Annotated in this window: 42 protein-coding genes and 1 pseudogene (2 of these 43 running past the window's edge); 22 read left to right on the top strand and 21 right to left on the bottom strand. The window is 68.4% G+C overall.

Annotated elements, in window-relative coordinates; genetic code table 11:
• Both JNO44_RS39295 and JNO44_RS39290 read right to left on the bottom strand, forming a co-directional pair.
• Positions 1-153, bottom strand: partial view of a DUF4142 domain-containing protein gene (locus JNO44_RS39295; RefSeq protein ID WP_205368762.1) — the beginning only. 501 nt of this gene lie to the left of the window's left edge; the window shows 153 of its 654 coding nt (coding positions 1-153); its start codon is at positions 151-153; its stop codon lies beyond the left edge, outside the window.
• 1,356 nt (positions 154-1,509) lie between these two features.
• Positions 1,510-2,322, bottom strand: a complete 813-nt coding sequence (locus JNO44_RS39290; RefSeq protein ID WP_205368761.1) for a cutinase family protein — start codon at positions 2,320-2,322, stop codon at positions 1,510-1,512.
• A gap of 724 nt (positions 2,323-3,046) precedes the next feature.
• Here JNO44_RS39290 and JNO44_RS39285 point away from each other — a divergent pair.
• Both JNO44_RS39285 and JNO44_RS39280 read left to right on the top strand, forming a co-directional pair.
• Entirely contained in the window at positions 3,047-3,457 is a 411-nt protein-coding gene (locus JNO44_RS39285) for a hypothetical protein (RefSeq protein WP_205368760.1), read from the top strand.
• The gene (locus JNO44_RS39280; protein ID WP_205368759.1) at positions 3,454-5,754 is read left to right on the top strand and encodes an NACHT domain-containing protein; all 2,301 of its coding nucleotides are present in this window, start codon (positions 3,454-3,456) and stop codon (positions 5,752-5,754) included. The genes JNO44_RS39285 and JNO44_RS39280 overlap by 4 nt, the downstream gene beginning before the upstream one ends.
• Before the next feature lie 200 nt (positions 5,755-5,954).
• Here JNO44_RS39280 and JNO44_RS39275 read toward each other — a convergent pair whose 3' ends face one another.
• From JNO44_RS39275 to JNO44_RS39265, 3 genes are all read right to left on the bottom strand, one after another.
• Positions 5,955-6,530, bottom strand: coding sequence for a hypothetical protein (locus JNO44_RS39275; RefSeq protein WP_205368758.1), 576 nt, complete (start codon positions 6,528-6,530; stop codon positions 5,955-5,957).
• Positions 6,531-6,651: 121 nt separating this feature from the next.
• Positions 6,652-7,974, bottom strand: coding sequence for a serine hydrolase domain-containing protein (locus tag JNO44_RS39270; RefSeq protein ID WP_205368757.1), 1,323 nt, complete (start codon positions 7,972-7,974; stop codon positions 6,652-6,654).
• Entirely contained in the window at positions 7,967-8,653 is a 687-nt protein-coding gene (locus tag JNO44_RS39265; RefSeq protein WP_205368756.1) for a TetR/AcrR family transcriptional regulator, read from the bottom strand. The genes JNO44_RS39270 and JNO44_RS39265 overlap by 8 nt, the downstream gene beginning before the upstream one ends.
• Positions 8,654-8,842: 189 nt before the next feature.
• On the opposite strand from JNO44_RS39265, the pseudogene JNO44_RS39260 reads away from it, so the two are divergent.
• From JNO44_RS39260 to JNO44_RS39245, 4 genes and pseudogenes are all read left to right on the top strand, one after another.
• Positions 8,843-9,684 (top strand): annotated as a pseudogene (locus tag JNO44_RS39260) (IS5 family transposase).
• 42 nt (positions 9,685-9,726) lie between these two features.
• Positions 9,727-9,882, top strand: a complete 156-nt coding sequence (locus JNO44_RS39255; RefSeq protein ID WP_240168049.1) for a hypothetical protein — start codon at positions 9,727-9,729, stop codon at positions 9,880-9,882.
• Positions 9,883-10,324: 442 nt separating this feature from the next.
• Complete coding sequence (locus JNO44_RS39250) at positions 10,325-11,662, top strand: helix-turn-helix domain-containing protein (RefSeq protein WP_205368755.1); 1,338 nt, start codon at positions 10,325-10,327, stop codon at positions 11,660-11,662.
• 122 nt (positions 11,663-11,784) lie between these two features.
• Positions 11,785-12,330, top strand: a complete 546-nt coding sequence (locus tag JNO44_RS39245; RefSeq protein WP_205368754.1) for a PadR family transcriptional regulator — start codon at positions 11,785-11,787, stop codon at positions 12,328-12,330.
• An 80-nt stretch (positions 12,331-12,410) separates the two neighbouring features.
• On the opposite strand, the gene carB is transcribed toward JNO44_RS39245, so the two are convergent.
• From carB to JNO44_RS39215, 6 genes are all read right to left on the bottom strand, one after another.
• Positions 12,411-15,698, bottom strand: a complete 3,288-nt coding sequence (carB, locus tag JNO44_RS39240) for a carbamoyl-phosphate synthase large subunit (RefSeq protein WP_205368753.1) — start codon at positions 15,696-15,698, stop codon at positions 12,411-12,413.
• The gene (carA, locus tag JNO44_RS39235; protein WP_240167867.1) at positions 15,691-16,815 is read right to left on the bottom strand and encodes a glutamine-hydrolyzing carbamoyl-phosphate synthase small subunit; all 1,125 of its coding nucleotides are present in this window, start codon (positions 16,813-16,815) and stop codon (positions 15,691-15,693) included. The genes carB and carA overlap by 8 nt, the downstream gene beginning before the upstream one ends.
• 188 nt (positions 16,816-17,003) lie before the next feature.
• Complete coding sequence (locus JNO44_RS39230) at positions 17,004-18,758, bottom strand: carbamoyltransferase family protein (protein WP_240167866.1); 1,755 nt, start codon at positions 18,756-18,758, stop codon at positions 17,004-17,006.
• A gap of 46 nt (positions 18,759-18,804) precedes the next feature.
• The gene (locus JNO44_RS39225; RefSeq protein ID WP_205368751.1) at positions 18,805-20,184 is read right to left on the bottom strand and encodes an aspartate kinase; all 1,380 of its coding nucleotides are present in this window, start codon (positions 20,182-20,184) and stop codon (positions 18,805-18,807) included.
• Between the two features lie 62 nt (positions 20,185-20,246).
• Positions 20,247-21,359: a 3-dehydroquinate synthase II family protein gene (locus JNO44_RS39220; RefSeq protein ID WP_205368750.1), complete on the bottom strand. Its 1,113-nt coding sequence runs from the start codon at positions 21,357-21,359 to the stop codon at positions 20,247-20,249.
• A gap of 34 nt (positions 21,360-21,393) precedes the next feature.
• Positions 21,394-22,230, bottom strand: coding sequence for a 2-amino-3,7-dideoxy-D-threo-hept-6-ulosonate synthase (locus tag JNO44_RS39215; protein ID WP_205368749.1), 837 nt, complete (start codon positions 22,228-22,230; stop codon positions 21,394-21,396).
• A gap of 354 nt (positions 22,231-22,584) precedes the next feature.
• Between JNO44_RS39215 and JNO44_RS39210 the strand changes: the two genes are divergently transcribed.
• The gene (locus JNO44_RS39210; protein WP_205368748.1) at positions 22,585-23,646 is read left to right on the top strand and encodes an LLM class flavin-dependent oxidoreductase; all 1,062 of its coding nucleotides are present in this window, start codon (positions 22,585-22,587) and stop codon (positions 23,644-23,646) included.
• 320 nt (positions 23,647-23,966) lie between these two features.
• On the top strand, positions 23,967-25,445 hold the full coding sequence (locus JNO44_RS39205) for an MFS transporter (protein WP_205368747.1): 1,479 nt from the start codon (positions 23,967-23,969) through the stop codon (positions 25,443-25,445).
• Between the two features lie 611 nt (positions 25,446-26,056).
• Here the strand turns inward: JNO44_RS39205 and JNO44_RS39200 are convergent.
• The 6 genes from JNO44_RS39200 to JNO44_RS39175 all read right to left on the bottom strand — a co-directional run bounded on the left by JNO44_RS39200 (position 26,057) and on the right by JNO44_RS39175 (position 35,172).
• Positions 26,057-26,956 carry an aldo/keto reductase gene (locus tag JNO44_RS39200; RefSeq protein ID WP_205368746.1) on the bottom strand — a complete coding sequence of 300 codons (900 nt, stop codon included), beginning with the start codon at positions 26,954-26,956 and terminating at the stop codon, positions 26,057-26,059.
• A gap of 119 nt (positions 26,957-27,075) precedes the next feature.
• Positions 27,076-30,612: a carboxylic acid reductase gene (gene car, locus JNO44_RS39195; protein ID WP_240167865.1), complete on the bottom strand. Its 3,537-nt coding sequence runs from the start codon at positions 30,610-30,612 to the stop codon at positions 27,076-27,078.
• Between the two features lie 125 nt (positions 30,613-30,737).
• Positions 30,738-32,096 (bottom strand): MFS transporter, encoded by a 1,359-nt coding sequence (locus JNO44_RS39190; protein ID WP_205368745.1) that lies wholly within the window; start codon positions 32,094-32,096, stop codon positions 30,738-30,740.
• 160 nt (positions 32,097-32,256) lie between these two features.
• Positions 32,257-33,534, bottom strand: coding sequence for a cytochrome P450 (locus JNO44_RS39185; protein WP_205368744.1), 1,278 nt, complete (start codon positions 33,532-33,534; stop codon positions 32,257-32,259).
• Between the two features lie 46 nt (positions 33,535-33,580).
• A complete protein-coding gene (locus JNO44_RS39180; RefSeq protein ID WP_205368743.1) occupies positions 33,581-34,075 on the bottom strand; it encodes a flavin reductase family protein in 495 nt (164 codons plus the stop codon).
• Between the two features lie 38 nt (positions 34,076-34,113).
• Positions 34,114-35,172 (bottom strand): pyridoxal phosphate-dependent aminotransferase, encoded by a 1,059-nt coding sequence (locus JNO44_RS39175; protein WP_205368742.1) that lies wholly within the window; start codon positions 35,170-35,172, stop codon positions 34,114-34,116.
• Positions 35,173-36,204: 1,032 nt separating this feature from the next.
• Between JNO44_RS39175 and JNO44_RS39170 the strand changes: the two genes are divergently transcribed.
• The 13 genes from JNO44_RS39170 (at position 36,205) to JNO44_RS39110 (ending at position 54,035) form a co-directional block, all read left to right on the top strand.
• Positions 36,205-37,824, top strand: a complete 1,620-nt coding sequence (locus JNO44_RS39170; RefSeq protein WP_205368741.1) for an ABC transporter substrate-binding protein — start codon at positions 36,205-36,207, stop codon at positions 37,822-37,824.
• A 65-nt stretch (positions 37,825-37,889) separates the two neighbouring features.
• Positions 37,890-38,780: an ABC transporter permease gene (locus JNO44_RS39165; protein ID WP_240167864.1), complete on the top strand. Its 891-nt coding sequence runs from the start codon at positions 37,890-37,892 to the stop codon at positions 38,778-38,780.
• Positions 38,777-39,664 (top strand): ABC transporter permease, encoded by an 888-nt coding sequence (locus JNO44_RS39160; protein WP_205368739.1) that lies wholly within the window; start codon positions 38,777-38,779, stop codon positions 39,662-39,664. The genes JNO44_RS39165 and JNO44_RS39160 overlap by 4 nt, the downstream gene beginning before the upstream one ends.
• Positions 39,661-41,433: a dipeptide ABC transporter ATP-binding protein gene (locus tag JNO44_RS39155; protein ID WP_205368738.1), complete on the top strand. Its 1,773-nt coding sequence runs from the start codon at positions 39,661-39,663 to the stop codon at positions 41,431-41,433. The genes JNO44_RS39160 and JNO44_RS39155 overlap by 4 nt, the downstream gene beginning before the upstream one ends.
• A gap of 77 nt (positions 41,434-41,510) precedes the next feature.
• Positions 41,511-42,221, top strand: coding sequence for a hypothetical protein (locus JNO44_RS39150; protein WP_205368737.1), 711 nt, complete (start codon positions 41,511-41,513; stop codon positions 42,219-42,221).
• The gene (locus JNO44_RS39145) at positions 42,218-43,111 is read left to right on the top strand and encodes an alpha/beta fold hydrolase (protein ID WP_205368736.1); all 894 of its coding nucleotides are present in this window, start codon (positions 42,218-42,220) and stop codon (positions 43,109-43,111) included. Before JNO44_RS39150 ends, JNO44_RS39145 begins: the two co-directional genes overlap by 4 nt.
• Positions 43,108-44,460 (top strand): amidase, encoded by a 1,353-nt coding sequence (locus JNO44_RS39140; RefSeq protein ID WP_205368735.1) that lies wholly within the window; start codon positions 43,108-43,110, stop codon positions 44,458-44,460. Before JNO44_RS39145 ends, JNO44_RS39140 begins: the two co-directional genes overlap by 4 nt.
• The gene (locus JNO44_RS39135; protein WP_205368734.1) at positions 44,457-46,982 is read left to right on the top strand and encodes an FAD-dependent oxidoreductase; all 2,526 of its coding nucleotides are present in this window, start codon (positions 44,457-44,459) and stop codon (positions 46,980-46,982) included. The genes JNO44_RS39140 and JNO44_RS39135 overlap by 4 nt, the downstream gene beginning before the upstream one ends.
• Before the next feature lie 94 nt (positions 46,983-47,076).
• On the top strand, positions 47,077-48,918 hold the full coding sequence (gene asnB / locus JNO44_RS39130) for an asparagine synthase (glutamine-hydrolyzing) (RefSeq protein ID WP_205368733.1): 1,842 nt from the start codon (positions 47,077-47,079) through the stop codon (positions 48,916-48,918).
• Positions 48,919-49,000: 82 nt separating this feature from the next.
• Entirely contained in the window at positions 49,001-50,848 is a 1,848-nt protein-coding gene (gene asnB, locus JNO44_RS39125) for an asparagine synthase (glutamine-hydrolyzing) (protein WP_205368732.1), read from the top strand.
• A complete protein-coding gene (locus JNO44_RS39120) occupies positions 50,848-52,092 on the top strand; it encodes an MFS transporter (RefSeq protein ID WP_205368731.1) in 1,245 nt (414 codons plus the stop codon). The genes asnB (JNO44_RS39125) and JNO44_RS39120 overlap by 1 nt, the downstream gene beginning before the upstream one ends.
• Before the next feature lie 52 nt (positions 52,093-52,144).
• The gene (locus JNO44_RS39115; protein WP_205368730.1) at positions 52,145-52,873 is read left to right on the top strand and encodes a GntR family transcriptional regulator; all 729 of its coding nucleotides are present in this window, start codon (positions 52,145-52,147) and stop codon (positions 52,871-52,873) included.
• Positions 52,874-53,243: 370 nt separating this feature from the next.
• Positions 53,244-54,035: a Pr6Pr family membrane protein gene (locus tag JNO44_RS39110; protein WP_205368729.1), complete on the top strand. Its 792-nt coding sequence runs from the start codon at positions 53,244-53,246 to the stop codon at positions 54,033-54,035.
• A gap of 226 nt (positions 54,036-54,261) precedes the next feature.
• On the opposite strand, the gene JNO44_RS39105 is transcribed toward JNO44_RS39110, so the two are convergent.
• From JNO44_RS39105 to JNO44_RS39090, 4 genes are all read right to left on the bottom strand, one after another.
• Positions 54,262-54,981, bottom strand: coding sequence for a VWA domain-containing protein (locus JNO44_RS39105; protein ID WP_205368728.1), 720 nt, complete (start codon positions 54,979-54,981; stop codon positions 54,262-54,264).
• Between the two features lie 417 nt (positions 54,982-55,398).
• Positions 55,399-55,830: a PPOX class F420-dependent oxidoreductase gene (locus tag JNO44_RS39100; protein ID WP_205368727.1), complete on the bottom strand. Its 432-nt coding sequence runs from the start codon at positions 55,828-55,830 to the stop codon at positions 55,399-55,401.
• An 82-nt stretch (positions 55,831-55,912) separates the two neighbouring features.
• Positions 55,913-56,317, bottom strand: coding sequence for a thiol-disulfide oxidoreductase DCC family protein (locus tag JNO44_RS39095; RefSeq protein WP_205368726.1), 405 nt, complete (start codon positions 56,315-56,317; stop codon positions 55,913-55,915).
• 171 nt (positions 56,318-56,488) lie between these two features.
• Positions 56,489-56,875, bottom strand: coding sequence for a DUF5997 family protein (locus tag JNO44_RS39090; RefSeq protein ID WP_205368725.1), 387 nt, complete (start codon positions 56,873-56,875; stop codon positions 56,489-56,491).
• 70 nt (positions 56,876-56,945) lie between these two features.
• Here JNO44_RS39090 and JNO44_RS39085 point away from each other — a divergent pair, with 70 nt between their 5' ends.
• Positions 56,946-57,671, top strand: the 5' portion of a protein-coding gene (locus JNO44_RS39085) for a LysR family substrate-binding domain-containing protein (protein WP_205368724.1). Its footprint extends 81 nt past the window's final position; only the first 726 of its 807 coding nucleotides appear in the window; its start codon is at positions 56,946-56,948; its stop codon lies off the right edge, out of view.

Genomic DNA, 57,671 nt, shown 5'->3' with positions numbered 1-57,671 from the left:
CACCGTGTTGGTGGTCGTGGACGCGCTCTCGCCGAAGAGCCGCACGGGCAGCAACAGCGCCGCGAGCGTGGCCAGCAGTGCGCAGACCACCAGGCCGGTGGCGAGGGTCCGCTCGAAGGCGGCGGATTTCCTGATGCCGGGGATCGACCGCATGCCGGGACGCTAAGCGCCGTACGGGCCGCACGGCGCCGGATCCTCGCCCCTGGACAAATACCGGCCGGGACGACGGCCGCTCTGCTATGGCGTCGCGGCGGGCGGGCCGGGGAGCCGGCCGAGGTCCGGACGGTGCGCGGCCGTTCGCGGCGCTGCTCGTGTGCAGAGCCCTTGCCCTGGCCGCCACCACCCGCCCGGTTCCACCGGACCGCCTACGCACGGCTATCCGCAACCATGAGGGCCGTACGGCATTCCTGCAGCCACGCGTCCCCGACGCCGCCCGCCGCCCGCGAGTACCGGGCTGATGCGCGAGGGTGACTCGCCCGATTCTTGACGTTCTGGTGGTGAGGCCGCAGCACGGGAGGTGCTGACGAACCAGGTGCTCAGGAACGGGGAGTTGCGGGCGGCAGATGCGGCGTGGGCGGCGGCCCGGCAGACCGAGGCGCTTGGCGACCCGTTGCCGCGGTGCGGGCCGTTGGCCTGTCGGTGTGTCGGAGCGTGTCATGCCCGGTCGCCCGGACGGCCTGGTCATCCTGGGTGTCGCGGACGCTTTGTGGGTCGAGTTGACGGCCGCCAGTGCTGTGCCGACGGCTTCGGGGGCATTCACCTGCTCTCCTGCCCATGCCCGGCTGGGGTACGTCCTGCTCGGCGGCCGTGTGGTGCCGACGGTGAGGGCGAGCGGCGGTCAGTGGAGTGTTCCGGAGGGTGAGGTGCGTCGGTCGGCCGCGGAACTGAACGCGGTGGGCTGGACCGGCGGGACCTGGTCCGTATCGGTCCGTTTGGTGGGGCGTCGCGGCGGGAGTGCCACGAGGAAACGCCGCTGCGTTGGCGCCAGCGCATCACGGGGCGCCGCGGCCGGTCTTGGGGCGTTCGCCAACCTGGAGGGCCGGATAACCGAGTCCATGACGCATTTCGCCGAAGTCGCCCACCCGGCCGGGGCGTTGGAGAACGACGACAGGCTCATGGGGTCGGTCGTGATCCGCGCCGGCGACATGCACCATCAGCTCGGCGAGTACGACAAGGCCCACGACCGCTACGTGGAGGCGATCGCCCTGGCCGAGAGGTCGGGCAGCCCCAGGCTGCACGGCAAGACCCTGCTCCGCCTCGGCGGTCTCCAACTGAATCTCCCGCGCGCTGGACGACCTGGGCCGCCGACGAGCGCAACGACGGCCGGACGCCGGCGAGTACGAGTCATAGCGTCTCGGGCGGTGCGGTGCGGTGCGGTGCGGGTGCAGGGCAGGGTCCGCGGGACGGGGGCGCGGCCGGAGTGTGGCAGGCCGTGCCCGGCCCCGCGGCCCCCTGTCCCCGCGGCCCCCTGTCTCCGCGGCCCCCTTCCCTGTGGTTCCGTCAGGAGCCCTACACGGGGTCTCCGTTCTCATTCAGCCACTGGACGCCGTCCTGGCCGTCCTGGTCGAGGTTCTTGGGGATGACGAATTCCGGGTATTTCCAGTGCAGGTTGAAGTAGCCGGGTGCGTTCGTGAGGGACCTCAAGTCGCACACCGGGTCGCCGATGATGCAGTACCGCTTGACCGGGATGCCGTTGAACTGCGCCGGGCCCGCGCCGGCGGCGGTGGCCACCCCGGGGATGCCCAACCCCTTGGGGAGATGCGCGAACAAGCCGGTGTCGGGCTGCATCGGGTCGGCGTAGAGCATGCCGTCGACCTGGGAGCGCGGAATGCCGGTGCTGCCGCTGGCGATCTTCTGGAGCACCTCGTCCGCGGCCTGGGCGCCCTGGGAGTAGCCGGTGATCGTGAGGCGCGCGTCCGGGTGGGCGCGGTGGGTCTCCTCCGCCGCCTGCAACCCGTTCTGATAGCCCTGTTGCACGCTGGCGTCGTAGGTCGGTGCGGTTACGGCGTCGGGGTTGAGCTGCAAGGGGGGCTCGATGAGCCCGCCGTGGGGACCGATGAGCGGGCCGGCGGTGGCCGGGTAGCACACCTTGATCGCGGAGGAACCGAGGTGGAGACGGTCGTTCGCGGTGGTGTAGGACTTGGTGATGGTGGGGCAGTCGGGACCGGAATCCGTAGGACCGGTGCCGCCGATCTCGATGTAGTAGTGCTCCGCGCCGGCCGCGTGCGCGGCGGACGGGAACGCGACGGCGGCGCCGGTGGTCAGCGCCGCCGCTACGGCAGCGGTGCGAACGGCCCGTGCCGCCCTGCTCGTTTTCGACATTGCCTGATCTCCCCCTGAGGTCGTGGACGTGTCCGACAACGAAGGCTCCAGATGCTAGGCACGGCCGTTGACATCGCGATGAAACGCTGAGACTGCGCTGGTGGCGCGGCTGTCACGCACGACTGCTCAGGGCTCAAGACCCAGAGCTCGGGGCGAGGGCGGCGGATCGGAGCCGAGGACGCGGGCGGTGGCCTCGGAGGAGGTGCCGTCGGTGAGTGGGGACTCCTGCCCAGCCTGCAGCCGCTGGTGCCCTCAACACACCCACCGCTAAAGGCGATTGCCACCGCCGTCCGCGCCACACAAAACTACCTTCGCGTCAGGACCAGGGCCAAGTGGCCCGAGCCGCCGACTGGCGGCGCAGCGATGCGCCACCTTTCTCATGGAACCCGAGCCGCCCGAGTCGCGTCCTCCCAATAGCGCTACATGCCCCGCTGACCGAATGCGTCCGGGTGCCACGGATCCGGCATGGGGCACGCGATCTGAGCAGCATGCTGAGCTTCAGGAAATGAGAGTCATCGCGGCGTCACCGCACACCCGAACAGTGGACGGGGGCTGACTCATCAGCATCAGGTGCGGCAGGTCAAGGAGGAGGATCATCCTTGCGGTCGCCACGGGGTGGGTGCGTGGGCCTGCGGTGGTGCCGATCCGAACAGTCGACTCCCGGGCTTGTCACTAGGTGAAGACGTCGTCGATGGCGTGACCGACGAGAAGAGAGGTGCCTCTGTTGACTGAGATCGACACTTTGCTCGACCAGATCATGCCTGCAGTTGAAGCGGCGGCGGGTGCGTACGGCGTCGGCGTGCTGACCAGGGCCGAGGACGAGGCGGCCGGAGCGACGGTGCGGCTGGGACAGCGGCTGCTCGCCCGGATCCTGCACCGTGGCACCGACGCCGCGTCGGTTGAGGCCACCGTCACCGACCTGGCGGGGAGGGGCGAGGACCCGGACGTACGGGCCGCACTGCGCCGACAGATCGAAAGGGCACTGAGGGACGACCCGCGGTTTGCCGGCGAGTTGTCGGCGATGCTGCCGGAGCGCCCGGCCGCGCAGGTCGCCGGGGAGCGCAGCGTCTCCGTCACGGAAAATACCGGGATCATCTCCACCGGCGACGGTGCGACGAACACTCTGTTCCGATGAGCCTCGCGCCGGATCAGTGGGGGTCGGGGCCCGCCCCGACTCCCGCCCAGTCGGGCGGCGAACCGACGATCACGGTCGGAGACGTCTCGGGCATTCTCAGTATCGGCGACCACAACGTCAACCTGCTCTTCACCAACGGGTTCTCCGCCGAGGACGCGCTGGCCAAGTTGGTCAAGCAACTCGTGCATGCAGTGCGCGCCGAGCGCCGCTCTCAGCTGGCCGACAAGGCCGATCTGCTCGCGATTGAGGTCGGCGCGCGCTTGCGGCACGAGGGGGAACAACTGCGGTTACAGGACCGGAGCCGGCTGACTGTCCACTGGCAACCGGTGGCCGGGCAGGAGCCCGGCAGCCGGGGGGACATCCGCAACGACCCGGCCGGTGCATCGGATGCTTGCCCGCCGGACCTGCGTCAGCTGGACGACCTCACGGTTGGCCGCGAGCGGGTAAAGCTTGGCTGGCTGATGGTGCTGGGGCGGGAAGGCTCGGGGAAGAGCGTCCTGGCCCTGCAATTCGCGCTGAACCGCCTCAACGCGCGTCCTCGCGACGGCGAAGCGCCGGTGCCGGTGATCTTCAGCCTTGGATCGTGGAATCCCGGCACCACCTCGCTGCGACGCTGGTTGATCGGCCGGCTGGAGCGGGATCACCCCTTTCTCGCCGAGGCGAGCCCCAGCGGTAGGACGTGGGCCGCCGCGCTGGTGGGTGCCAATTACGTGCTACCGATCCTGGACGGGTTCGACGAGATCGCCATCGGTCTGCGCACACGCGCGCTGGTCGCACTCAACAGCAGCACCTTGCCGCTACTCGTGACCAGTCGCCGCGCCGAAATCGAAGCTGCCGCGGAAGGCAATGTCGTGCCCTCCGCCGCCGCTATCGAATTGATCGACCTCAATCTGGGCGACTCCGTCACATACCTGCGGAAGGCCACCGGCACACCTCCCTCCGACGGTAGAGGCGACACCCCCCGGGCCGGGTGGGCCTACGTCCTGGATGAGTTGAGCCGCCGTCCCCACACACAGGCCAGCGCCAATCTCGCCGCCGTGCTCACTACTCCCTTGATGGTCACACTCGCCCGGTTCGTCTACGAATCCGACTCCGACTCCGACTCATCGAAACGGCCCGACCGTGACCCATCGGACCTGCTGAAATCCAAGAAGCTCGACACCCGAGAAGCCCTTGAAAAGCATCTCTTGGACAGCTATATCCGCACCGCCTACGAACGCTTTCCAGCCAAGGAGCCCGAAGCGCAAGAAGAAGAAATCCGGCGCTGGGATGCCGAACGCGCCCAGCACTGGCTCGGCTACCTCGCCGCACATCTGACGGAACTCAACACGCCCGACATCGAATGGTGGCGGCTGGGGGTCACCGTGAAGCTGCGCTGGCTCATGCTGCGGGTCGGGGTCACGGTCGGAATCGCGTCCGGACTCGTGGCCGGCCTCGTCAACGGGTTCGAGGACGGGCTCGTGGACGGGCCCGCGCACGGGCTCATGACGGCAGGCATCACCGGCCCGTTGAACGGGCTCGCGCTGGGTCTGACCTTCGGGCTCATGCACGGGTTCGTCACGAAGATGAAGGTAGGCGGCCCGAAGTTCGAACCGTCGCTCATGGAGATCAGGCTTCGGGGCTGGACGGAGAACGGGACGAAGACCAGACTGCGGGAGAGCTTCCGCCCCAGAGTCGCGGGCGGGCTCGCCGGTGGCCTCCTGTTCGGACTCCTGTGGGCGTTCGGAGTGGGGGCCTTATCGGCCCTCGTGGGTGTTTCCGGGCGCGTGATCGCGATGAATGCGGGGATACAGCTCGCGGTGGGGACCGGCCTGGGGTTCGCGATGGGGCTCGTCGCCGCGCTCGGGGCCGGGTTCGAGACGGTCATCCCGAGAGAGAAAAGAGAGGAACTGGCCCTGCCGTCGGTCCTGTTGAACACGAATCGCGCCACTGTGCTCAAGCAGATGCTCACCGTCGGGCTTGTGATCGGGTCCGGGTACGGGACCATGTTCGGGCTCACGTCGAACGCCCTGTACGGACTCGGGGCCGGACTGACGGCCGGATCCATGATCGTGCTCGGGGTCGGCACCATGACCGCCTGGGGGCGTTGGGTGGTTCTGGCCCGCATCTGGCTGCCCCTGACGGGATGGTTGCCGAAGGACCTGGACGCGTTCCTGCAGGACGCCTACGAGCGAGGCGTCCTGCGCCAGGTCGGCACGGTCTACCAGTTCCGCCACGCCCAGCTCCGGGACCACCTGTGCAGGACCGCCGACACCCCGCCCGAGCGCATCCTTCACCGGACCGACAAGGCAACCTGAACCGCCCGTTCGACGCCGCCGACACCGATGGCCACGGCTAGCCGGACGGGGCCGACCACCAGCGGATAGTGGATCGCTACCGCACCCGTGGAGAACCCGTTGGCCGGGCCCGACCGCGTGGACGCGTGGCTGATGGTGGCAGCGCAGGCCACTCGGCCGCCGCGCCGTGGCCGTCGAGGGCGTCGGGAAGGAGGAGGTCATCACGACTTGGGCAGTTGGTACCACAGGTCGCCCGCGTGGATGAGCGGTTGGGCCGGTGTCGCGCCGGCGTAGAGCGTGACGTCGAAGCGGATGGCACCCTGCGGCGGCTCTGCCGCCTCGTACCACGCCTGCACCGCGTCGCCCACGGTGCGGACGAATGTGCCGGTGCCGGAACCGCAGTCCCTGACCGGGGCGAAGTCATGGGTGGGTACCAGAAGGATGGGCACGAGCGTGCCGAGCGTCGCGCCGCCGGTGCCGGTGGCCGTCGGGTAGCTGTACGCCGCGGCAAGGCGGACGGGCAGGTGGCCGCCGGGTCCCCACACGTCCCGCTCCCACAGCAGGTCGTACAGGAAGCCGCCGAGCGCCTTGGCGATCCGCTCGCCGAGCGGGGCGCTCCCGGGCGACGGCTCGGTGAGGGTGACCGGGGCCGTGCCGGTGGCCGACGCGACCGCCGGGGCGGCGAAGCCGACGATCGGGGTGCGGTAGACGAATTCCGGAGCGGTGGGGGTCTCGCCGACGAGGATCCGGTTGCGGATGACCGACATGCCGGCGAGCGCGGTCCGGTGGGACAGCACGTCGGTCCCGGCGAACCTGCAGTGTTGAACGAGCGAGGGCTCATCGAGCCGTTCGCGCTCTCGCCTTAAGAGCTCGCGCAGATAGGCGCGGGAGTACCCGTGACAGCACGGCAGGCACAGGTCAGCCGCTGTGAGCGATGGTGCGCAGGGCGTCGAAGGTCTCCTGTTCGTCTTGCTGGTCCCCATAGTCGCTGAGTTTCACCACGACGGTCCTGCTTACGGGGTCGACGTAAATGTACTGCCCGTACACGCCGAGGGCGGAGTAGTCCTTGCCATTGCCGCCGGGGGGATGCCACCACTGCGCGGAGTAGCCCCAGCCGTCGACTTTGTGGGGTGCTGGGGTGGCGATGCGCTTGATCCATGCCAGGGGGATGATCTGTTTGCCCTGGGCGCGGCCGTTGTTCAGGACGAGTTGGCCGAGCTTGGCGTAGTCGCGGGGGGTGGCGTTGATGCAGCAGTACGCCTTCTCGTGGCCGTTGTCGCGGTCTAGGTTCCAGGTGGCGCTGTCCTGTGCTCCCATCGGTGCCCAGATGTTGTCCGCCAGGAGGTCGGCCAGCGACCGTCCTTGGGCCTTGGCCAGGACCTGGCCGAGGAGTTCGGTGTCGATGCTGCGGTAGGCGCCTTGGCTGCCCGGCCGGAACTGCAGGTCGCGATGGTCGTGTGCGAAGGCGGGCAGGTCACGGGTGAGGTACATCCGGGCGGTGCCGGTCAGCGGGTAGTACTCGTTGTAGTTCTCCGGGACGTCCACGCCCGAGGTCATGTCCAGCAGGTCGCGCACGGTGATGGCGTCGTAGGCCCCGCCGGTCTTCAGCTGGGGCAGGATGTCGACCAGCCGGTCGTCTTCCCGGAGTCTTCCCTGCTCGATGGCTTGCCCGGCGAGCAGGGACACCACCGACTTGGCGGCCGACCAGGAGGACAGGCGGGTGGTGGGGCCCACCCCGTTGCGGTACCACTCGTGGGTCAGCCGGCCATTCCTGAGGACGAGGAAGGCGTTGGTGTGGGTGGTCGTCAGGAATTGCTCGACCGGCACCCGCTCACCCTTCCATGGCACGGTGGCAGGAAGCGGCTCGTTGTGGACGGGCAGGGGTGCCGGCGTGGCGGAGGCGGGGATGGTGCGGGTGGCGAACAGGTCGCCCTGCCGCGAGGGCTCGGTGGTCAGCAGTTGGACCAGCGTGGGTGGGGAGGGGATGTCCAGCAGCGTGGTGGTCGTGTAGGAGCCGGCCACCAGCACGCCAAGCGCCACCGGCAGCGCGATGAGGGTGCGCCGTAGTACGCGCCGTGTCCGCAGCTTTGCAGAACGCGAGGCGGCCACGGCGCGGTCGGTCGGCTCCACGGCCCGGGTGGTGGCCGGTTCGGGACCGCTGTCCTGGGGGGCATTCTGGTCCGTGTCGACAGCCTCGTCAGCCTCGTCGGCGGCTTCCACAGCAGGACGGTGGTCAGACATCGGCGTCGTCCTTGGGGGTGGTGCGGGCGGTTGCGTCGACGGCCAGCCAGAACGCTTCCATCAGCGTCTGGAAGACGGCTTCGTCGTCCTGTGCTGCCAGGTGGGGCAGGTGCGTGGTGATGGCGGGATAGCGCTCGGGGGAGATGGTGGCGTACGCCCCGGCCCAGGCATGCTCGTCGGCGGCGCGTACCTCCTGCGGGAGCGCGGCATATCCGGCACGCATGCCCGCGTACGCCAGCACGGTATCGGCGAGCATCCGTTGGTAGCGGGCCACACTGCCCTTGTCCAGACCGATCTCCTCCAGCGCCGTGAGCATCGTCTCCATCGCGGCGAACTCCCCTGGGCCGCGGGTGGTCCGGCATGCGACGGCCGCACCGACGTACGGGTGGGCCTCAAAGACCTCCACCAGGGAACGGGCCAGCTCCTGCAGAACCTCCCGCGGCCCCAGGCCGTCGGGCACACACTCCACGGCCATGGCCAGCAGCTGGTCACCCACAGCCAGCAGCAGCGCATCCCGGTCCGCGAAATGCCGCCACACCGCCGACCGGTCCACGCCCAGTTCCTCTCCCAGAGCCCGTCCGGTCAGCCCGTCCGGCTCCGCCCGCGCCGCGATCCGCACGGCCGCCTCCACGATCAGCTCCGGCGACAACCGCACCGCCCGGCCCTTGCCCACAGCCATGTCCGTCCCCCACTCTCGCAATCATCAGTGCTGTCATCAATGATGACAATGCTGGGGTGGGATGGTCAACTCTGGAGTGCGACCACGATGCGGCGACGTTCGGGAAAGGCTTACCAGTCGGACGCAGGCAGTCGAGGCGATCGCTGCCACCAGCCCCAGCGCGACGCTCTGCGATCACCAGGGGGACCTGTGCCAGTTCTTCCGTCATGGCTGACCGAACCGCTGTGGGACCAGTTCTCGGCGCTGCTGCCCCAGCGGCCGCTCTACCACCCGGACCATCCTCTGCGCTGCCACCGTCCGCGCATCAAAGACCGGATCGTGTTCGACAAGCTTCTGCAGTTGCTGCGGTTCGTCTGCGCCTATGAGGCGATCGCTGACACGACCTGCTCGGCCAGCACCATCCGCAGCCGTCGCGATGAGTGGATCCGCCTGGGCGTCTTCAGCCAGTTGAAGCAGATCGCGCTCGACTCCTATGACCGCATCGTCGGCCTGATGCTGGATCAGATCGCCATCGATGGCTCCCTCACCAAGGCACCTGGCGGCGGCGAGGTCGCCGGCGTTCCCCGGTCGACCGGGGAAAACAGGGCCTGAAGCGTTCCGGCATGACTGACGGCTACGGAATCCCGCTCGGCCGTGTTCTGGCCGGGGCGAACTGTCACGACTCTCCGCTGCTGGCCCCGACCCTGGACCGCCTCGCGGAACTCGGGCCGCTGCCCAACGACATCACGGTGCACCTGGACGCTGGGTACGACTCGAACAAGACCCGCGCCCTGCTCGACGAACGCGGGCTGCACGGTCGGATAGCGCACAAGGGCGAGAAAGCCCCGATTCAGGCAAGTCGACGGTGGCACGTCGAGCGCACCCACGCCTGGCAGAACGCCTTCCACCGTCTTTCCCGCTGCTACGAGCGCCGCGCCGTCGTGATCGACGCCTTCTTCGACCTCGCGGACACGATCATCACCGTCCGCAGTCTGATCCGACGATCCTGGACTACCCACCGCTGGGACAACCGCCCGAGGCGATGCCCGTAAGCCCACGCCTATCTGCGCGAGTTCTAAGGCAGCCTGCTCGCAGTGGCCGTCAGCGCCGACCTTCAGCTCCGCCTGGACCCGCCGATCGAGTCCGCCGTGTACTTCGGGATCAGCGAACTGCTGACCAGCGCGGTCAAACACGCCCGTGCGATCCGGGCGCGGATCTCCTTTGCCCTAAACGGCCACGGATTATCCTGACGGTTGCCCTAACGGAGCCTCGCGGACACCAACATCGACAACCCGCACCGCCGGGTGCGGTTGAGCTTCCTGGGTTGACCGTGATCACCCTGAGGGTGGTCGCGAAGTCTTCTGACCGCCGCCGCATCCGTCGGCGGCCACATCATTGGCCGAGCGGACGGCTTCCCCGCTCAAACGCGAAGGGGAGTAACCGGCGATATATTCACGGGTGGCGAGATCGGGTCGCGGATCAAGGCCAGATCTGTATTGGGGATTGCGGCAGTTGTCCTGAATGCGGCTGGGTGTATTGCTTCCGATTCCTTTCTGGAGCGGTGTGTGCTGTGCTACACTTTCACCTCAACGCACCCTCAATGAGTCTCCACTTGACCTGGAGAGTGGAGTGTCGAACGGAGAGAATTTCTCGTTCAGGAGGCCGCTATGAGTCGAAGAAATTCTCTGGAGTATGACGACTAACAACTTTGGGCAGAAGCTGAGGTCGCTTCGACTCCAGCGGGGTCTTTCTCAAAACGACCTGGCGGAACCGGGTTTGTCCGCAGGCTACATCAGCCTGCTGGAGAACGGAAAGCGACCTCCGACTTCTGAGGTGATACTGAGGATCGCCGCACGGCTGGATGTCTCCCCGGAAGTTCTGTCCAGCGCCCAAGAGGCATCGGCGCAGCCGAGTGATATCGGTAGCATCGAAGTTGATTACGCGACTCAAGTGATCCTGCTGCGGGGCGACTTGGCGTTTGCTGACGGAGACATCTCCGGGGCTTGTGACTCTTTCGAGGCGGCGCTGGAGAGTGCCGTTCACTCCGTAGCGGACCAAATGGAAGCAGTCCATAGGTTGGCGCGCGCCTGCGAACATCTCGGCGAGCTCGACAGAGCGGCCGAGCTCTATCGACAATGGCTCGATCTCCATCAGCAGCAGCGCGTTTCGGGATGGGTGCACAAATGGGTCGTCTGCGCAACGGCGCTGACGAGGTGCATGCTGGAGCTCGGCCGGCTGGACGAAGCGGTGGCGTTTGGCGTCGAGTCCCTGGCGCAGGCACGGACTCTTGGAGTCCATGGCATACCTCCCGCCGTTGAGCTGGCGAGCAGTGTGCAGTACGCCCATCATTGCCGTGGCGGTGGCGGCCGAACGGACATCGATGCGGGAGCCGTTGAAGAGGCTGCCGCGGGGTTCCTCTCCCGTGACGTTCAGGTGGCGGCATATTCCCAGGCTGCCCAGGCCGCGGAGGAGAACGGCGATCAGGAGAGCGCTTACGCCCTTCTCGTCGAGGCTTTCCAGGCGAAGGTCATGGACACCCGTGCAGTTGCCGGCGACCGCATCGCGGTGACCGCCATGGCGTACATGGCGCACCAGGGCGGGCGGCTTCCGGCGCAGCTGCAGTCGAATGTGCGCCCGGCCGTACAACGCCTTCAGGAATTCGGCACGGCAGTCGACGCATCGCTCGGCACAGCGGGATTCGCCAACATCCTGCTGAACAGCGGGGAGTCGGAGGAGGCCCACCGCACGGCCGTCGACGCGCTGGCCACCATGCCCGCTGCATACCGGTTGAGCCGCGCGCAGACGGCATTGACCGCCGGTCGGGCACTTCGTGAGCTGGGTCAGTACAAGCAGGCTCGGGGCTCCTACGAGAGCGCATCCACGCAGTTGATCGATATGGGACTCGGCTGGCTGGGGGCGAACGCGCTGTTCGAGCTTGCGGAGATGCTGGAACAAGCGGGTGACGCCTCCGGCGCACTGTCGGTCTACCGGACCGCGTCGAAGACGCTGAGAGCCCCCCGCGGTACCTGAACTTCAGGGCGGTATTTGCAGGGGCCGGATCCGCTTCGCGTGGCTTTTCTGTTCCGCCGTACCTCGAACCGGGATAAAGTGGTGGCCACCTTGGCCAGGACACTCCCGGATGGAAACACCCCATGCTCGACTTGGCAATTATGGGCTTCCTTGCAGAAGCCCCACTTCATGGCTATGAGCTGCGCCGTTGCGTTGCTCAGCTCACCGGTCACGTGCGCCCAGTCAGTGATGGATCGCTCTATCCGGCGATCAATCGGCTGGAACGTCATGGATTCCTCACGCGTCATGTGGAGAAGGGATCACAGGGGAGCGTACGGCAGCGGCATACGTTGTCCCTGACGAGCCAAGGCAAGGATCAGCTGCTTGGGCAATTGCGGAACCCGGGCGAGAAGTTCATCACGGATCGAAATCGGTTCAATGTGGTGCTTGCCTTCCTCGGCCTGGTGCCGGACGTAAGGGAGCAGGCCGCGGTTCTGCAACGTCGCCGGGAGTTCCTCGACCAGCCGGCCAGCTACTTCACCCGGGGCGGCAAGCTGGTCCGTGCAGTGGATACACCCGACAGATACCGGAAGGGCATGCTCCAGGTTTCCCGGGAATCGCGACGGGCCGAAATCGCGTGGCTGGACAGCACACTTGCCGAACTCTCCGCCGAAGCGAGCGGTGTATGAGCCGTCGTGGCCGAGGACTCTCCGCAGCCTCCTTCTCTGGCGCATTGCCACCATCGAGCACGATGTCCTCGACGGCGACGTCAGTGTGAGTGGTGCCAGTCCTGGAGCGCCCGTACTTCGGGTTCCGTTGCGCTGGCTTCTTCGATGCCTCGGACGACTGCCACGGCGCCCTGGATGGTGGTGACATAGGGGACGCCCCGCGAGACGGCCGCGGTGCGGAGTTCGCTGCCTTCGGCGCGTTCGGGGTGGTTGCCGTGGGATGTGTCGATGACCAGCGTGATGTCATCCTCCTGAATGCGCCGGGCGTGCTGCCCTTCGCCGTCACCGTCCTGCACCACGGTGATATCCATCCCGTTGCGGCGCAGGAATGCTGCGGTGCCCTGTGCCGCCAGGACGTGAAAGCCCAGGCCGGCGAGGCGCTCGGCGAGGAGGATGCCAAGGCTCTCGTCCCGGTCGGCCAGTGCGAGCACTACGGAGCCCTTCATCGGCAGCGCCCCGTGGACCGCGATCTGGCTCTTTGCGTAGGCATGTCCGAGAGTGATGTCGATACCCATGACTTCGCCGGTCGACTTCATTTCCGGGCCGAGCAGGGGATCGATGCCGCGGCCTTCGGGGGTCCGAAACCGGTGAAACGGCAGGACGGCTTCCTTGACGGCGACCGGAGAACGGGCGGGCAGGGTCGCGCCGTCTCCGGTGGCCGGGAGGACGCCCTCGTCGCGCAGGTCGGCCAGGGTCGCACCTAGCATGATGCGCGAGGCGGCCTTGGCCAGGGGCACGGCCGTGGCTTTGGACACGAACGGCACGGTGCGGGAAGCGCGCGGGTTGGCCTCCAGGACGTACACGACACCGTCCTTGAGGGCGTATTGGATGTTGAGCAGGCCGTGCACGCCGAGGGCGCGGGCGAGGGCTTCGGTGGAACGGCGGACCGCCTCCACCTCCTGCCTGCCGAGGGTGGGGGGAGGCAGGACGCAGGCGGAGTCGCCGGAGTGCACGCCGGCTCGTTCGATGTGCTCCATGACGCCGCCGAGGTAGACCTCACGGCCGTCACAGAGCGCATCGACGTCGATCTCGATGGCGTTGTCCAGGAAGCGGTCCACCAGCACCGGGTGTTCGGGGGCGATGTCAGTTGCCCGGTTGATATAGCTCTCCAGGGAGGCTTCGTCGTGGACGACTTCCATCCCGCGCCCGCCCAGCACATAGGAGGGGCGCACCAGCACCGGATAACCGATGTCGTCGGCGATGCGCTTCGCCCCGGCGAAGCTGGTGGCGGTGCCGTACGGGGGAGCGGGCAGCCCGGCGGTGGCCAGGACCTCCCCGAACGCACCGCGGTCCTCCGCGAGGTCGATCGCAGTGGGCGGGGTGCCGAGGACCGGTACTCCGGCGTCGGCGAGCCGCCGCGCCAGGCCGAGCGGTGTCTGGCCACCGAGCTGGACGATGACGCCGGCCACGGTGCCGGAGACCTGTTCGGCGTGCACCACCTCCAGCACGTCCTCGAACGTGAGCGGTTCGATGTACAGGCGGTCGGAGGTGTCGTAGTCGGTGGAGACGGTTTCGGGGTTGCAGTTGACCATCACCGTCTCGTAACCGACCTCGTGCAGCGCCATGGCGGCATGCACGCACGAATAGTCGAACTCGATGCCCTGGCCGATGCGGTTGGGCCCGGAGCCGAGGATGATCACCTTGGGCCGCTGCCGCTGTGCGGCGACCTCGCTCTCGGCGGCGGGGTCGAACTCGTAGGCCGAGTAGTGGTACGGAGTCCTGGCCGGGAATTCGGCGGCACAGGTGTCGACGGTCTTGAACGTCGGTCGCACGCCCAGCCGGTGCCGCAACGACCGTACCCGGTCCTCATCGGCCAACTCGGGCCGCAGCAGCGCGATCTGGCGATCGGACAGGCCCGCGCCCTTGGCGCGACGCAGCAACGCGGCATCCAGAACCGGTGCGTGGATGACCTCGGCGCGCAGTTCGATCAGGGAGCCGATCTGGTCGAGGAACCACGGGTCGATGCCCGAAGCCTCGTGCACCTGCCGCACGGTGGCGCCCTGCCGCAGGGCCCGTTCCACGGTGTACAGCCGGCCGTCGTGCCCCGTGCGCAGCGCCTGGAGCGTGCTTGCGAGGGTGGTGCCTTCGGGGTCGGGCCCGGTCCACATGCCCGCGCCCGGGGTCTCCATCGACCGCAGTGCCTTGCCGAGCGCTTCGAGGAAGCTGCGGCCCATCGCCATGGCCTCGCCGACGCTCTTCATCGTGGTGGTCAGGCCCGCATCCGCGGTGGGAAACTTCTCGAACGCGAACCGCGGCACCTTGACCACCACGTAGTCCAGGGTCGGTTCGAAGGAGGCGGGGGTTTCGCCCGTGATGTCGTTGCGTATCTCGTCCAGCCTGTAGCCGATCGCCAGCTTCGCGGCGATCTTGGCGATGGGGAACCCGGTGGCCTTCGACGCCAGCGCCGAGGACCGCGACACCCGCGGGTTCATCTCGATGACCACCATCCGCCCCGTTTCGGGGTGAACGGCGAACTGGATGTTGCAGCCGCCGGTGTCGACGCCGACCGCGCGCAGCACCGCGATGCCCATGTCGCGCATGCGCTGGTACTCGCGATCGGTCAGCGTCATCGCAGGTGCCACCGTCACCGAGTCGCCGGTGTGCACGCCCATCGGGTCGATGTTCTCGATCGAGCAGACCACCACCACGTTGTCCTGGTGGTCGCGCATCAGCTCAAGCTCGTACTCCTTCCAGCCGAGCACGCTCTCCTCGATCAGCACCTCGTGCACCGGGGACTCACTGAGCCCCAGCGCCGCCATGCGCTCCAGTTCCTCGGCGGTGTGCGCCATGCCGGAGCCGAGGCCGCCCATGGTGAACGACGGCCGGATCACCACCGGCAGCGCGTGTTCGGAGACAAAGGTCCGCACCTCGTCCATCGACCGGCACACCGCCGACTCCGGCACCTCGCCGCCCACGGCGCGCACGATGTCCTTGAACCGCTGCCGGTCCTCCCCCCGGCGGATCGCCTCGATGTCCGCGCCGATCAGCTCCACCCCGTACTTGGAGAGCACCCCGCGCTCGTGCAGCGCCACCGCGGTGTTCAGCGCCGTCTGGCCGCCCAGGGTGGCGAGGAGCGCGTCGGGGCGTTCCGCCTCGATGACCTTCTCCACGAACTCCGGAGTGATCGGCTCGATGTAGGTGGCGTCGGCGAATTCCGGATCAGTCATGATCGTCGCCGGATTCGAGTTCACCAGCGATACCCGGATGCCCTCGGCGCGCAGCACCCGGCACGCCTGTGTGCCGGAATAGTCGAATTCACATGCCTGCCCGATCACGATCGGACCCGATCCGATGACCAGGATGTGCTTGACGTCGGTCCGCTTAGGCATTCATGTCCCCCTCCATGAGCTGTACGAACAGATCGAACAGCGGCGCGGCGTCGTGCGGGCCGGCAGCGGCCTCCGGGTGGTACTGGACGGAGAACGCCGGACGCTCCAGCAGGCGCAGGCCCTCCACCACTCCGTCATTGGCGCAGTGATGCGAGACCTTCGCCCGGCCGAAGGCGGTGGCGAATTCCTCGCCGGGCTCACCTTCCACGGCGAATCCGTGGTTCTGCGCGGTGATCGACACCCGACCGGTGGCAGCGTCGATGACGGGAATGTTGATGCCCCGGTGCCCATAGCGCAGTTTGTAGGTCCGGCGCCCCAGCGCGCGCCCGAGAATCTGGTTGCCGAAGCAGATCCCGAACAGCGGCAGGCCACGGTCGAGGACCTGCTCTGCCAACGCCACCTGCGCATCGGCGGTCGCCGGATCTCCTGGCCCATTGGACAGGAACACCCCGTCCGCGCCGAGTGCGAGCACTTCCTCCAGCGTCGCCGCCGCCGGCAGCACCTGGACCTCGATTCCACGGGCCGTCATCATGCGCGAGGTGCTGGTTTTGATCCCCAGGTCCAGCGCAGCCACCGTGAAACGCTTCCCGCCCTGCGCGGGTACCACGTAGGGCGCGCCGGTGGTGACCTCTCCTGAGAGATCCGCGCCGGCCATCGCCCGGCCGGCCCGGACCCGCGCGACCATTTCCGTGTGCGGGGCCAAGGCGGCCCCGGAGAACACTCCGCCGCGCATCGCGCCGAATTGCCGCACATGTCGTGTCAGTGAGCGGGTGTCGATTCCGGCGATGCCGACCACTCCCTCGCGGTCCAGTGCGTCTTCGAGAGGGCGGCGTGAGCGCCAGTTCGACGGTGCGCGCGCCGGTTCCCGCACCGCGTAGCCGGCCACCCAGATCCGCTGTGACTCGTTGTCCTCGTCATTCCATCCCGTATTGCCGATGTGCGGCGCGGTGGCCACCACTATCTGCCGGTGGTACGACGGGTCGGTCAGCGTCTCCTGGTATCCCGTCATTCCCGTGGTGAATACGACTTCGCCCAGGCATGACCCCTCGCGTCCGAACGCCTCACCACCAAAGACCCGGCCGTCCTCCAGCACCAGTGCCGCTGCGGCTCTAGCCATTTCCATCCTCTTCACAGACGGGGTTCATGGAATCTCCACCAGCCACGCGAGATGAGTTACGAGATGTCAGTGCAGGCGGCCCACCTGCGGGCCTGCGGCGACTGCGACATGACGCCGACAGAACAGCCTCGGAGTGGCCTTCGTCGACCCGCTCCAGAAAACCGTTCTGTCGGCCGTCACGTCCCGTACTACTTCGACACCTCGACCGGCCGGCGGCTCGGGTGGCTGTCGGGCAGCGAGCGGCCCGGCTTGCTCAGGAGCGTATTGCCGAGGTACAGGTAGTCGATCTCCGTGTTGAGGAAGGTCCTGATGGCGTCGGCCGGAGTCTCCACGATCGGCTCGCCGGCGTCGTTGTACGAGGTGTTCAGGACGAGGGGGACGCCTGTGATCTCGGCGAAAGCGGAAATCAACGCGTGGTACGCACTGTTGGTTTCCTGGTGCACCGTCTGTACACGGGCCGTTCCATCGACATGGCACACCGCGGGGATGACCTTCTCTTTGTCCTGCCGCACATGCGGGACGAGCAGCATGAACGGGCTCTCCCGATCGCTTTCGAACCAATCGGAGACCCGTTCGGCCAGCACCGACGGCGCAAACGGCCGGAACAACTCCCGGTGCTTCACGACGTCGTTGAGGTAGTCCCGCATTTCCGGGTGCCGCGGGTCCGCCACGATGCTCCGGTGCCCCAGCGCCCGGGGGCCGATCTCCGAACCTGTCTGGAACCAGCCGACCGTGTGGTGCGAGGCGATCAGGCGGGCCACCTCGGACACCTCGGCCTGCCGCGCCTCAACGGCCCCGCCGGCTTCGCGCACCGCCTCGTCGACGGCGTCCTGGCCATATGCCCGGCCCATGGACGCGGACTTCACGTGGTGCCGCTTCTCGCCGCCCGCAAGCGCGTAGTAGCCGTAATAGGCCGACCCGATGGCGACACCGTCGTCGCCCGAAGGCCCGAAGAAGTACACCTCGTCGAATCCGCTCTCATTGGCGATCCGCTCATTGGCGACCGAATTGAGCGCAACGCCACCGGTGAAGCACAGCCGGCGCCGGCCCGTGATCTTCCGGGCGTGCCGGGCAAGGTAGAGCAGGGCTTCTTCGGTTTCCTCCTGCACCTTGCGGGCCACATCCTTGGCAAAGGGATGGTCCCAGCTGCCACGCTCACTGCTGTCAAAGCCTTCGCCGTCTTCCTTCAGCCAGCGGCGCCAGGCATCCTCCAGGTCCGCCGTGCGCGCATTCACCTTGCCCGCGTCCAGGTGGAGAAGCTGCGGCCAGTCGGGACGGTGTTGCCCATAGGGCGCAAGGCCCATGGTCTTCCCGGCCTCCGGGTAACCGCCACACCCGAAGTCCCCGAAAGCGGGATGGCCGTACCGGGTCACGAAGCTCAGCTTCGAAGAGAAGAAGCTGTAGAACAGGCCGATTCCGACCTCGCTGTAGTCCTTGGGGAACGAGTCGCTGTACACCCGCTCCATGGAGCGACCCTGCGCGTCGAATATCGTGTGCTTCTCAAATCCCGTGCCGTCCTCGGTGAGGCTGCCGACGCCGTCGACGACGAGGACCGCGGCATCGTCGAACGGCGACGCGAAGTACGCGGAATAGGCGTGCGCGAGGTGGTGGGAGGGCGCGGGCAGGATCCGCAGCTTGCTCTTGTCCCTGATGGGGAATTCGAGCAGCATGCGCTTCAGGGCATTGTCATAGATCGACTTGTTTCCCACGACCAGATCCAGGTCGTCGATGCTCAAGCCCACTGCTTCGAGGCAGTAGTTGATGGACTTCATGGGAAGCACCCGGGTCAGGTACTCGGACAGCTCGAGCCGGCCGCCGTAACCGTGCACCAGGAATCCAGGCGAGTGCTTCGACCGGTCGAGACGTTCCTCCTCGACGGCCACCACGATCTCGCCGTCTTTCACGATGCAAGCGGATCGATCGTGCCCGAGGTTGAGCCCCATTACGTACATTGAATTCTCCAGCCGGGATCAAGGACGACGGGTTGGTTCAGCGAACGGCGGTGAGCGCCGGCACATTCGAGCCCCGGCGGCGCTCGCCGATCGCGGGCCTGCGGTGCTCACCACCGCGCTGGGACGAGAGTTCTTGGTTCGGTACGGGGTAGATCCGCGGTACGGCGAGACCGTCGACGAACGCGTCATGGACGCTTTGGGTGACATCGGCAAGGCTGCTCTCGCCGATGAGCACCCTGAGCGCGTTGGGGGCGACGACGAGGTCGGTGCCGAGCGCATCGACGGAACGCAGCGCCTGCAGCATCGTCAGTACCGAATCCGCCTCGCGGCCGAGCCCGATACCGACGACTGACAGCCGCGCGAGGTTGGACGTCCAGTGCAGTTCATCGAGCGAGCCGCGCAGGGCCGCACCGGTGAGGAGGGACCGCGCCTCTTCCGAGTCCGCCGCCGACAACGTGAAGGCGACATCGCTGACGCCCTCGGTGCCCAGGTTGCCGTACCGGCAGAGCTCCATCCCGATTCCGTGCTCGGCGAGCGCGGCCAATGCCCGCCTCGCAGAGTCCGCACTGATGCGCCGTAACACACAGCGCACCAGGCCCTGTTGACTGGCGACCCCGGCGATCGGTCGTCCGTTCGGCGCCGCGATCCACGAGTCGTCGGTGCCGCGGACATTGCACGGCCGGTGGTTGCCCACCCAGGTACCAGGGTCGGCGACGGACTGGCACGAGCGCACCTTCAGGTCGACACCGTGAGTCCGCGCGTATTCCACCGAGCTCGGTGCGAGGACCTTCGCGCCGCTCGTGGCGAGTTCCGCCATCTCCTCGTACGAAAGAGCGGTGTGCCGGCGGGCTCCTGTGACGTGGCGGGGATCGGCTGTGTACACACCGGATACGTCCGTCACGATCTCGCAGTGATCGGCCGCGAGCGCGGCCGCCAGCGCCACGCCCGTGGTGTCCGATCCGCCCCGGCCGAGAGTCGTCCGCGCTCCGCCGACGCCGGCCTCGCCCTGGAATCCCGCGACCACCGGTACGACGCCGCCCTCAAGGGCGCTGCGCAGCTGCCCCGGTTCGATCTTCTCGATCGAGGCGTCGCCATGGCGGTGATCCGTACGGATGCCCGCCTCGGGGCCGCCGAACGAGCGGCTGGCGACGCCCTGTTGGTTCAGGGCGAGGGAGAGCAGCGCGGCCGACCTCGCCTCACCCGTGCACAGCAGGGCGTCGAGTTCGCGGAGATCCGGACGCTCCGCCACGGCGGACGCCAGCGCGAGCAGCTCGTCGGTGGTGCCGCCCATGGCCGAGACGACCACGACGACGTCGTGCCCCGCCTCCCGGGTCGTCCGGACCTGCCGCGCCACTTCCGTGATCTTCTCGGGGGTGGCGACTGATGTGCCACCGTATTTCTGCACAATGCGTGCCACGTTGTGCACCCTCCTTCGCCACCGGAAACGAGGACTCCGAATGAACGGACGACGCGATGCGCTTACTGTTCGTGGAGAAACTCACGGATGGCGTAGCCGACGTGCCGCTGATCCGTGAGGGTGTGCCCGAGAATCCGGTCGCCCGGCCGGAGTTCGGTGATGTTGTGAACGCTTGCGCTCGGCCCGAGTGCGCGGACGTGCCAGTCGTCCTGTGCCACCACGTCGACGAGCGTTCCGTCGGAGGTACGGGCCTCGATCTGCAGCATCGGGCGGGTTTCCATCTTGATGCGACCCACGATGACGCGTCGTACATTTCCGTCCGTGCTGACCGCGAGAACCTCTGAGCCGCATCGGAGCTCCGAGAGGTATTGCGTGCGGTTACCGGGCGTGAGCGTGTAGGAATGAAGTGCTGCCGCGTTGACCCGGAACGGCCGTGTCGGCATGTAGGGGAGCGGATGTGTCTCACTGCTGATGAGCATCAGGCCGGTCGAGTACGAACCGACGAGGATGCCCTCGTTGGGCCTGAGCCGGGTGCAGGTGTCCACGCAGACCCGGTCGCCGAGCCCGAGATGCGTCAGCTTGACGATCTCGAATTCCTCCATGGCGAGCGAGGCGCTTTCCTCATGGCACACACGCACCAGCTCGGAGACATCACCCACCCGGCGCGGCCGCAGCAGAATTCCGTCGGATCCGCGTTCCAGGACACCGAGCGTGACGACGGCGTCCTCAAGGTCCTCGACGAACGTGACGATCGATCCCTGGGCCCGGTCGGCAGCGGCCAGCAGGATCTCCAGCGGAATCTTGCTGGGGTCCTGCTGGAACTGGACGAACGTGAAGTCCGCCTCGTTGGCGATCTTGCAGGCAAGGTTGAGGGTCTCCTCGCCGACCACCTTCACCAGGACACCGGTCTTCAGGTGGGGGCGCAGCCCCTCGAACTTCTCGACAATGCTGTGATCGGCGACTAAGAGGTCGACCACGTCGACGAGCTGGTCGATCAACGTGGTCGGGGTTTCCGGCGCCACGATCGCGACCTTGTGCAGCGTCGGGGGCACGTTCTTGGCGAGTTCCGGATCGTCGACGACGACGCCCTCCACTCCCAGGTGGGCGCTCTCTTCGATTACCGCATTCGCCAGTTCGCCGGCGCAGTCACGGAGATCGATGTAGGCAGACTTCATGTTCTCCCTCAACTCGTGTCCGATTGCCTGTGGATCAGGAAAATGTTGCTTCGCGGTCCATCTGACGTTCCGCCGGCAGGAGGTCCGGCGGGGGAGCGGTGGCGTGCACCCGCTGCGCGATGAGGCGTGCCGTGTGTCCTGGGTCGGCGGCGCCGAAGACATTGCGTCCGACGGCGACGCCGGCGACGCCGGAGGCCATTGCGTCTGTGATGCCGTCGAGGAGTTTCTCCGTCTCGGCGACCACGCCGCCGCCGGCGGTCACGATGGGGATCGGGCTGGCATGGACGACATCGACCATCGTGCTGACCGAACCGGTGTAGGGCAGTTTGACGATGTCGGCTCCGAGGTCGGCCGCGATGTTCGCGGCGTGCGCCAGCAGAGCGGGGTCGGCGGGATTCGTCAGATGGGGGCCACGCGGGTACACCATGGCCAGCAGCGGTACGCCCCAGCGCGCCGCCTGGTCGGAGACCTTGCCCAGGTCGGTGAGTTGTGCGGCTTCGTTGTTGGAACCGATGTTGATGTGCACGCTGACTGCGTCCGCCCCCAGCGCCACGGCTTCTTCCACGGAGCCGACGAGAATCTTCGCGTTGGCGTCCGGGGCATAGCGGGTGCTGCCGTTCAGGTGCACGATCAGGCTCAAGTCCCGGAGCAGTTCCGGTCGGAGGAACCGGACCCGCCCTTTGTGGACGATGAGTCCGTCCACTCCGTTGTTGGCCATCGCCTCGACCAGTGAAGCGAAATTCTCGGTATCCGCTACTGGACCATCAGCCAGTGAATGGTCAAGTGGGACCAGGAAGATCGCCCCAGAGCCCGGATGACGAAGGCGCTGTAAGCGCCGGTGCTTTCCAGCCCAGCAATATGCTTCGGCCATCTCTACAACACCTCACCCTGGTAAGCGCCTTGGTAGGCGCCTTCGTGATGCATTTGCGGCGTCGCACCACCAAGAAGACCAGAGGCGGCCCTCGCTGTCAACATGCTTACAAGTGAGGCTTGTTGAGACTTTACAAGCCGACTCTACAAGTGTCTTGACGGGTTGTCATGCCTGGCGTAGGTTGCTCCATGTTCCGCTCACGCAAGCCGGCCCGGCAGAGGGTCGGTGCCGCGCCGACTGACGCGATCGACATCGGTTGTTGCACCGGACACGGGTCAGCGGATGGGCGGGCCGTACAGCAGCGTCCTTCGCATGCAGCCCTCCGTTCACACGCAGCCGGAAGGTATTCGCACCATGAAATACGGCATCTCATTCTTACCGGACTGCCGTTGCAGTCAGCGTTCTGCGACCGAGTATCTCGACGATGCGCTCGCCCTGTCCTGCCTCGCCGAAGAGCTGGGGTTCGACTATGTGAAGATGGTCGAGCATTATCTGCACGAGTACGGCGGGTACAGCCCGCACCCGCTCACCTTTCTGGCCGCGGTGGCCGCCCGGACTCAGTCGATCCGCCTGATGACCGGAGGCATCCAGGCATCCTTCCATCACCCGGTGCAGATAGCGGCGCAAGCCGCCCAGGTCGACGTCCTCAGCCACGGGCGACTCGATGTCGGGTTCGCTCGCGCCTTCCTTCCTTACGAATTCGACACCTTCGGTGTGCCGATGGAGGGAAGCCGGCAGCGGTACAAGGAAACGGTCGACGCCGTCCTTCGGTTGTGGACCGGGAAGGGCGTCTCGGAATCCAGCGAGTTCTTCCAGTACTCCGGTGTCAACTCCCTTCCGTCGGTGGTGCAGACGCCGCATCCGCCCACCTGGGTCGCCGGCCTGATGTCGCCGGAGACGTTTTCCTGGGCGGGTGACCGCGGGCTGAACCTCCTCATGGCGTCTCCGCCGCGTGCTGCGGAATTGCCCAAGGCCCGGGAGAACGTAGAGCTCTACAAGTCGTGCTTCCGGGAGGCTGCAAGGGAGACCGGGGCGTCGCCGCGGGTCGCGATGAGCATCCCGCTGATGATCGGCGAGACGGACGCAGACGCGGTGGACAGGGCGCTGCCTCGACTTCGGGCGCACTGGCAGGTGTTCGGCGAGGCCGCCGAGTCTCTGCTGCATACGCATTCGTCGGATTACGCGAAGTACCCGCAGATCGTGAAGAGCATCAAGGAGATGACCGACGACGATCTGATCGAGACGGCGATCGTCGGCTCACCGGAGACGGTCACGGAGCGGATCGTCGAGTTCCAGCGCGCGCTGTCCGTGGACACGTTCCTGTGGCACATCGACTACGGCGGCCAGGCGTTCAACGACATGGCCGGCAACCTCCGGCGCTTCCGCGAACAGGTGCTGCCGCGTCTCCCCGAGTGACGCAGCGGGCCTCTGCGCCAGCAGGCAGATGAAGTCGGCGCTCGGGGAGGGAGTCAACGGACCTTCTCCAGCGGGTGGCGAACGGGAGTCGTCTGCCCCTTCGCCACCCCGGCGCGGCTGCCTGCCCTTCCGCACGACTGTGCTGTCACGCCGTCAGCTCTCGCTCGGCAACCGCTCACAGTACGTCGCTTCGAGGTATAGACTTCGAAACATCGCTTCGAGGTATACGACTCGGAAGCTTCTGATGTCACTCAGTAGTCGACGGCCCGGGGCTCGTCGCGCCCGGGCGATGCTCGACTCGAAACGAGGACGGGAGATTCGTGACAGCAACCACGGGTGTCGAACCGACGGCACGAGCTGGTCATCCGCGGCGGCGCGGAGCTCGTCGCATCGCTTCTGGCGCGGCATTTCTGGTCATGGGAATGGTATCGGTGATGAATCTTGCGATACCGACCATCTCTACCAGTGATCTGCATCCGTCGGCGACTCAGTTATTATGGGTCGTCGACGGATACACCATCGTCTTCGCCTGCTTATTGGTCCCAGCGGGCGCCCTCGCGGACCGTTATGGGCGTAAAGGTTTTCTGCTCGTCGGCCTGACCGTATACGTCATCGGCTGCCTGGCTTCAGGGCTGGCCCCGACGATCGCATTGCTCCTTGCCGCGCGTTTCTTCACCGGGCTGGGAGCGGCATTCGTGTTTTCGACGACACTGTCGATCATCGTGAACATCCATACGGAGCAGGAACGTCCCAAGGCGGTCACGGGGTGGACGGTCGCCGTCCAGGCCGCCGGCATGGTGGCTGCCACGGCCGGCGGGGCTCTGGTGCAGTTCGGTGGCTGGCGCATGATGTTCCTGGTGTTCGCCGTTCTGGCGGTCTGCGCCACGATCTGTGTTGCGGCATATGTGCCCCGGACGCAGAATGTGGACGCGAAGGTGGACCTCGCCGGATCGGCGCTCCTGATCGTCGGTCTGACCAGCCTTCTCTACATGATCATCGAGGGTTCCGAACTGGGCTGGACCTCCTCGACCGTCATTGCCTCCGGAATCATGGGGATCGCGGTCATCGCGTACTACGCGGTGCGTAGCTGGGGCAAGAGGCATGCACTCCTCGACACGGCGCTCTTCCGCATCCCGAAGCTCCGGGCCGGGACGGTCGGAGTAATGGTCGGTTTCCTGGCGATGTTTGCGCTCTTCTACGTCAATTCCCAGTATCTGCAGTTCGCCAAGGGTTACACACCGCTGGTGGCCGGCCTCGCCACGATTCCCATGCCCCTGTGGAATGCCGTGGTCTCGGCGAAAAGCCTGCGGGTTGCCGACCGCATCGGCGCGCGTGCAACCATTGCGTCGGGGCTGGCAACCCTGGTCCTCGGCTTGGCTCTGCTGTCAACATTGACCGCGGCGACGCCGTACGCGGTTCTCATCGTCTACCTGCTGCTGATGGCAACGGGAATCGGGCTCTCCGCACCATTGCTGTCCAATGCCATCATCGGCTCCCTGCCCGCGAACCGTGTCGGGGCCGGATCGGGTCTCAACAGCCTCATGCGCGAGCTCGGGGCGGCGGTGGGCATTGCCACCATGGGAACGATCATCCAGGCTCACTTCTTCGCCCGCATCGCCGACGGTGAACCGCAGTCGTCCGTCTTCTCCAGATTGCTGACCAGCGGCAACACAGACATGGTTGACAAGTTCGTCAGCTCAGTGGATCTGGGATACCGGACGATCGGCGTCGTTCTGCTGGTGGTGTCGGTGTTCGTCATCGCCTGGTTCCGGAACGAGAATCCAGCCGAATCCGCATAACCGCTGACCGTGAACGCCGTGTCAGCTTGTGATGCCGGGCGGATGCAAGGCCGGACCGATCTATCTGTCCTCTCCTCTGTTCCGCCCGGCATCCAGCCTGTACGTCCACGCCGGGGGCGAGGGGCCGTGCCCGTCGGTGGCGGCAGCGGTGTTCGTCCGGCCGGCTCGGCGTATGAGCCCGATGGTGAGTTCGCGCAGGGGCGTTGCAGGGCGGCCGAGGTGAACCGCTCGGCGGCCGCCCAGAGTTCGCCTGGTCAGCCGTTGGTGCCCGGCTCAAGCGCGCTTCCACGTGCGCTGCTGCAACCGCCTCGTCCCAGGTGGCCGGCGCCCTCGCCCGGGTCCCTTCTGCCCTCCCGCGCCGAGCGCGGCCAGTTGTACCGGAGCGTCGGGCTCCTGCCGCCCCGGGACGGAGCAGCCGGCACCCATCTGTCGCGGTGATCCAACGGCTCGCCGCGGTACAGGGCCCGTTTGCCACCGTGCACCCCTGACCACGACCGCTCGCTGGTTCCGCCGAGCCGACCCGCTCTTCACCGACCTCCGGACGCCCCGGCCCGGTTGCGCCCTCTCCCGGCACCGGGGCCTCCTTGTTCGCCGCTCCCGGGATCGCCTCCTCAGCCGAGTTCGGAGAGTTCGGCGAGTTCGCCGGGTTCGAGTCGCACGGTGGCCGCCGCGAGGTTGTCTTCGAGATGCGCGACCTTGGCCGTGCCGGGGATGGGCAGCATGACCGGGGAGGCGGCCAGTAGCCAGGCAATCGCCACCTGGGCCGGTGTGGCTCGGTGGTTGGCGGCCACGCGGGCGAGAGGGCCGCCGGGGCCGGCGAGCGTGCCCGCGGCGACGGGAGCCCACGGCATGAACCCGATCCCGTTGACCGTGCAGTACTCGAGCACCGCCGCGGAGGAACGGTCGGTGAGGTTGTAGCGGTTCTGCACGGTGGCGATCTCGGTGATGGTCCGGGCCTGTTCGATCTGCTCGACACTGACCTGGGAAAGCCCCACCGCGGCGATCTTGCCCTCGGCCTTGAGCTTGGCGAGCTCGCCGACCTGGTCCGCGAGTGGGATCGCGGGGTCGACCCGGTGCAGCTGGAACAGGTCGATCCGCTCCAGACGGAGCCGCCGCAGGCTCATCTCCGCTTGCTGGCGCAGGTATTCCGGGCGTCCGACCGGCGGCCATGCCTTCGGGCCGATGTGGACCGGTCCGCCGCCGGTGTCGATGATGTCCGGGCCGTTACGGGTCACCCCCGCTTTCGTCGCGATCAGCACATCCCCCGGGTACGGGTGGATCGCCTCGGCGATGATCTCCTCGCTGATGTGCGGGCCGTAGGAGTCCGCGGTGTCGATCAGCCGCACGCCCAGCTCGACCGCCCGCCGCACCACGCGCACGCATTCGGCTCGATCGGCGGGCGGTCCCCACACGCCGCGCCCGGTCAGCCGCATGGCGCCAAAGCCGAGCCTGGCCACCGGCTTGTCGGCGATCTCGAATGTTCCCACGGACTCGGCGATTGTTCCGTTCACGAACGAGTACGTCCTTTCGCTGTATGGGGTGCCGATTCCGAGCGCGGGCCGGCCGCACCGGCTGGCGCCGTGCGTGTCGATGAGTGGCCACCGGTAAGCCCCCGCATGAGAGCCCGGGCTCAGACCAGGCCCAGGTGGCGGAGATCCGTCAGGTACTTCTCGATCAGTGGCCGGGACAGGTGTGGGATTTCCTTCTCCGGCCCGATTCCGGCGGCGCGTACCGCCTCTTGGAACCGTGTGGCAGGGACGACCGACCCGGCCAACGGTGCTGCTGGTTCGCGATAGGCGTGCACTATGGGGAGGAGAGAGTGTTGTCGTTGCTTCTCCGGCAGCGCCCGCAGGGCGGCTTCGAACCGCTCGTGCCACTCCTGGTAGTCCTCGATTCGGTGGATCGGTGTGCCGGAGTCAGCCAGCCAGTCGACAACGGTGTCCAGCGAGATGCCGTCGTCGTGCGGGTTGACCACGTTGAACGTGCGGTAGCCGGCCGTGCCGTCTCCCAGGGTGGCCACCGAGGCGGCGACGAAGCCACCCGGGAGGCCGTCGTAGTGCGCCCGTGGCTGCTGGCCCGAGTCTTCGGTGCGGTAGAACGACTGCGGAGCGATGCCGGTGGCGATCAGGCTCAGCATGAGGCGGGTGAACGTGTCCGGCACGTTGAGCTGTCCGGTGTAGCGGCCGTGCGCCAGGATCATGTCCGAACGGAACACGGTCACCGGCAGCCCGCACAGGTCGTGGGCTTCCCGCAGCAGTACCTCGCCGGCCCATTTGCTGAGGGCGTAGCCGCCTGCGTGGCGCTCGTCGATCGGGTGCACCGGGCAGGCCACTCTCATGTCGATGTCCTCATCCAGCGTGGCTGCTCCGTGCGACGCGACGGCCACGGTGGACAGGTAGCTGATCGGCTTCAGCTGGGTGGTGAGGGCCATGCGGATGAGCTCGGCGGTGCCGACGACGTTGGGGCCGAAGAGCTGCCTGTAGGGCAGGACGTGGTTGACCAGCGCGGCCGGGTGCACGATGAGGTCGACCGTGGCGGCCAATCGTTGCCAGGTCTGATCGGTCAGGCCCAGGTTGGCCATGCCGATGTCGCCGGCCAGCACCTGCAGTGTGCCGTTGCCGGCCAACTCGCCGAAATGTCGCCGGAGTTCGGCGTCCCCGCTGTCCAGCGCCTGTTCGAGGCGCTGTCGAGCGGCTGTGTTATCGGCGCCGCGTACCAGGCAGATCAGTGTGCCGCCGATCGGAGCCAGCCGCTCCAGCCATTCCAGGCACAGGAATCGGCCGAGATAGCCGTTGGCTCCGGTGAGCAGTACTGTCCCGGGCGCATCGGTCGGCTGGGGGAGTGACGTGGCTGCGGTGAGTGTGTCCTGGTCGATGAACCTGTCCAGGGTGAGATCCTCGGCCCGCGCCGCGGTGGCGTGTTCGCCGTGCACGCGGGCGAAGGTGGGCCGTTCCGTGGACGGGCTGCGCAGCTGTTCGATGTGATCGGCGATCTGGCGCAGGCTGTTGGCCGGGCCGATGAGCGTCCCGACCGGGACCTCGGTGTCGAAGGTCTCCCGCAGCAGATGGGACAGGGACAACGCCGACAGCGAATCCCCACCCAGGTCGGTGAAACGGGTGCCCGGGTTCAGCTCACCCTCGGGCATGCCGAGCAGCGCCTGCACGGCGCGGGTGACCGTCTCCACCACGGGGCGGCTCGTGTCATGCCGCAGTCCCCGCAACTCGTTGGCCTGCCCTTCGGCCAGTTCGGCGTAGCGCCGCTCGAGTTGCTCGCCGTAGCGCTCCTTCAACCGTGGCCGTATGTGCTTGGTCGAGTCGGACAAGAGGCCGTTGTCCTGACTGAATGGCTCGGTCTCGATGAGCAGGTCACGTGGAATTTCGTACGGGTTGAGCTTGGCCTCCTTTGCGATGCGCTGGAGCGACTCGCTGATCGTTGATTTGAGTGCCGCCTTGTCGGACGCCTGCTGGATTGCCGCGCGAGTCGGCACCACCACGGCGAGAAGATAGGCGCGGGAACTGTTCCCATACAGGTAGATCTGATGCACCAGCGGGCTGGTGGCGAAGACCGATTCCAGCCTCGCCAGCGCTACAAACTCACCCTGGGAAAGCTTGAGCACGTTGTTTCGCCGGTCGATGTAGACCAGGTTGTCCGGCTCGATCTCGGCCATGATGTCGCCGGTGCGGTAGAAACCTTCCTCGTCGAAGACCTCGGCGGTGAGCTCGGGGCGCTGATAGTAGCCGGAGGTGATCAGCTGGGTCTTGACCAGCAATTCCCCTCGAGGGTGCGGGGAATCGGTGGTGAGATAGCCGAGCTCGGGCACATCGACGAGCTTGTAGTCCACCACGGGGGGCCGTTGCACGCGGTGGTCCAGCATGAGGAATCCGGTTTCGGTGGTGCCGTATCCATTGTGGAACGGAACCTCCAAGCAGGATTCAAGGAAAGCGACCAGCTCTGGTGCGAGCGGTGCCGAACCACACAGGATTCGGACGATGCGGCCGCCGAACACTTCGTCCCGGAAGTGCGCGAGCACCTCGGTGTAGTCCGCTTCTCGCAGCTCGGTCCGCGGGGCCCGCTGGTCAAGGCGACTCTGGTAGCTCTGGAAGAGCATCTCGCAGACTCGTGGCACCACGGTGAGGTCGGTCGGCCGTATGAGCGCGAGATCCTCCAGGAAAGTGGACAGATCGCTGCTGGCCACAAAGTAGGCGGTACCGCCTCGGGCGAGGGTCGTGGCCAGGATCCTCCTCGCAACGAGATGACTCTGCGGGAGAAAGTTGGCGGTGATCACGGGGAACTGGTAACTGGGATCCCAGTTCGGACGCCACATCAGGGAGATGGTGGACTCCGCATACATGACGCCCTTGGGACTTCCGGTACTGCCGGAGGTGTAGATCAGTGCGGACAGCGTTTCTCCCGCACGGTCCTCCTGCGGCAGGTCCGGCGCAGGGGGCGATGTCCGCCCACAGTCGATGACGTGGGACAGAAGCTCCAGCGAAATCGGCGAACCGGCCTCAGCCAGCCTCCGGCGTGCGGCCGCCATGTGTTCACGGTGCTCATCGAGCTCGGGGTGGTAGTCGAACACAACCAACCGGCGGACGGACGTGTCCCCGGTCAACGCCTCGACCACCGTTTCCAGGCGTTCCGCACTCGTGGCGAAGATGCGTGGTGCTGCTTCCGTCACCAGGAGGCGGATATGGGCAACGGTGGAGTTGCTGTGCAGTGGCACGGCGACCGCGCCGACTTGGCTGCAGGCCAGATCCACGGTGGTGTAGTCGGTGCCGGCAAAGCCGAGGACGGCTACGAAATCGCCGGCCCGCAGGGGGTGCTCGGGGTGGTGATACCAGTCGGCGGCGACGGCGCACAACCGCAACCACAACTCGCTGTAGGTGAGGGTTCGGAAATGGGGCAGCAGCCGCATCTCGGTACGTCCGGCCACCGGGACGAACTCCTTGGCACGCTCTCCGAGCGCCGGGCGGTCGGCGTATCCCGCAAGTGTTCTCTTGATGATCTCGGACAACCGCAGTCCGCGTTCGCCGGTTGCCTCGAAGACTTCCGGCAGCGGCTTAAGGTCAACGAGCCCCGGTTCAGCCGACAACAGCTCGGCGATGCGCCGTTTCCGATTGGCTTCGAGTTGCGTGCGTGTGGCGTTGCTCTGCGACGTATTCCCCATTGCTAGACCTTTCCGGCCGTGACCGCCGTTCATCCGTGCGTCGTGCCGCACTGAGCTTGTACCTGCATCGTCGTCAAGGTGGGTCATCACATCGAGCCGTCAAACCGAGTCGTCGGGGTGGGGCGTCAAGGGGAGTCCAACTGCGGCGAGGAACCCGCGGACGGGGCCGCTGCCGCATCGCGACCGGGGGTGCCCGCCTCCGCGTGCGCGGAGTGGACGGTCGGGGGTGGTGAAGACGTCTGTGAGGGCCGCAGCACGCTCCAGTACGCCCCAGCCCCCACGGCCAGCACCGCCGTTGCCACCACAAACGGCGCGTGGAAGGTCCCGCTCACGTCGGCCAACCAGCCGGTGAGCGCCACCCCGCCGGCCGTGGCCGCGGTATTGGCGAAGTTCATCAGCCCTGTGGCCGCCCCCACCGCTCCGGTGGGGGCGAACAGGCCAGGCAGGCTCCAGGCGACCGGCGCCGCAATGGCGAGTCCGGCGAGAGAGAGGGACATCCAGCCCACGGCGAGGGCGGGGGAGCGCACCATTCCCGCGGCACCGACCGTCGCCCCGAGCGTCATCCCGGAGATCAGCACCGTCCTGCGGACTCGCACGGGATCGCGGCCGAGCCGCACCAGCCTGTCGACCAGCCAGCCTCCCAGGAGAAGTTCCGCGACCGTCGCCACGCCCCAGGGGATCATTGAGTAGATGCCGGAGCTGAGCAGCTGGAGGTGAAACTCACGCTGGAAGAACTCCGGCATCCAAATAAGGACCACATTGACCGTGTAGCCGTAGCAGCCGAAGCCGAGCGCGATCTTCCAGCTCGTGCGGGAGCGCAGCACCGTGCGCAGCTGCCCGGAGCGTCCCCGGTCCGTGTCGCGCGCGCCGCCACGGAGGATGAACTCCCTCTCGGAGGCCCGCAGTCTGGGGTGTGCGGACGGGTCCTGATATCCCCACCACCACACGGCGGCGAACAGCAGGCTGGCCGCCGCGGTGAACAGGAAGCCGGCTCGCCAGCCCCACATGCTCATCACGAAGGCCAGAACGGGGAACGCCACCATATTGGCGAGCTTGTGGGCTCCGTCGAACAGCGCTGTTGCCATGCCGCGTTCACTGAGCGGAAACCACGCTGCGGTTGCCTTGGAAGCACCGACCATCGACGGCCCCTCAGCCACCCCCAGCAGCAGACGCGCCACGATGACGCCACCAAGCCCGCCGGCCACCGCCGTGAGCAGGCTGGCGACGGCCCATAGGAGAGAAGCGATCCGGGTGAGGCGCGATACCCCGAACAAGTCCACCAGCACACCGGCGGGCAGTTGTACCAGGCAGTACGACCACGTGAAGGCGGACAGTACAATGCCGAGCTGACTCAGGCTGAGGCCGAATTCGTTGGCAAGGGGAGAGCTCGCCACCGACAGGGCCGTCCGGTCGAGAAAGTTGACGAGAATTCCTCCCGCCAGCAGCCCGCCGATGGCCCAGCGGGCGCGTCCTCGCGTATGCACAATTCCCCTCTCGTGTAGCAACCGCGCCGGTGTACGGGCGTTACGTGTGTCTCTGGGGTGATGTCCCAATCGGCGCGCCGGCCATGGTGGTTGACGTGGAAGCCGACCAGTCTGGTCTGCGCGTCTCCTGCGCACGCACTTCGCCGTCTGGAGACAACCGCTAAGGAGCTCTCAGCCCCTGTCGGGGTGCCGTCAGTGCCATCGGGTCAGTCGTCTTCTCGTGCTGATCCCAACGGAGTTCCAGTGACACGAATCCCCGCGCGATCATGATCCGGTCCCGGATCCAGGAATCCGGACTCGCCAGTTGCAGGCCCGGTAGGCGTTCGAAGAGGCGGGGGATGGCAATCTGCAGCTGAAGCCTTGCGAGCGGAGCGCCCAGGCAAGCGTGGATGCCCCGGCCGAAGGCCACGTTGTGGCGGGACGTCTTGCGCTCGATATCGAACCGCTCGGGATCGGAGATGACTCGCTCGTCGCGGTTCGCCGCTCCCCAGTGGACCATGACCCGGTCTCCGCGGCGCAGCCGTTCCCCGCCGAGTTCCGTGTCCGTCATCACGGTACGGAACAGTCCTTGGACCGGTGATTCAAAGCGCAGGATCTCATCGACCATCGTCTTTGTGAGCTGCTCGTCCAGCTGCGATTCTCGGACGTCGAGCTGGTGGTCCAGCAGTGTCACGATGCCGTTGCCGATCGCCCGGGTGACCGTCACATGGCCGGCGATGATCAGGTTCATCACCAGCTGCATGACCTGCACGGTGTCCATCGAGGTTTCCTGGGCGGACCGTAGAAGCAGGGAGATCAGGTCATCCCCGTCCGTCGCTTCCTTGTTCTGGAACAGGCCCATGATGTAGTGCTGCATCGCAACAACACTGTGCGCATACTTCACGCGATCCGACAGTGAATGCGCCGATTCGGACAGGCGAAGCCAGTCGTAACTCCATTGGTGCAGCTGGGGGACATCGTCCTGTGGTATTCTGAGGATCTGAGCCATGGTGATCAGCGGCAGTGGCCATGCGTACCGCTCGATGATGTCGGTATGCCCTGCATCGATGAAGCCGTCGACCAACTCATCGATGGTCTTCCGGATGAAGGGATCCAGCTGCGCTACCTTGCCGGGCGTGAAGACACGGCCAACCATGGCGCGCAGTTGGCGATGTTGCTCGCCGTCGCTCTCGGTCAGGTTCGGCGTCAGTGACCAACCCTGCTGTAAGACCTCTTTGACCCCATCGGGTTCATCTCCCGTGGAGAGGCGGACCGCATTTTCCGATGAGTAGGTCTCCGGATCGAGTGCTACCGTCAAGACGTCTTCGTGGCGGGTCACCACCCAGACATTCCTGGTCTCGTCAAAGAATATGGGGCACTCGTCACGCATCCGCTGGTACATCGGATACGGGTTGTCGAGTTGACGGTCCGACAGCGGGTCGTATCGGAATGATGTCATCGTGCAGCCTCCGTGCAGAGAAGGATGAACGCCGGCACCCTTCGGGTCAGGGTAAGCGCTGAAATGAAGAGCGGTAGTACAGCAGGGGAGAATCCGCTTCGGCCTGGTCGAGGTTGGTGACCTGCCCGATGGCTATGACGTGGTCTCCGCCGTCGAACTCCCGCACCAGTGAGCAGTCGATCCACCCAAGAACGCCATCGAGTAGGGGAGAAGCGTTGGGTGATTCGGTCCACTTCACCCCGGTGAATTTGTCGCCACCGGAGCGGGCAAACTGCTGGCAGACACCTTCCTGATGGTCCGCCAGGATGTTCACACAGAATCGACCTTCCTGCCTGATGAGTGGCCACGTAAGCGAGTTGCGTCCAATGCACAGTGCGATGTAGGGAGGATCCAGCGATAACGAACTGAAGGACTGGCAGGTGAGGCCCACTGGCCTGCCCCGGTGTAGTGCGGTCACGACCGTCACCCCGCTGCAGAACAGCCCGCAAACGGAGCGCAGCTTGGTTTGATCAACGGACACCGTGGAACTGTTCAGCTTCATTGCCGTCTCCAAACAACTGCTGGCGAAAATCGAGCACTTCACTCTGCGGGGAGTTCGCCCACCGAGCACGGTTGATGACCGTGCAGCACCCTGCCCTCCGCCGGGGTGCCCTGGTGTCCGTATCCCGCGTGGTGTGAAGCGGCCAGGACGTCACGGTCGATGGCAAAGTCCCGTGCCACGCGCAGGAGTACCTGGTTCTCCTCCGGTCGTCCTACCGAGACGCGTACGCCGCGCTGCGAGTACAGTCGGACGTCGATACCGGCCTCCCGGCAGGCCACCGCAAAATCCAGGCTGGCCGGCCCGAGCGGGATCCAGAGAAAGTTCGTGCCGCTCTTCGGTGAGCGGTATCCGTAGGTCGAGAGTTCGCGATGCATGGATTCGCGCTGCTCGATGATGTTCCTGATCCGTAGTTCCCGCTGCCATATGTTGTTGAGTGATGCGGTCGCCGCTGCCTGGGCGATCGTGTCGATGGTGAACGGCAGCATGTATTCATGGATCTTGTGCGCCAGCGGTGGCTTGGCTATCACATATCCCGCCGGCAGGCCGGCCAGCCCGTCCGCTGCCGAAAACGACCGCAGCACGATCAGATTCGGATGGTGCCGTTGCAGACCGGTCACGTCGACGTCCAGTTGTGCGTCGACGAAGTCCGCGTACGTCTGGTCGATGAGCACGATGGTCGTCGGGGGTAGCTGATGCAGCAGTCGTTCAATCTGCCGGCGTTCAAGAACTACACCGGTTGGTTCGTTCGGATTGCAGAGGTACACCAGTCCGGTTCGGCTCGATGCCAGGTCGCCGATGTTTTGCAGGTCCTGTGTGCATGCGTCGGAGAGGGGTACGGAGACCTGGCTCATGCGTGCGATCCGTGCCGATGTGGAGATGCCTTCCAACGTGGGGGACAGGTAGATGATTTCCGATTCGGCTTCATCGGCGGCTGCGGCCAGAGCGACTCCGGTGGCCAATGCGAGCCGGCCGGGCCCGACGACGATGTCGTCCGGCGCGCTGCCGTGGTGCCGTGCTATCGCCTGAACCAACCGTGTGCAGGTCGGGTCCGGGTGGCGGCTGAGGTCAGGGAGAACCGAATCGATTTCACGGAGCACGCTGGAAGGGATGGGGGACGGGATCTCGTTCAGGGAGAGGCGCCCGCTCCGGGTGCCACCCATCGCTGAGTGCAGCGGGGTTGGCCCAGGTAAGGCCGGAGTGCCGTCGTTCGCTAGCGTCGACTGCATGTCTGCTTCCCTATGTCTACTTCCCTCGAGTCTGTCTCAAGGGATTCGCACCCATCCGTGGGCCTGCCGGAGTGCCGGATTCCGGCGTGCAGTGCGTATGCGCGGATGTCATCCGGAAGCTGAATTCGCCCCCATCTCGCGCGAAAGAATCATCAGCAGAAAGCTCAACATCGGTACGGTGGCGCGGGGATTGTCCGGGGCGCGCCTCGCATGTATGGCAGGTCCCGCACGCTTCGAGGCGGACCGAAACGGCGGGGTGATTCACGCTTCCGCAATGGCCTGCCGACGCTCTCTATGGAAGGCGATGGCGCGGGAACGCGTCAAGGGCCTTTGCCGATCGCCGGCAGGCCGACCCTTTTCCATGGAACCAATTCCGGCCTGGCGCGGCGGCCGGTGAGCGGCTTTCCAGTCGTCCGGTGATACAGGCCGCCATCTGCACGGATGCGCCGGTCGGCGGTATGCGACCGGGCTCCGTCAGCGATGGTTTTCGGCAGCGAAACCGACCCGGCGGAAGGCCGAGGCTGGCGTGAAAGGTCCGTAGATACGTACCTCTAGACGTATGGGCAACCGGAACCCTCTTGACCTTGCGCTGGGCGGCGTTTGATGATGTCTGCCATGGATGGGTTAGCAGTTGTTGACGTTGCGTCACGGCATCGGGTGCATCACCGGCGCGGCCGGTACGAAGCAACGCGTCGCTCGCTCCTCCCGGACATGTCCGAACGATGTTCCGCTCCGCGACCTCGCGGGCGGAGAGCGGGTCACACCGCCCGCTGAAACCCTCTTGTCCTCAGGCATCCTCCTTCGTGCACCGCGGCGCGCTCCCACCGGGGTCGAGCGCGGCACCCGGTGTGTGTCCACCTTGGGAAGGGCATGCGAATCCCGTCGAGACACCAGCTTGTGGCGTTGTTGCTGGTCGCAACCGCCGGACTCACGGCGTGTTCCCGCTCCGGGAGCGCCGCCGAGGACATGGGGCCCTCCGGTCCTCCGCGTTCGGGCGGCACGCTGACGGTGGCCGCGGACAAGGAACCGGACTGCTACGACCCGCAGGTCAGCCCCGCCGACGTCACCGCCTCCCTCATGCGTAACGTCTACGACTCGCTGATCGCCCAGCGCCCCGACGGCACCTTCGCCCCGTGGCTCGCGACCGGGTGGAAGGTCTCCGGCGAGGGCACCGTCTACACCTTCCGATTACGCAGGGGCGTGACGTTCACCGACGGCACCCCGTTCGACGCCACGGCGGTCAAGGTGAATCTCGACCGGATCGCCGCTCCCGCCACGAAGTCGGAGTATGCCGCCGCCCTCATCGAGCCCTATCGGTCCACGACCGTCGTGGACCGGCACACGGTACGCATCCGGCTCAGCCGGCCCTTCGCTCCGTTTCTGAGTGCCCTCAGCACGACCTACCTCGGATTTCACTCGCCGCGCTCGCTGCACGCCGCCCCGGGAGCGCTGTGCGCGGGCGGACCCTCCGCGGTGGGAACAGGGCCGTTCCGCTTCGTTTCGCACACCAAGGGACAGCAGGCCGAGTTCGTCCGCAATCCCCGCTACGCCTGGGCGCCCCAAGGAGCCGGCCATCAAGGCCCCGCCTACCTGGACACGTTGGTGTACCGCTTCCTGCCCGTCGGCTTTGTGCGGATCGGAGCGCTGCTGAGCGGACAGGCGGAGGTGGCGGACGGAGTCCCGCCCCAGCACACCCGGACCGTACGCGCGGATCGACGGATGCGCCTGATCAGCCAGGTGCCGCCAGGCGTCGGATACACCTACTTCCTCAACACCCGCCGGGCCCCCTTCGCCGACCGGCGGATCCGCTTGGCGGCGGCCTGCGCGCTCGACCGACACACCCTGCTGGAGTCCGTGTACTTCGGACAGCGACGGCCTGCGGACAGCGTGCTCAGCCCCGCCACTCCCGGACATCACCCCTCGCCCGGCGCGGAGCGGCCCGATCGCGCCCGCGCGGATCGGCTGCTGGACGCGGCCGGCTGGCACCACCGCGACCAGGAGGGCTACCGGACCTGGCACGGCCACCGGCTGAGCGTCGACCTCCCGTTCGTCGCCGACTTCACGCCTGCGGAACAACGCACGCTGGACGAGGGCGTGCGCGCCGATCTCGGGAAGGTGGGAATTGAGGTGCGGCTCATCCGGCTGGCCGCCAATGACTTTCTGCCGCGCCGGAACGCGGGGCGGTACGACATGGTGGCTTTCCGCTGGCCGGCCGCCGACGCCGATGTGCTGCGTACCCTCTTCGGCTCGGGACAGACGTTCACACAGGGTGGCTACAACGCCTCCCGCACTGCGGACCGGGTGCTCGACGCATGGCTGTGGAGCGCATCCACCGTCGGAGACCGGACGCGCCGGGACGCGCTGTACGCCCGCATACAGCGCCGCATCGCCGCTCAAGGCTACGCCCTGCCGACCGCCGTGGACCGGCGGGTGGTGGGCGCGCACCGGCGGGTGCGCGGGCTGACGTTCGACGCCCACGCATGGCCGCTGTTCCAGGGCGTGTGGCTTGCGGGGGCGCGGTGAGGTCCGGCGTTCCCCGGTATGTCCTGCGCAGGAGCATCGCCGCACTGGCCGTGGTGTGGGGTTCCGTGACGGTTGCCTTCGTCGCGCTGCACCTCATCGGCGGGTCCCCGGTGGACGCCGTCTTAGGCCCCACGGTGAGCGCCACGCCGGGACTGCGTCAGCAGATCATTCGCGCGTACGGCTTCGACCAGCCGCTGGTGGTGCAGTACGGGGTGTGGCTCGGCAAGCTGCTCACCGGCGACCTGGGCTACTCGTACCAGTTGAACGAGCCCGTACCGCGGGTGCTCGCCGACCAGTTGGGTCCGACATGCCAACTGGCCCTGGCCGCCGTGGGGGTGGCCGTGGTGGTGGCACTGGCCACCGCACTGCTCGCGGCCGGGCGGGGACGGGTCATCGGGGCGGTGGTGTCGGCGGTCGAGATGGCCGCGGTGTCCGTACCGCAGTTCTGGTTCGGCCTGCTGGCCCTGTCGGTGGTGTCCTTCCGATGGCGGCTGCTGCCGATAGCGGGTGATCAGGGGGTGGCCTCGCTGGTCCTGCCGGCCGTGACACTGGCCGTACCGGTGGCCGGGACGCTTGCGCAGGTGGTGCGGGCGGGGCTGGAGGAGGCCCTCGCCCAGCCGTTCGCGCTGACCGTGCGGGCACGGGGTGTGCGGGAGTCCGTACTGCGGGTGCGGCACGCGCTGCGTCACGCGGCGCTGCCCGCGCTGAACTTGGCGGGGTGGACTGCGGGCAGCCTGCTGAGCGGTGCGGTGCTGGTGGAAACGGTGTTTGCCAGGCCAGGGGTGGGGCGCGTCCTGATCACCGCGGTCACCGCCCAGGACACGCCCGTCGTGATGGCTGTCGTGATGCTGTCCGCCACCACCTTCACCGTGATCAACCTGCTGGTGGATCTGCTGGTGCCCCTTCTTGACCCCCGCCTGCGCGACGGACGGGCGACGAGGGAGGCGAGGGCATGACGTGCCGCCGCATGCCCTCCGCCCGCCAGGCGCTGACCGCGGCCCGGAAGGCCATCAGGAGTGCGTGCCCGAGGCTGCCGCTCGGCAGCGGACTGTCCACCGTTCCCGTTGCGCTGGTGCTCACGGTGACACTGTTGGCCGCCGTCCGTCCGGAGCTGCTCACCCAGCACGCGCCGGACGCGACGTCCGCGCAGACCCTCCGGCCTCCGGGCAGCGGCCATCTCTTCGGCACCGACGAGCTCGGCCGTGATGTCTTCTCCCGCCTTGTGCACGGCACTCGGCTGTCTCTGCTGATTGGTGCGGGGGCCACGGCCATCGGTGCCACCGTGGGCACACTGATCGGCCTCGCGGCGGGCCTCTTCGGGAACGCCGTGGACGGGGTGCTGATGCGCTGCACCGAAGTCCTGATGGCCTTTCCCGAGCTGCTGCTCGCGCTGCTGGTCATCACGGTGACCGGACCGGGGACGGCGAACATGGTCCTCTCCGTCGGCATTGCCGGGGCACCGGGGTACGCACGCGTCGCACGGGCCCGGGTGCTCGCGGTGCGCGGCGCGGGATTCGTGGAGGCCGGCCTTGTGCTGGGCCTGCGGCGCCGACACCTGGTGACCCGGCACATACTGCCGAACGCGCTCGGCCCGCTGCTCGTCCTCGCCGCGGTCGGCTTCGGCGGCGCCATGGTCTCCGGCGCCGCGCTCAGCTACCTCGGGCTCGGTCCCCAGCCACCGTCGACCGACTGGGGGACGCTGCTGGCCGACGGTCAGGAATACCTCCAACTCGCCTGGTGGCCCACGGCCTTCCCCGGCTGCGCGGTGACCGTCCTGGCGATGTCGGTGACCGCCCTCGGCCGTCGGCTCGGCGGCAGCATCATCGGGGTGGGCCGATGACCAGCAGCGCACAGAGGTATGCCCCGTTGGTCGCATGTGACGGACTCACGGTGGACTTCGCCGGCTGCGGCGGGCGTGTACCGGCCGTCAACGGTGTGACGCTGGCCATCGCCCCCGGCGAGTGCCTGGCACTCGTCGGACGGTCCGGATCGGGGAAGAGCGTCACCGCCCGGGCGCTGGTCGGCCTCGCCGGTCCGGGTGCGCGGGTCACCGCCCGGCGCTGGACGGTCGGGGGGAACGACGCCTCGCGGTGGGGGCCGCGGTCCTGGCGCCGGATACGAGGGCGTCAGATCGGACTGGTGCTCCAGGACGCGCTGGTGTCGCTCGACGGGATGCGCACCGTCGGAGCCGAGGTGGCCGAACCGTTGCGTGCCCACCGGATCGTGCCGCGTGCGAAGACCGCGGACCGGGTGGCGCAGCTGCTGTCCGAGGTCGGCATACCGGATCCTGTGCGGCGGGCCGCACAGTACCCCCACCAGCTCTCCGGCGGTCTGCGCCAGCGCGCGCTGTTGGCCGCCGGGCTCGCCGCAGGTCCTGCCCTGCTCATCGCCGACGAGCCCACGACGGCGCTGGATGTCACCGTGCAGGCGCAGGTTCTCGGCCTGCTGGGACGGTTGCGCGACGCGGGCATGGGACTGCTGCTGATCAGTCATGACCTGGCTGCCGTGGCCACGGTGGCGGACCGGGTGGCGGTGCTGCACGACGGCAGCGTCGTGGAAGAGGGACCGGCCGCACGGGTGCTGTCCGATCCGCTCCACGACCGCACCAGGGAGCTGCTGGCCGCCGTCCCGTCGGTCGCTGTGCGCCGCTCCGCCGCGACAGCCCGGCCGGACACCGGATGCCCTGTCGCCGTGCCGGATACCGCCACGGCGCCGCCTACAGCGCAGACCGCCGCGCGCGAGAGCCCGCTCGACGGGGCCGTTCCCCCCGACGCGGTCCTGCTCGACGTCAGGTCCGTGACCAAGAGTTACCCGGACCCGCACGGGGAGCGCCGAGCGGCGGTACGAGAGGTGTCCTTCCGACTTCCCGCCGGCCGAACTCTCGGTATCGTCGGCGCGTCCGGGTCCGGCAAGAGCACCACGGCCCGCCTCGTCCTGGGGCTGGAGACGCCGGACTTCGGTTCGGTGCACTTCGACGGCGAGCTCTGGAGCGGCCTGGCAGAGCGGCTGCGCCGTCCCCTGCGCCGGCAGATCCAGTTCGTCCAGCAGGATCCGCTGAGTTCCCTTGACCCGCGGTGGACCATCGGCCGGCTGCTGGAGGAGGCGCTGGGCGTGCGGGGCGTGCCCAGCGGCAGCGCCCGCCGTGACGAGGCGGTGCAGCTGCTGGAACAGGTCGGGCTTGAGGCGGCCCACCTGGCACGGCGGCCGGCGCAGCTTTCGGGTGGGCAGCAGCAGCGGGTCGCCTTCGCCCGTGCCCTGGCACCCCGGCCCCGCCTGCTCGTCTGCGACGAACCCGTCTCCGCGCTGGACAGCACCGTCCAGGCCCAGATCCTCGACCTGCTCGCGGGACTGCGCCGACGCTACGGACTCACCATGCTGTTCATTTCCCACGACCTACGGGTCGTCCGCCGGCTCTGCGACCACGTCATGGTCATGCGGGACGGCCAGGTCGTGGAAAGCGGCAGCACCGCAGGGGTCTTCGACCGGCCGCAACACCCCTACACCCAGGCCCTGCTCGACGCGCTCCCCGGCTGGGAGCCGGGCACTCGGCCGCCCGGTGCGAGGCGGCCCGGGAGCTCGCCGGGCACGGCGAGTTCGCCGTACTGGTGAACAACCCGACCGGGTGCCGCACGCCGTCGTAGGGCATTCGGTCCAGCTGACAACGACGGCGGGAAAGGTGGACCGAGATGGCAACGGAGCAGACGACGACAGAGCTTCCGGAGCAGCGTTCCGGCGCGGCTGCGCCCGTCGACGGCGGGTATGCGGCCGACATCTTCACGATGAGTGACGCCGAGCGGGTGGCGCTGTGGAAGCAGCGCCTCTTCGAGGCCGAAGCGGGCATGACGAAGTACCTGGTGGAACAGCAGGCCGGCACGGCGCTGGGGGAGTGGTTCGGGATTCAGGCGGCCATCTTCGATGGCCTCCCGGCCCAGGACCCGCCCGTCCCCGCCGACTGGCAACGTGTCTTCTTCCGGGCGCAGGCCCTCATCGAGCGCTTCCTGATCAGCCGCTTCGGCTACGGCGAGTTGACGGCCTGGGCACGCGCCAACGCGGCGGTGCACGGCGCGGTGGAGCGCGCCGGCGGCCGTGGCGCCGCCGATGCCATAGGCCGGGTGGCCAGACAGGCCGAACTGTACGGGTCCGAGATGCGGCTGCTCGAGGCATCGCGGGAGCGGGCGGAACTGCTCATCACCCACTGCGGCATCTGGGACTACCGGGAGCGCGCCCGGGCCCGCGGCGTACCGCTCACCCTGAAGTCCCCGTGCGAGTTCTGCACCGCGGCCACCTCGGCCAATATCGCCGCGCGCGGCTATCGACCCGGCTTCGAACTGATCGAGGACGGCGACGACCACGGTTGCCGCTGGCAGGCCAGCGCTCCCCAGAAGGCGGACCGTTGAGCGCCCTACCGCAGCAGAAGCTGCTGCCACACTGTCTGAACGGACCGCACGGGCGGCTGGCGTATGTCGACGAGGGGCCGAGCCGGGCGACGGCCACTCCGCTCGTCCTCATCCACGGATGGGGCGCGGACCTCCATGACTGGGACGCGACGGTGGAGCGCTTCCGGAGCCGGAGCCGAGTGATCGCCCTCGATCTTCGCGGTCACGGCAGTTCCGGTCCCTCGACCAGCGACTACCGGCCGGCGACGCTCGCCGCGGATGTCGTCCGACTGCTGGACGAGCGCGGGGTGGCCGCCCCGGCCGTTGTGGTCGGCCACTCACTCGGCGCCGTGGTCGCCTCCGTCGTCGCCGCGGAGGCCGGCGACCGGGTGGCGGGCCTGCTCGTTCTCGATCCCGCCTACGGACGTCCGGAGGGCCACCGCGACCGTGTGCGGCCATGGCTTGAGCAGCTGCGTACCGATCCCACCGAGCTCGCCCCCGATCTCGTCGCCGGTTCGGTCGACCGCACACATCACCCGGAGCTGCGCGCGTATCTCCGCGACCGGGTGCGGCGGACCGACCCGGAGGTGATGCGGCGCACGCTGGCCGACCTGCACATGCCCGCCGAATCCTTCTCCAGCGAGCCTGCCTCGTCCCGGTATCTGGTGCGCCGCACTCAGCCGGTGCTCGCGCTCAACCGCGACCGGAGCCGCGCACGTTGGGAAGCCGGTCTCCTGGCCGGCCCGCCGTCGCGCAGTCTGGTCTGGGAGGACTGCGGTCACTTCATCCACCTGGAGGCCCCGGAGCGCTTCCATACCCTGCTCGAACAGTGGCTGGCCCTGCTGGAAGGCGCCGGCGAGGAGACCTTCACCTTCGGATCCGACGTGGTGCGGGCCGGAGGCGGGACATGACGGTCAAGGGCGGGCGGAGCGCGTCCGACAACGATGCCGGAACGCCGGTCGTCCCGGGCGTGGTGGAGGCGGCGTGGCTGGTACGCGAGCGCCACCTCTCGCCCGTGGAGCTGCTGGAGCAGTGCCTGCGCGGAATCGAACGCGAAGATCCCTGGCTGCGGGCCTTCGACCGGGTCGATGCGGAAGACGCCAGGCGGGCGGCCCGGGAGGCCGAGCGCCAGGTGATGAGCGGCGAACGACTGGAGCCGCTGCACGGGGTACCGATGGCCTGCAAGGTGCTGCTGGAGACGGGCGCCACGGGTCGGGTTCCGGCCCAGGCCGTCGCGGCCCTGCGCTCGGCGGGGGCGGTCATCGTCGGCACCACACGGGCTCCCGCACTGTTCACCTTCGACTGTGACACCCGCAACCCGCTCGATCCGGCGCATACGCCGGGGTGGTCCAGCACCGGGTCCGCGGCGGCGGTCGCGGCCGGTCTGGTGCCCGCGGCGCTGGGGAGCGACACCGTCGGCTCGGTGCGCATTCCCGCGGCTCTGTGCGGCGTGGCCGGGCTGCGTCCCAGTGCCGGCCTGGTCGGGCGGCGCGGGCTGACCGTCATGTCCGAGACCTTTGATGAAGTCGGCCCTATTGCAAGGAATGTGACGGATATTCAGTTACTTTTCTCCACCCTTTCCGCTGACCGGCCGAGCGCGCCGCCGGACGCCGCCGGGCAGCCGGACGTACGAGGGCTGCGGATCGCCGTCCCGGGCGGCTTCTTCTCCGAGGGCTGTGTGCCCCGCGCCGTAGAGGCCGTGGAGAAGGCGGCCGGGACACTGTGCTCCCTCGGCGCACAGCTGCGCCATGTCGCCGTCGACGCCGAGTACTTCGACAGGGAGCTGACCGCATCCCTCACGCTCTGGGAGACGGCGTGCCGCTTTCCCGGTGCCCTCCCCGCCGAACCGGGGATCGCCGCGGCGGTACGGGACGGCCGACGGATCGGCGCCGAGCGGGCCGCGCGGCTGTCCGGGCGTGTCCGCCGGCTGCGGGAGCGCTGGCGTGCGCTGTTCCGCGAGGCCGAGGTGGACGTCCTGCTCGTGCCCACCGTTCCGGCGCCGGCCGCGGAGCGGGAAGCCACCCACCGCACACGCCCGGACGGGGTACCCGAACCGCTCGCCGCGGCCTACCCACGGCTGTGCAGACCCGCGTCCGTGACCGGTGCACCCGCCCTCACGGTGCCTGCCGCCGAACCGGCCGGCCGGGGGCTCCCGCTGGGGGTGCAGTTCCTGGGCGCACCCGGCGGCGACCGGCACGTGCTCCGGGCCGGGGCCGCCTATGAGGCGGCAGGTACCCCGCCGAACGGAGACCACCGATGACTGCGATGGACTCCCCCCGGTACCCGACGCCGGAGAATCCCGCCGACCGGCCGGCCCGGTACACCGAAGAACTGCATGCGGACCTAGTCGTCGTGGGCGGCGGACTGGCCGGCTTGTGCATGGCGCTGGCCGCCGCACGCGAAGGCGCCGACACGGTCCTGGTGCACGACCGGCCGGTCCTGGGCGGCAATTCCTCCAGCGAGGTACGTGTGGTGCCCGCGGGTACGGCGCACTTTTCGGCGTGGGCGCGCGAGACCGGCATCGTCGAAGAACTGCTGCTGGAGGACCGGGCCACCAACCATGCGCAATTCTGGGAGAGCGGGCTGACCAACTGCGGCTGGGATCTGACGCTGTGGAACGCGGCACGGCAGCAGCCACGGCTGCGTACGGTGCTCAACGCCAGCGTCCGCACCGTCCACGTCATGGGCACCGATGCGGACAAGGGAGGGTCCGGCGGCCAGGGGATCACCATCAGCCGGGTCGATGCCGTACAGCTGACCACGGAGAAGGAACTGAGGCTGCGCGCCCGGCAGTTCGCGGACTGCACGGGCAACGGAACCGTGGGCTACCTCGCGGGCGCCGACTGGGACTACGGGCGGGAGGCCCGTCACGAGTACGGTGAACCGCTGGCCCCGGCGGTCCGGGACTTCTCCACCTCCGGCAGCACCATCACCCTGCGGGCCCGCGACACCGGCCGTCCGGTCTTCTACACGCCTCCCACGTGGGCCGAACCGTATGACGCACAGCATCCGATCGGCCCGTTCCGTGAACTGCGCAATATCCACCGCAAGGAGTTCGGCGGCTTCTGGTGGCTGGAGATCGGCTACCCGTTCCACCAGGTGACCGGTGCCGAGGAAGTCCGCGACGAACTGCTGCGCCATGCACTGGGCGTATGGAACTACCTCAAGAACCACCATCCCCGGCGAAGAGCGCTGGCCAACTACGCGCTGGAGTGGATCGGGTCGTTGCCCGGGCGCAGGGAGAGCCGACGGTTGCTGGGCGATGTGGTGCTCAGCGAGTGGGACTGCCATAAGGACGGGGTCTGGCCCGACCGCATCGCCTCCGTCGGCTGGTACCTGGACCTGCATGCCAAGGGAGGGCTGCTGAACAAGTCGGAGCCCGGAGAACCGTCCAAGGCCGACGTCGACTACCGGCACTGGACGCGGGTACCGCCCTTCAGCGTGCCGCTGCGTGCCTGCTACAGCCGCAATGTGACGAACCTCTGGCTGGGCGGCCGGTGCCTGAGCGCCACGCATGTGGCACTGGGCGCGCTGCGGGTCCAGCAGATCCTCGGCATGCTCGGCCAGGCGACCGGCGTCGCCGCCGCATATGCGCTGCTCGGCGGTCTGACTCCGCAACAGACTGCCGACCCCGACGACAAGCACATCGACCGCGTACAGCAGCGCCTGCTCCGTTCGGACGTCCGCATCCACGGGATGCGGGAGCGGCCCGTCACCGGGCTGGAGGTCGCGGTGACCGCTGACAGCCAGGCGCCGCTCGACTTCGGTGCGCCGGACCCCGCACAGGCCCGCCGCCTGCATGTTCCCCAGGCTCTGGTCTTCCCGGTGAGCACCGGGCGGCTGCGCACGGCGGCGGTCCGGCTGCGCAACGACGGCCGGACGATGGCGACGATCGGGTGGCACCTCGCGGAGGTCCCCACGCTGTGGACTCGTACGGACGGGGAACCGGTCGCCCACGGGACGGTGGACGTGCCGCCCGGCACAGCCGAGGTCACCCTGCCGCTGGAGGCCGTGGTGCGCCCCGGTCGTCTCCATCGGCTCTCCCTGAGCCCACTTGCCGGAGCGGCAGCACCGGATGCGGCGGCAGTCCACTGGATCACCGCCACCGACCAGCCGCCCGGCACCACGGCGCAGTACCTGCACACCACGGACGACGGCCCCACCGCGGAGGCGCACTCCCACGGTGTCCCGGCCGCCGGTGAGATCGCCCTGCCCGCCTACCGGCACTGGTGCCAGGACAAATGGACCGCCCTCACTCTGCGCACCGATCCCGTGCAATACCCCTATGGCCCGGAGAACGCGGTCACCGGACGGCACTGGCCCGAGACGGGACCGCAGCTGTGGATGTCCGACCCACAGGCATCGCTGCCGCAGAGCCTGGAGCTCAGCTACCCCCGGCCCCTCACCTTCGACGAGGTGCGGCTCCGGTTCGACACCGACCTCAACGCCCGGATCAGCAGCGCTCCCGGCCTGTGGCGGCCCCCGCAGTGCGTCTCCGCCTACCGTGTGCTGAGCCGCCCCGGGCCGCACCAACCATGGCGGGAACTGCACCGCGCCGAGGACAACTACCACCGCCTCAACGTCATCCGCCTGCCCAGTGCGGTCCGCGCCCGGCAGGTCCGTGTCGAGGTCCTGGCCGTCGGGCCGCCCGAACCGAGGCGTTTCACCGAGGAAGAGACGGCCTGCTGGCGTGAGGACGGACGGCGGGCCGCCCGGTCCACCCGCCCGCCCGGCTGCCGTATCTACAGCGTGGGCCTCTACCACGAGGACGCTCTGCTCTGAGTGCCCGCCCACCCCGCGAACCGCGGTGGCGCGCACTCCCGCGCCACCGCGCCTGCCCCCACTCCGAATGCCCGTGAAAGGAACCCCCACCCCCATGTGCGGTATCACCGGCTGGACCGACACCGGGCGTGACCTGGCCTCCCCCGAACACATCGCGACAGCGCGCAACATGACCGACACCATGTCCTGCCGGGGCCCGGACGCCTCCGGCCTGTGGCGGTCCGCCCGGGCGACGCTCGGCCACCGCAGACTGTCGGTCGTCGACCTGGCCGGTGGAACACAGCCGATGACGGCCGCCCCGGAGCGGGAGGACCTCGTCATCACCTACAGCGGAGAGGTCTACAACTTCCGCGAACTGCGCTCCGAACTCATCGCGCGCGGCCACCGCTTCCGTACCCGCTCGGACACCGAAGTGGTGCTGCGCGGCTGCCTGGAATGGGGACCCGATGGCCTTGCCCCACGCCTGAACGGCATGTACGCCTTCGCCGTCTGGGACGCACGCGCCGACGCACTGTGGCTGGTCCGGGACCGGCTCGGCATCAAACCCCTCTACTTCCACGCCTATACGGGCGGGGTGCTGTTCGGGTCGGAACCCAAGGCACTGCTCGCCAACCCGCTCTTCGAGGCGGCACTCGACGACACCGGGATCGCCGAACTCTTCGCCGTGCCCAGCGCTCCCACCCCCGGGCACGGTGTGTACCGCGGTCTGCGGCAGGTTCGCGCGGGCCATCTCGTCCGGGTCCAGGGCGACACGCTGCGCGAGTTCCGCTACTGGACGCCCTCGGCCCGTCCGCACACGGACGGGCCCGCCGAGACCACTGCCCGGGTGCGGGAACTGCTCGAAGACACCGTGGAACGGCAGCTCGTATCCGACGTCCCCCTGTGTTCGCTGCTCTCGGGAGGGGTGGATTCCAGCGCGATCTCCTCGCTCGCCGCGCGGTCGCTGGCCCGGACGGGGGAGAAGCTGTCCACCTACTCGGTGGACTTCCCCGGGGCCGAGAGCGCCTTCCGCCGCACCGCCTGGCACGACAGCCGCGACGAGCCGTACGCACAGGCCGCCGCCGCGCATATGGGCACCCGGCACACCACGATCCTCGTGGACTCCGACGAGCAGCGCACTCACGAGGAGACCGCACTGCGCGCCAGGGACCTGCCCGGCTGGGGGGAGATGGACGTCTCCCTGCACCTGCTCTTCGCCCGGGTCAGCCGGCGTTCCACGGTCGCCCTGTCCGGGGAGGCCGCCGACGAAGTCTTCGGCGGCTACCCCTATTTCCGGGACGAGGCCGCGCTGGCCGCCGACACCTTCCCCTGGCTCAAGGGCCGTACCGCCCCCGCCACCCTGTTGCGCGAGGAGGTCCGCGCTCGCGTACGGCCCGAGGAGTACGTGCACGACCGCTATGCCGATGCCGTGGCCGAGACCCCGCGGCTGGAAGGGGAGCGGGGGCGCGACGCACGCATCCGCGAAGTCTCCCACCTCGCCCTCACCCGCTGGCTGCCCGCTCTGCTGGACCGCAAGGACCGGATGAGCATGGCCGCGGGCCTTGAGGTACGGGTGCCGTTCTGCGACCACCGGCTGGTGGAATACGTCATCAATGTGCCGTGGTCCCTGCGAGAAGCCGGCGGCCAGGAGAAGTACTTGCTGCGCAGGGCCGTCGCCGACCTGCTGCCTGCCTCGGTGGTGAACCGGCGCAAAAGCGCCTTTCCCGCCAACCCCAGCCCGGGGTTCGCACAGGTGCTGCGTACACGCGTACACGACCTGCTCACCGATATTCGGGCCCCCGTCTTCGACCTCGTCGACCGGGCGGCCGTCCGCCGCTTCGTCGAGCGGGGCGAAGCCTTGCCCAGCCCTCGCGCCGCCGGCAGCGCCATAGCGGGCCTGAGCTATCTGCTGAGCGTGGACACCTGGCTCCGCACCTACCGCGTCGCCATCCGCTGAACCCGAGCGGGTCGCCCCGACATCCCCGACCACTCGACAACAGCAGTCCCACACGAAAGATGCAGGAAGGAAACGAACCAGCATGTGCGGCATCACCGGATGGGTGGACCACCACCGATTCCCGCCCGCCCGGGCGGTCCAGGACACCGGCCGTGACCTCGAGGCGGAGCGCCTGCTGAGCGCCATGACCGCGACGATGGCCTGCCGTGGCCCCGACGACTCGGGCACCCTGCTTCAAGGCCCGGTGGCCCTGGGGCATCGGCGGCTCGCCGTCATCGACCTGGAGGGCAGCGTCCAGCCGATGACCAGGGGGAGCGACGGCCGGGAATTCTCCCTCGTCTACAGCGGAGAGCTGTACAACTACCGTGAACTGCGCGGCGAACTGGCCACCCACGGACACCGTTTCCGCACCACCGGAGACACCGAGGTCGTCCTCGCCGCCTGGCAGGAATGGGGCCCGGCGGCCGCCGAACGCTTCAACGGCATGTACGCCTTCGCCGTCTGGGACGCACACGCACGGGAACTGTGGCTCGTCCGCGACCGGTTGGGCATCAAGCCGCTCTACTTTCTGCCGCTGCCCGGCGGCGTCGCGTTCGGTTCCGAGCCCAAGGCACTGCTCGCCCATCCGGCGGCCACGCCCCGCGTGGACGGCGAAGGACTGGCACAGCTCCTGCTGCCCCTGCTGAAAGTACCCGGCCGCACTCCGTACGCCGCATTGCGCGAACTCCCGCCCGGCCACCTGCTGCACGTCCGGGCCGATGGCAGCCACGGACAGCGGCGCTACTGGGCGGCACGGCCCGAGGAACACGGCGACGACCCCGCCAAGAGCGCCGCCCATGTGCGGGAACTGCTTGAGGACATCGTCGCCCGACAGCTCATCGCCGATGTCCCCGTGTGCACGCTGCTGTCCGGCGGGCTGGACTCCTCGGCCCTCACCGCCCTCGCCGTCGACCGTGCCGGCGACCGGATCCGGACCTTCTCCGTTTCCTTCACGGGCAGTTCGACCCCCACCGAGGACGGGCCGTATGTGCGGCAGGCTGCCGCACATCTGCACACCGACCACCGGGAGATCGTCCTGCCGGGCGAGCGGCTCGCCGACCCCGCGGTACGGCGCGACAGCGTGCTCGCGCGCGACCTCCCCAACGGCATCGGCGATCTCGATCTGAGCCTGCACCAGCTCTTCGCCGCGGTCGGCGAGCATGCCACCGTCGCCCTGTCGGGAGAGTCGGCCGACGAAGTCTTCGGCGGCTACCGCTGGTTCCACCACCCGGATGCCGTCCGGGCCGACACCTTCCCCTGGCTGGCCGACACCCCTGCCCACGGTCGGCTGCACCAGCGCATCCTCGCCCTGTTCCGCAAGGACCTGCGAGAACGGCTCGCAGTCGACGACTACGTCGCCGACCAGTACCGCACCGCTCTCGCCGAAGTCCCGCACACCCCGGCCGGCGACCCCGTGGAACGCCGGATGCGCGAGATATCCCATGTCGCCCTCACCCGGTTCCTGCCGACCTTGCTCGACCGCAAGGACCGGCTCAGCATGGCCGTCGGGCTGGAAGTGCGCGTGCCGTTCTGCGACCACCGGCTGGTGGAATACGTCCAGGGCCTCTCCTGGCGCAACCGGACCCACGACGGCCGGGAGAAGAGCACACTGCGCGCAGCCGTCCGCGACCTGCTGCCGGACTCCGTACTGCACCGGCCCAAGGTGCCCTACCCGTCGACTCCCGACCCCCGCTATGCCCAGGCGCTCCGCGAGCAGCTGGCCACCCGCCTGGCGGACCCGCACTGCCGGCTCCCCGAGCTCTTCGACGAGCGCGCCCTGTACGCGGCCGTCACCGCATCCGAACGGGGCAGTCTCATCAGCAACCTCGGCGCGGAACTCGCCCTGAACTTCGATGTCTGGCTGCGCACCTACAACCCGGAGCTGCCCTGATGGAAACCCCCCTGCCCGCCACCGATGCCGGCGCCGCCCGGGCCCCGGGCACCGCTTCCACACCGCCCCGCCTCCTGAAGCTGCTCCTGGGCTATCTACCGCTCTATCTCTTCCTCTTCCTGGTGGGCGCCGAGATGTATCTCGTGGCACCACTTCTGCCCACGGTCGCCGCCGACATCGGCGTGCCGGTCGCCGGTGCCGCGCATCTGGTCACCGCCTACGTCCTGGTCCAGGCGGTGACCGGGCCACCGCTCGGCCTGGCCAACTCCCGCTTGGGGCCGCGGACCATGGTCGGCATCGGCGCCTCGCTTTTCATCGCGGGCAATGCGACCGCCGCGCTGAGTGGGAACTACGGCGTGCTGATCGCTTCCCGTGCCGTCGCCGGATTCGGGGTGGCCATGGCCGGCCCGGCCATCTGGGCCTGGATCGCCGCCAGCGCCCCCGAGGCCGTACGGGGTACGGCCATGGGCGCCGGGATGGGCGCCTTCGCGCTCGGCCAGGTGCTCGGCGTGCCCGTCGGCGGTTTCGCCGCCGATCTCGCCGGCTGGCACAGCCCGTTCGCGCTACTGGGCGCGGCAGCCCTGGCAGCACTCCCACTGATGCTCTACGGGCTGCGGCACAGCGGTGAACACCACCGGCACCAACGGGCACAGGACACCGGGGCGCGCGTCCTGTGGCGGGTGTGGACCCGCGCCCGGCTGCGCCGCGCCCTGATCGTCACGTTCCTCTTCCACGCGGCGAGCCTGGGGGCGTACACCTACCTGCCGAACATCCTGGGTTCCCGGTACGAGCTGTCCACGTCCGCACTGGGCGCCGTCGGGCTGCTCAGCGGCCTGGGCATGTTCATCGGGGCGTCGCTCGGCGGCCGGTTCGGCGACGCCGTACGGGCCCGCGGCCGAGGCGAAGCGGTGCTGCTTCCGCTGTGGACCACCACGCTGCTGGTGACACTGACGGTCGCGGTCGGTGTCCGGTCGCTGTGGTTCAACCTCGCCGCCGTCCTGGTGTGGTTCATCGCCGCCGGAGCCTTCGACACCAACCAGCAGACCCTGGTCGCCTCGCATTCCGACGGGTTCACCGCCGTCGCTCTGTCCTGGAACCTCGCTGTCCTGTATGCGGCCGCCTCCTGGGGCGTGTGGCTGATGGGCGTCTACGGCGTGAGCGCCACGGCGGTCATCGGGGCGGGAACCGTGATGGCGGCGTCAGCCGTTGTCATCGCCGTACTGGGAGCCTGGCGTGCAAGGTGAGATACTGCGCCGCACGACTGCGCCCCTCTTTCAGGCCGAGCCCGGATACCGCATGATCACTCATTCCTCCCCGATCCCGCTCTATCACCAGATTGCGAGCGTGCTGCGCCAGCGGATTCTCGACGGCACCTACCCCGCCCACCACCAACTGGCGCCCGAGCAGGACCTGGCGCGCGAATTCGGCGTGAGCCGGGCCACAGTGCGGCAGGCCCTTCTCGACCTGGTCGAAAGTGGCCTGCTGGCACGGCAGCACGGTCGCGGAACCTTCGTTCTCGACGTCGCCCGGAAGACGATGCGGTATGTCTTCAAGGGCGATATGAACGACCTGTTGACGGCGGCTTCGTCCAACGCCCACGCCGTACGGGAGATCTCCATCCTGCACCGGCGGCGGCTCCCGGAAGAGGTGGCGGCGGAACTCGGCCTGCCGGAAGGGCGCGGCACGATCGTCGAGCGCTTGATGTTCGCCGGGGAAGCCCCCTTCGCTTTCCACCGCAACTTCCTCTGCGACGCGCACGGCAAACTGCTGACCAAGCGGGGCCTGAAGTCGGCCGGCATCCTGCATATCCTCCAGCAGGCGGGGGTCCATCTGACGAGCGCGCGACAGTCCATCCTGGCCCGGCCCGCCGATCTGGATATCGGCGAGAAACTGGGCATCGGCCGAGGCGGTGTGGTCCTGCAGACGCAGCGCACGGCACGTTTGGCGACCGGCGCAGCGGCGGAGGTCTCGCACTCGTGGTATCCCGCCGACATGTACGGCTACACCGTCGAGTTCAGCGTCTGACCGCGGCGGCCATGAGCGGCGGCAGGCCGACCATGCGGCGCGAGTGACTCTCCGGTGCGGGTACAGGTGCGGGCGCATTTTCCGAGGCATGCATCCGCACCATCCCGGACCTTCAGGGAGCGGGGAGTCGAAGGCGATCCTTCGATCCTTCCCACCTCGCCTTCACGGAGCTTCGCGGACACCAACATCGACAACCCGCGCCGCCGGGTGCGGTTGAACTTCCTGGGCCAGGGGTGCGGGCCAGGGGGGCCGTGGACGGGAAGCCCGGTCGGTTCGAGCGATCCGCCGGGCGCGGTGGCGAAGGCGTCTCGGCAGGGTCGTCCGCGGCGATCGCGGCCCGGCCCACAGGGCCGGGCCGTACGGTGGACCAATGCCTGATCCGACACCCCCCACTACGCCGGCGGCCGTTGCCGCCCCCGCCGAGTCCACGGCTCGGCCCGGCCTGCCCGACACGGCGGCCGCCCCCGCACCCTCCTCCGGCGGCCGCCGTCCCGTCGCGGCCGTCTTCCGCGCGCTGGCGGCCCTGACCGGGGTCACCGGGATCGTCCTGGACACGATCGACTCCCATGATCTGGGCCGGCTCTTCAGCTACTTCACGATCCAGTCCAACATCTTGTTGGTCCTCGTCTTCGCCTGGTCCGCGCACCGCGCCTGGACCGGTCGTCCCGCCCTCTCGCCGCGGATCACCGGCGCAGCGCTGCTCTACATCTGCATCACCGGGCTCGTCTTCCACTTCGTCCTGTCGAACGACTCCAGCGGCTTCTCGATGACCAGCCACCGAACCCCCGTCGAATCGGTCGCCAGTCAGCTCCTCCACACCGCGACCCCCCTCGCCGCGGTCCTGGACCGGCTCCTCTTCACCGCCCCCGGCGCCTTCCTGTTCCGCTACGCCTGGCAGTGGCTCGTCTACCCGATCCTCTACCTTCCCTTCGCCCTCATCCGTGGCGCCCTCCTCGCCCCCGGCACCGACGGCCGCTACCCCTATCCCTTCCTCGACGTCGACCTCCACGGCTACGCAGGTATCGCCACCAACGCGGTCGTGTTCGCCCTGGCCTTCTACGCCCTGGCCCTCGCCCTCGTCCTCCTCGACCGCATACGCTCCCGCCTGCGCGGCCCCGGGAGCCGGATGCCGTCCACCGGGTCCGGCCCGCTGGACGCCTGACGTCAACGGACGGACGGACGGACGGCACGGCGAGGACCGAGGACCGAGGACCGAGGATCGGGGACGGTGGGCGGGGTCTCGTCCCGCCTGTCGTCCGGCGCCCGGCGCACACTCTCGCTGCGCCGGGCGAGGGCCCCAGTACTCCCTGTACCGCCAGCACCGGTAGTACAGGAGCCGCCCCCTCGGCCCGTTCTCCGGGCCAACGGCGGGGTGTTGTGGGCACGCCCTAGGAGAGGATCCCCTGGGCGCGAGCGGCCGCCAGCCAGGTGGGGAACTCCCCGAGCAGCCGGTCGAAGAGGTCCGCGTCGGGCAGGGCGCTGGGCGTGGTGCCGGCGGGGAAGAAGCCGGCGTTGTCGACGATCCTGCGGCGGGGGACCGGGAGTTCGTCCAGCCGGCGGAGGAAGTCGAACTCCCGGTGCTCGGGGTCGCCGAAGCCGATGAACTGCCAGAACAGCGGCAGCCCGGCGGCCTTGCACAGCCACTTCTCGGCAGCGGTCCGGCTGGTGGGCCCACCGTCGGTCTGGAACACCACCAGCGCCGGTGCCTGCGCCCCGGACGCGAGGTAGTGGTCGAGCACGGCGTCCATCCCGGCCTCGTAGTGGGTGCGCCCCATGTGCCCCAGCTGTTCGTGGTAGGCGGCCACCCGCCCCTGGTAGGCGTCCAGGCTGATCTCGTGCACGCCGTCGACGTCGGTGGAGAAGAACACCAGTGGGACGACCGCGTCGTCGTCGAGATGCGCCGAGACCGCCAGGACCTGTTCGGCCAGGTGCTGCATCGTGCCGTCCTTGTAGTACGGGCGCATCGAGCCCGACCGGTCCAGCACCAGGTACACCGCGGCCCGTTGCCCCTGCAGCCCGTGCTTGCGCAGGCTGACCCCCGCCTGCTTGTAGAGGTTCACCAGCGGCGGCGCGGTCTGCTCCACCTTCTCCAGACTCAGCGGACTCATATCGATCGAGCTCCTTTCCCCGGGGAGCCTACGCATCCCGATGCCGGAGCCACCGCGGTACGTCGCGCGCAGGGCGCAACCGGCGACGCGACGGATGACGCACTGTCGGCTGCCGCTCCCCGCGCGCCGCGACCGGCCACGTCAGACGGGCTGTCCTCGCCGCACGCCGCACGCCGCACGCCGCACAGCGCCGTAGCGCCGCCCCGACCGCAGGTCTGGCCACGATTCCTCGGTCCCCCCTGTGCGGTCGAGGGGCCGAGCGTCGCCAGGGCCCGGTGCAGAGGAGGGGACGTGTGTCGGGCGGTCCGCCGAGGTCGTCCGACAGGGAGGCGTCCACGGCGGGGCGGTCGAGCTCGTCGTCCAGGCCGGCGAATCTCACGGGGCGCGGGCGGCGCGGGCGGCGCGGGCAGTGCGGCGTCAGCGCAGCTTGGCGCCGTATACGTGGTCCACCGACATCGTCATGAGCACCCTGCGGTCGGAGACCATCACCGAGCGGTACTCCTCCCAGTCGGGGTGCTCCCCGGCGGCGAGCCGGTAGTAGCGCACCAGCGCCTCGACCTCGGGGCCGTGCGGCTCCGTCCCCGGGCCGGTGAGCGTCACTGTGCCCTCGGCGGTGGCCCAGGACCCGCCGTCGGCGCTGGTGACCTCCAGCGCGGCTCGCGGGTCCCGGCGCAGATTCGCGGTCTTGGCCCGTCCCTCGGTCATCGAGACATAGAGGACGTCGGCCTCCCGGTCGTAGAAGGGCATGACGGGGGAGAGCTGGGGGCGGCCGTCCGACTTGATCGTCGCGAGCACCCCGAGGCGGCTCTCCGCGAGAAGCGCGCGCGGTTGGAAAGGCGTAGCGGTCATGTCCGGTACAGCCGCGACGGACGGCCGGCTATTCCCGGCGGGGGCGCGACGCCGGATACCGGGTGTCGGGCGGCTCCCGCCTTCAACGGCCCGTGTTCGGGCGGGCGTTGGCCGGTAGAGCGCAGGCCGCGGTGCCGCCGGGCATGCGGTGGCGGTTGTCGGCGATCAGGCGGTAGGCGGCGTGCGCGAACCAGCGCACCGGGGGGAGCATGAGGACGGCGCCGGCGACGGCCCACGGGCCGCCCGCGTTCAGCAGCACCTTGGCGACGGCCCGGGCGCCGCCGTGGACCGTGCCCGTCGGGGTGATCCACAGCACCTCGTGCTCGGCGCGCTGCTGGGTGACCCCGAGTTCCTGCAGGTCCGCGAACTGCCAGGCGGTGATCCGGCAGCGGGGGCGGATGTGTCGCTCGGCGAAGCGTACGGAGGTGGTGCAGAAGCCGCAGTCACCGTCGTAGACGAGTACGGGTCGGGTCCTCGAAGGCGTCATGTGCCCATCATGTCGGGTCGCCGCGATGCGGGACACACCCGGCGGTGCCGTATGCCGAGCGCGAACGGCCGACCGACGGGAACCGACGGGAGGGGACGGACGATCGACGCGGAGGGGCGGACGACCGACGGGGAGGGAAGGGCCGGCCCCTCGCTCCCCGTGGTGGGGTGCTTACGCCTCGTCCTCGGTGCGCTGCTTCTCCTTGAGGCGGGCCGTCTCCTTGCGGACCTCGGCCTGGGTGGCGCGCTCCTTCTGCAGCCACTCGGGGTTCTCCGTCTTCAGCGCGTCGACCTGCTCCGTGGTCAGGGCGTCGGTGACGCCGGCGCGGGCCAGACCGGAGATGGAGATGCCCAGCTTCGCGGCGACCACCGGGCGGGGGTGGGGGCCGTTGCGCCGCAGCTCGCGCAGCCACTCGGGCGGATCCGCCTGGAGCGCGTTGAGCTCGGCGCGCGAGACCACGCCCTCCTGGAACTCGGAGGGGGTGGCCTGGAGGTACACACCCAGCTTCTTCGCCGCGGTGGCGGCCTTCATCGTCTGGGCGGTCTGGTGCGACTTCATGGCTCCAGGGTATCGAGCGTGCGCACCACCTCTGACCACGGCCTCTGACCATGGCGGGTAACCTGGCGGGGTGACAGGCTCGGAGACTTCCCCCTCGTTCCGGCTCGCGTATGTACCGGGAGTGACACCCGCCAAGTGGGTGCGGATCTGGAACGAGCGCCTGCCGGACGTACCGCTCACCCTGCACCAGGTGTCAGCCGACGAGGCGGCCGAGGTGCTGCGGAGCGGTGCTGCCGACGCGGGTTTCCTGCGGCTGCCGGTCGATCGCACGGACCTCAGCGCGATCCCGCTCTACACCGAGACGTCGGTGGTCGTGGTGCCGAAGGACCACCTGATCGCCGCGTTCGACGAGGTGTCCGTCGACGATCTCGCCGACGAGATCATGCAGCACCCGCTCGACGACACCCTGGACTGGGAGCGGCCCCCTGGGCGGCCCGCGATCGAGCGCCCGGCCACGACACCGGACGCCCTCGAACTGGTGGCGGCCGGGGTAGGGCTGCTCATCGTCCCGCAGTCGCTGGCCCGGCTGTACCACCGGCGGGACCTCATCTACCGGACGATCACCGGCACGCCCCAGTCCCAGGTCGCGCTGTCGTGGCGCGAGGACCGGACCACCGATCAGGTCGAGGACTTCATCGGGATCGTCCGCGGACGGACGGTGAACAGCTCCCGGGGCCGCCGCACGGCCGAGGAGGCGCAGCAGAAGTCGTCCGGCAAGAAGGAGCAGAAGGGCCAGAAGGCTCAGCAGGGGCAGTCGGGCGGCAAGGGCGGCGGGGCGGCGCGGGGCAAGGCGCCG

The sequence above is a fragment of the Streptomyces noursei genome (assembly GCF_016917755.1).
Lineage (GTDB): Bacteria > Actinomycetota > Actinomycetes > Streptomycetales > Streptomycetaceae > Streptomyces > Streptomyces yunnanensis.
Note: the sequence above shows the minus strand (reverse complement) of the source record. Positions and strands in the feature narration are given on the sequence as shown.

Bases quoted from the DNA above. Each gene is read 5' to 3' on its own strand.
- JNO44_RS39290 (WP_205368761.1), bottom strand. From the start codon at position 2,322: ATGTCGAAAACGAGCAGGGCGGCACGGGCCGTTCGCACCGCTGCCGTA.
- JNO44_RS39280 (WP_205368759.1), top strand. From the start codon at position 3,454: ATGAGCCTCGCGCCGGATCAGTGGGGGTCGGGGCCCGCCCCGACTCCC.
- JNO44_RS39270 (WP_205368757.1), bottom strand. From the start codon at position 7,974: ATGTCTGACCACCGTCCTGCTGTGGAAGCCGCCGACGAGGCTGACGAG.
- JNO44_RS39265 (WP_205368756.1), bottom strand. From the start codon at position 8,653: ATGGCTGTGGGCAAGGGCCGGGCGGTGCGGTTGTCGCCGGAGCTGATC.
- JNO44_RS39250 (WP_205368755.1), top strand. From the start codon at position 10,325: ATGACGACTAACAACTTTGGGCAGAAGCTGAGGTCGCTTCGACTCCAG.
- JNO44_RS39245 (WP_205368754.1), top strand. From the start codon at position 11,785: ATGCTCGACTTGGCAATTATGGGCTTCCTTGCAGAAGCCCCACTTCAT.
- carB (WP_205368753.1), bottom strand. From the start codon at position 15,698: ATGCCTAAGCGGACCGACGTCAAGCACATCCTGGTCATCGGATCGGGT.
- carA (WP_240167867.1), bottom strand. From the start codon at position 16,815: ATGGCTAGAGCCGCAGCGGCACTGGTGCTGGAGGACGGCCGGGTCTTT.
- JNO44_RS39230 (WP_240167866.1), bottom strand. From the start codon at position 18,758: ATGGGGCTCAACCTCGGGCACGATCGATCCGCTTGCATCGTGAAAGAC.
- JNO44_RS39220 (WP_205368750.1), bottom strand. From the start codon at position 21,359: ATGAAGTCTGCCTACATCGATCTCCGTGACTGCGCCGGCGAACTGGCG.
- JNO44_RS39215 (WP_205368749.1), bottom strand. From the start codon at position 22,230: ATGGCCGAAGCATATTGCTGGGCTGGAAAGCACCGGCGCTTACAGCGC.
- JNO44_RS39210 (WP_205368748.1), top strand. From the start codon at position 22,585: ATGAAATACGGCATCTCATTCTTACCGGACTGCCGTTGCAGTCAGCGT.
- car (WP_240167865.1), bottom strand. From the start codon at position 30,612: ATGGGGAATACGTCGCAGAGCAACGCCACACGCACGCAACTCGAAGCC.
- JNO44_RS39185 (WP_205368744.1), bottom strand. From the start codon at position 33,534: ATGACATCATTCCGATACGACCCGCTGTCGGACCGTCAACTCGACAAC.
- JNO44_RS39180 (WP_205368743.1), bottom strand. From the start codon at position 34,075: ATGAAGCTGAACAGTTCCACGGTGTCCGTTGATCAAACCAAGCTGCGC.
- JNO44_RS39160 (WP_205368739.1), top strand. From the start codon at position 38,777: ATGACGTGCCGCCGCATGCCCTCCGCCCGCCAGGCGCTGACCGCGGCC.
- JNO44_RS39155 (WP_205368738.1), top strand. From the start codon at position 39,661: ATGACCAGCAGCGCACAGAGGTATGCCCCGTTGGTCGCATGTGACGGA.
- JNO44_RS39150 (WP_205368737.1), top strand. From the start codon at position 41,511: ATGGCAACGGAGCAGACGACGACAGAGCTTCCGGAGCAGCGTTCCGGC.
- JNO44_RS39140 (WP_205368735.1), top strand. From the start codon at position 43,108: ATGACGGTCAAGGGCGGGCGGAGCGCGTCCGACAACGATGCCGGAACG.
- JNO44_RS39135 (WP_205368734.1), top strand. From the start codon at position 44,457: ATGACTGCGATGGACTCCCCCCGGTACCCGACGCCGGAGAATCCCGCC.
- asnB (WP_205368733.1), top strand. From the start codon at position 47,077: ATGTGCGGTATCACCGGCTGGACCGACACCGGGCGTGACCTGGCCTCC.
- asnB (WP_205368732.1), top strand. From the start codon at position 49,001: ATGTGCGGCATCACCGGATGGGTGGACCACCACCGATTCCCGCCCGCC.
- JNO44_RS39120 (WP_205368731.1), top strand. From the start codon at position 50,848: ATGGAAACCCCCCTGCCCGCCACCGATGCCGGCGCCGCCCGGGCCCCG.
- JNO44_RS39115 (WP_205368730.1), top strand. From the start codon at position 52,145: ATGATCACTCATTCCTCCCCGATCCCGCTCTATCACCAGATTGCGAGC.
- JNO44_RS39110 (WP_205368729.1), top strand. From the start codon at position 53,244: ATGCCTGATCCGACACCCCCCACTACGCCGGCGGCCGTTGCCGCCCCC.
- JNO44_RS39105 (WP_205368728.1), bottom strand. From the start codon at position 54,981: ATGAGTCCGCTGAGTCTGGAGAAGGTGGAGCAGACCGCGCCGCCGCTG.
- JNO44_RS39100 (WP_205368727.1), bottom strand. From the start codon at position 55,830: ATGACCGCTACGCCTTTCCAACCGCGCGCGCTTCTCGCGGAGAGCCGC.
- JNO44_RS39095 (WP_205368726.1), bottom strand. From the start codon at position 56,317: ATGACGCCTTCGAGGACCCGACCCGTACTCGTCTACGACGGTGACTGC.
- JNO44_RS39090 (WP_205368725.1), bottom strand. From the start codon at position 56,875: ATGAAGTCGCACCAGACCGCCCAGACGATGAAGGCCGCCACCGCGGCG.